The 57,671-nt window shown below is 36.6% G+C and carries 52 protein-coding genes (2 of these 52 running past the window's edge); 23 read left to right on the top strand and 29 right to left on the bottom strand.

What is annotated here, in order from left to right; all coding sequences use genetic code 11:
- The 4 genes from rsxC to DK858_RS10695 form a co-directional block, all read right to left on the bottom strand.
- A protein-coding gene (gene rsxC, locus DK858_RS10680; RefSeq protein WP_410110867.1) for an electron transport complex subunit RsxC crosses the window boundary here: on the bottom strand, positions 1 to 1,390 show its beginning. Its footprint begins 1,982 nt before the window's first position; the window shows 1,390 of its 3,372 coding nt (coding positions 1-1,390); its start codon is at positions 1,388 to 1,390; its stop codon lies off the left edge, out of view.
- Positions 1,383 to 2,009 (bottom strand): electron transport complex subunit RsxB, encoded by a 627-nt coding sequence (rsxB, locus tag DK858_RS10685; protein ID WP_109397377.1) that lies wholly within the window; start codon positions 2,007 to 2,009, stop codon positions 1,383 to 1,385. The genes rsxC and rsxB overlap by 8 nt, the downstream gene beginning before the upstream one ends.
- Complete coding sequence (gene rsxA, locus DK858_RS10690) at positions 2,009 to 2,590, bottom strand: electron transport complex subunit RsxA (protein WP_006536930.1); 582 nt, start codon at positions 2,588 to 2,590, stop codon at positions 2,009 to 2,011. Before rsxA ends, rsxB begins: the two co-directional genes overlap by 1 nt.
- 94 nt (positions 2,591 to 2,684) lie before the next feature.
- The gene (locus DK858_RS10695) at positions 2,685 to 3,152 is read right to left on the bottom strand and encodes a DUF2569 domain-containing protein (protein WP_099075330.1); all 468 of its coding nucleotides are present in this window, start codon (positions 3,150 to 3,152) and stop codon (positions 2,685 to 2,687) included.
- Between the two features lie 129 nt (positions 3,153 to 3,281).
- On the opposite strand from DK858_RS10695, the gene DK858_RS10700 reads away from it, so the two are divergent.
- Together DK858_RS10700 and DK858_RS10705 are read left to right on the top strand one after the other, a co-directional pair.
- Positions 3,282 to 4,325, top strand: a complete 1,044-nt coding sequence (locus DK858_RS10700; RefSeq protein WP_109397378.1) for an oxidoreductase — start codon at positions 3,282 to 3,284, stop codon at positions 4,323 to 4,325.
- 22 nt (positions 4,326 to 4,347) lie between these two features.
- Entirely contained in the window at positions 4,348 to 5,346 is a 999-nt protein-coding gene (locus DK858_RS10705; protein WP_109397379.1) for a bile acid:sodium symporter family protein, read from the top strand.
- 89 nt (positions 5,347 to 5,435) lie between these two features.
- On the opposite strand, the gene DK858_RS10710 is transcribed toward DK858_RS10705, so the two are convergent.
- Together DK858_RS10710 and add are read right to left on the bottom strand one after the other, a co-directional pair.
- Complete coding sequence (locus tag DK858_RS10710) at positions 5,436 to 5,870, bottom strand: putative signal transducing protein (protein ID WP_109397380.1); 435 nt, start codon at positions 5,868 to 5,870, stop codon at positions 5,436 to 5,438.
- 129 nt (positions 5,871 to 5,999) lie between these two features.
- On the bottom strand, positions 6,000 to 7,001 hold the full coding sequence (add, locus tag DK858_RS10715; RefSeq protein WP_109397381.1) for an adenosine deaminase: 1,002 nt from the start codon (positions 6,999 to 7,001) through the stop codon (positions 6,000 to 6,002).
- 674 nt (positions 7,002 to 7,675) lie between these two features.
- Here add and DK858_RS10720 point away from each other — a divergent pair.
- The gene (locus DK858_RS10720) at positions 7,676 to 8,638 is read left to right on the top strand and encodes a vWA domain-containing protein (RefSeq protein ID WP_109397382.1); all 963 of its coding nucleotides are present in this window, start codon (positions 7,676 to 7,678) and stop codon (positions 8,636 to 8,638) included.
- 93 nt (positions 8,639 to 8,731) lie between these two features.
- On the opposite strand, the gene DK858_RS10725 is transcribed toward DK858_RS10720, so the two are convergent.
- Complete coding sequence (locus tag DK858_RS10725) at positions 8,732 to 10,417, bottom strand: YdgA family protein (protein WP_109397383.1); 1,686 nt, start codon at positions 10,415 to 10,417, stop codon at positions 8,732 to 8,734.
- Positions 10,418 to 10,996: 579 nt separating this feature from the next.
- Between DK858_RS10725 and fumC the strand changes: the two genes are divergently transcribed.
- On the top strand, positions 10,997 to 12,394 hold the full coding sequence (fumC, locus tag DK858_RS10730) for a class II fumarate hydratase (RefSeq protein WP_109397384.1): 1,398 nt from the start codon (positions 10,997 to 10,999) through the stop codon (positions 12,392 to 12,394).
- A gap of 75 nt (positions 12,395 to 12,469) precedes the next feature.
- The gene (locus tag DK858_RS10735) at positions 12,470 to 12,829 is read left to right on the top strand and encodes a hypothetical protein (protein WP_109397385.1); all 360 of its coding nucleotides are present in this window, start codon (positions 12,470 to 12,472) and stop codon (positions 12,827 to 12,829) included.
- 8 nt (positions 12,830 to 12,837) lie between these two features.
- On the opposite strand, the gene tus is transcribed toward DK858_RS10735, so the two are convergent.
- From tus to DK858_RS10745, 3 genes are all read right to left on the bottom strand, one after another.
- The gene (gene tus / locus DK858_RS10740) at positions 12,838 to 13,767 is read right to left on the bottom strand and encodes a DNA replication terminus site-binding protein (protein ID WP_109397386.1); all 930 of its coding nucleotides are present in this window, start codon (positions 13,765 to 13,767) and stop codon (positions 12,838 to 12,840) included.
- 283 nt (positions 13,768 to 14,050) lie between these two features.
- Complete coding sequence (locus DK858_RS18420) at positions 14,051 to 14,185, bottom strand: hypothetical protein (RefSeq protein WP_267128368.1); 135 nt, start codon at positions 14,183 to 14,185, stop codon at positions 14,051 to 14,053.
- A 109-nt stretch (positions 14,186 to 14,294) separates the two neighbouring features.
- On the bottom strand, positions 14,295 to 15,569 hold the full coding sequence (locus DK858_RS10745) for an MFS transporter (protein WP_109397387.1): 1,275 nt from the start codon (positions 15,567 to 15,569) through the stop codon (positions 14,295 to 14,297).
- 125 nt (positions 15,570 to 15,694) lie between these two features.
- On the opposite strand from DK858_RS10745, the gene DK858_RS10750 reads away from it, so the two are divergent.
- From DK858_RS10750 to bioD, 3 genes are all read left to right on the top strand, one after another.
- A complete protein-coding gene (locus DK858_RS10750; RefSeq protein WP_109397388.1) occupies positions 15,695 to 16,609 on the top strand; it encodes a LysR family transcriptional regulator in 915 nt (304 codons plus the stop codon).
- A 128-nt stretch (positions 16,610 to 16,737) separates the two neighbouring features.
- Positions 16,738 to 17,949, top strand: coding sequence for a sugar metabolism global transcriptional regulator Mlc (gene mlc / locus DK858_RS10755; protein WP_109397389.1), 1,212 nt, complete (start codon positions 16,738 to 16,740; stop codon positions 17,947 to 17,949).
- A 196-nt stretch (positions 17,950 to 18,145) separates the two neighbouring features.
- A complete protein-coding gene (gene bioD, locus DK858_RS10760) occupies positions 18,146 to 18,817 on the top strand; it encodes a dethiobiotin synthase (protein WP_109397390.1) in 672 nt (223 codons plus the stop codon).
- A gap of 297 nt (positions 18,818 to 19,114) precedes the next feature.
- Here bioD and DK858_RS10765 read toward each other — a convergent pair whose 3' ends face one another.
- The 5 genes from DK858_RS10765 to dhaT all read right to left on the bottom strand — a co-directional run bounded on the left by DK858_RS10765 (position 19,115) and on the right by dhaT (position 22,390).
- Positions 19,115 to 19,351, bottom strand: coding sequence for a DUF1161 domain-containing protein (locus DK858_RS10765; protein ID WP_099075341.1), 237 nt, complete (start codon positions 19,349 to 19,351; stop codon positions 19,115 to 19,117).
- A gap of 54 nt (positions 19,352 to 19,405) precedes the next feature.
- Entirely contained in the window at positions 19,406 to 19,762 is a 357-nt protein-coding gene (locus DK858_RS10770; protein ID WP_109397391.1) for a DUF1283 family protein, read from the bottom strand.
- Positions 19,763 to 19,862: 100 nt separating this feature from the next.
- Positions 19,863 to 20,612, bottom strand: coding sequence for a bifunctional NADP-dependent 3-hydroxy acid dehydrogenase/3-hydroxypropionate dehydrogenase YdfG (gene ydfG / locus DK858_RS10775; RefSeq protein WP_109397392.1), 750 nt, complete (start codon positions 20,610 to 20,612; stop codon positions 19,863 to 19,865).
- Between the two features lie 253 nt (positions 20,613 to 20,865).
- Complete coding sequence (gene osmB, locus DK858_RS10780) at positions 20,866 to 21,087, bottom strand: osmotically-inducible lipoprotein OsmB (RefSeq protein WP_006536908.1); 222 nt, start codon at positions 21,085 to 21,087, stop codon at positions 20,866 to 20,868.
- 139 nt (positions 21,088 to 21,226) lie between these two features.
- Positions 21,227 to 22,390 (bottom strand): 1,3-propanediol dehydrogenase, encoded by a 1,164-nt coding sequence (gene dhaT / locus DK858_RS10785; RefSeq protein WP_109397393.1) that lies wholly within the window; start codon positions 22,388 to 22,390, stop codon positions 21,227 to 21,229.
- A gap of 257 nt (positions 22,391 to 22,647) precedes the next feature.
- Here dhaT and DK858_RS10790 point away from each other — a divergent pair, with 257 nt between their 5' ends.
- The 3 genes from DK858_RS10790 to arsC all read left to right on the top strand — a co-directional run bounded on the left by DK858_RS10790 (position 22,648) and on the right by arsC (position 24,898).
- On the top strand, positions 22,648 to 22,983 hold the full coding sequence (locus tag DK858_RS10790; RefSeq protein ID WP_109397394.1) for a metalloregulator ArsR/SmtB family transcription factor: 336 nt from the start codon (positions 22,648 to 22,650) through the stop codon (positions 22,981 to 22,983).
- A gap of 189 nt (positions 22,984 to 23,172) precedes the next feature.
- Entirely contained in the window at positions 23,173 to 24,462 is a 1,290-nt protein-coding gene (locus DK858_RS10800; protein WP_109397395.1) for an arsenic transporter, read from the top strand.
- Between the two features lie 10 nt (positions 24,463 to 24,472).
- A complete protein-coding gene (arsC, locus tag DK858_RS10805) occupies positions 24,473 to 24,898 on the top strand; it encodes a glutaredoxin-dependent arsenate reductase (RefSeq protein ID WP_109397396.1) in 426 nt (141 codons plus the stop codon).
- Positions 24,899 to 25,058: 160 nt separating this feature from the next.
- On the opposite strand, the gene DK858_RS10810 is transcribed toward arsC, so the two are convergent.
- On the bottom strand, positions 25,059 to 26,180 hold the full coding sequence (locus DK858_RS10810; RefSeq protein ID WP_109397397.1) for a ribosomal protein uL16 3-hydroxylase: 1,122 nt from the start codon (positions 26,178 to 26,180) through the stop codon (positions 25,059 to 25,061).
- Between the two features lie 837 nt (positions 26,181 to 27,017).
- Here DK858_RS10810 and DK858_RS10815 point away from each other — a divergent pair.
- The 3 genes from DK858_RS10815 (at position 27,018) to DK858_RS10825 (ending at position 31,011) form a co-directional block, all read left to right on the top strand.
- Positions 27,018 to 28,886 (top strand): amidohydrolase, encoded by a 1,869-nt coding sequence (locus DK858_RS10815; protein WP_109397398.1) that lies wholly within the window; start codon positions 27,018 to 27,020, stop codon positions 28,884 to 28,886.
- A gap of 63 nt (positions 28,887 to 28,949) precedes the next feature.
- Positions 28,950 to 30,548, top strand: a complete 1,599-nt coding sequence (locus DK858_RS10820; RefSeq protein ID WP_109397399.1) for an MFS transporter — start codon at positions 28,950 to 28,952, stop codon at positions 30,546 to 30,548.
- A gap of 172 nt (positions 30,549 to 30,720) precedes the next feature.
- Positions 30,721 to 31,011: a VF530 family protein gene (locus tag DK858_RS10825; protein WP_109397400.1), complete on the top strand. Its 291-nt coding sequence runs from the start codon at positions 30,721 to 30,723 to the stop codon at positions 31,009 to 31,011.
- 26 nt (positions 31,012 to 31,037) lie between these two features.
- Here the strand turns inward: DK858_RS10825 and DK858_RS10830 are convergent, their stop codons facing one another.
- Complete coding sequence (locus DK858_RS10830) at positions 31,038 to 32,204, bottom strand: XylR family transcriptional regulator (protein ID WP_109397401.1); 1,167 nt, start codon at positions 32,202 to 32,204, stop codon at positions 31,038 to 31,040.
- 188 nt (positions 32,205 to 32,392) lie between these two features.
- Here DK858_RS10830 and DK858_RS10835 point away from each other — a divergent pair, with 188 nt between their 5' ends.
- The 4 genes from DK858_RS10835 (at position 32,393) to xylB (ending at position 37,899) form a co-directional block, all read left to right on the top strand.
- Positions 32,393 to 33,562, top strand: a complete 1,170-nt coding sequence (locus DK858_RS10835; protein WP_109397402.1) for a MalY/PatB family protein — start codon at positions 32,393 to 32,395, stop codon at positions 33,560 to 33,562.
- Positions 33,563 to 33,568: 6 nt separating this feature from the next.
- The gene (nhaC, locus tag DK858_RS10840) at positions 33,569 to 35,044 is read left to right on the top strand and encodes a Na+/H+ antiporter NhaC (RefSeq protein ID WP_109397403.1); all 1,476 of its coding nucleotides are present in this window, start codon (positions 33,569 to 33,571) and stop codon (positions 35,042 to 35,044) included.
- Positions 35,045 to 35,054: 10 nt separating this feature from the next.
- Complete coding sequence (gene xylA, locus DK858_RS10845; protein WP_109397404.1) at positions 35,055 to 36,371, top strand: xylose isomerase; 1,317 nt, start codon at positions 35,055 to 35,057, stop codon at positions 36,369 to 36,371.
- Between the two features lie 73 nt (positions 36,372 to 36,444).
- The gene (gene xylB / locus DK858_RS10850; protein WP_109397405.1) at positions 36,445 to 37,899 is read left to right on the top strand and encodes a xylulokinase; all 1,455 of its coding nucleotides are present in this window, start codon (positions 36,445 to 36,447) and stop codon (positions 37,897 to 37,899) included.
- A gap of 76 nt (positions 37,900 to 37,975) precedes the next feature.
- Here the strand turns inward: xylB and DK858_RS10855 are convergent, their stop codons facing one another.
- The 8 genes from DK858_RS10855 to DK858_RS10890 all read right to left on the bottom strand — a co-directional run bounded on the left by DK858_RS10855 (position 37,976) and on the right by DK858_RS10890 (position 46,165).
- Positions 37,976 to 38,239 carry a YjbD family protein gene (locus DK858_RS10855; protein ID WP_023582219.1) on the bottom strand — a complete coding sequence of 88 codons (264 nt, stop codon included), beginning with the start codon at positions 38,237 to 38,239 and terminating at the stop codon, positions 37,976 to 37,978.
- 171 nt (positions 38,240 to 38,410) lie between these two features.
- Complete coding sequence (locus tag DK858_RS10860) at positions 38,411 to 39,436, bottom strand: threonine aldolase family protein (RefSeq protein WP_109397406.1); 1,026 nt, start codon at positions 39,434 to 39,436, stop codon at positions 38,411 to 38,413.
- Positions 39,437 to 39,573: 137 nt separating this feature from the next.
- On the bottom strand, positions 39,574 to 40,926 hold the full coding sequence (gene yegD, locus DK858_RS10865; RefSeq protein ID WP_109397407.1) for a molecular chaperone: 1,353 nt from the start codon (positions 40,924 to 40,926) through the stop codon (positions 39,574 to 39,576).
- 197 nt (positions 40,927 to 41,123) lie between these two features.
- Positions 41,124 to 41,573, bottom strand: coding sequence for a DUF6122 family protein (locus DK858_RS10870; RefSeq protein WP_109397408.1), 450 nt, complete (start codon positions 41,571 to 41,573; stop codon positions 41,124 to 41,126).
- Between the two features lie 50 nt (positions 41,574 to 41,623).
- Positions 41,624 to 43,093 carry a TolC family protein gene (locus DK858_RS10875; RefSeq protein ID WP_109397409.1) on the bottom strand — a complete coding sequence of 490 codons (1,470 nt, stop codon included), beginning with the start codon at positions 43,091 to 43,093 and terminating at the stop codon, positions 41,624 to 41,626.
- The gene (locus tag DK858_RS10880) at positions 43,093 to 44,946 is read right to left on the bottom strand and encodes an FUSC family protein (protein WP_109397410.1); all 1,854 of its coding nucleotides are present in this window, start codon (positions 44,944 to 44,946) and stop codon (positions 43,093 to 43,095) included. Before DK858_RS10880 ends, DK858_RS10875 begins: the two co-directional genes overlap by 1 nt.
- On the bottom strand, positions 44,936 to 45,976 hold the full coding sequence (mdtN, locus tag DK858_RS10885) for a multidrug transporter subunit MdtN (RefSeq protein ID WP_109397411.1): 1,041 nt from the start codon (positions 45,974 to 45,976) through the stop codon (positions 44,936 to 44,938). Before mdtN ends, DK858_RS10880 begins: the two co-directional genes overlap by 11 nt.
- Positions 45,977 to 45,979: 3 nt before the next feature.
- On the bottom strand, positions 45,980 to 46,165 hold the full coding sequence (locus DK858_RS10890) for a hypothetical protein (RefSeq protein ID WP_228407311.1): 186 nt from the start codon (positions 46,163 to 46,165) through the stop codon (positions 45,980 to 45,982).
- Between the two features lie 363 nt (positions 46,166 to 46,528).
- Between DK858_RS10890 and mnmH the strand changes: the two genes are divergently transcribed.
- On the top strand, positions 46,529 to 47,620 hold the full coding sequence (gene mnmH / locus DK858_RS10895; protein WP_109397413.1) for a tRNA 2-selenouridine(34) synthase MnmH: 1,092 nt from the start codon (positions 46,529 to 46,531) through the stop codon (positions 47,618 to 47,620).
- A 93-nt stretch (positions 47,621 to 47,713) separates the two neighbouring features.
- Here mnmH and DK858_RS10900 read toward each other — a convergent pair whose 3' ends face one another.
- Positions 47,714 to 49,111, bottom strand: coding sequence for an MFS transporter (locus DK858_RS10900; protein WP_109397414.1), 1,398 nt, complete (start codon positions 49,109 to 49,111; stop codon positions 47,714 to 47,716).
- A gap of 92 nt (positions 49,112 to 49,203) precedes the next feature.
- Between DK858_RS10900 and DK858_RS10905 the strand changes: the two genes are divergently transcribed.
- The 3 genes from DK858_RS10905 to yidZ all read left to right on the top strand — a co-directional run bounded on the left by DK858_RS10905 (position 49,204) and on the right by yidZ (position 52,267).
- Positions 49,204 to 49,995: a helix-turn-helix transcriptional regulator gene (locus DK858_RS10905; protein ID WP_109397415.1), complete on the top strand. Its 792-nt coding sequence runs from the start codon at positions 49,204 to 49,206 to the stop codon at positions 49,993 to 49,995.
- A 126-nt stretch (positions 49,996 to 50,121) separates the two neighbouring features.
- A complete protein-coding gene (locus DK858_RS10910) occupies positions 50,122 to 51,300 on the top strand; it encodes an MFS transporter (RefSeq protein WP_109397416.1) in 1,179 nt (392 codons plus the stop codon).
- Positions 51,293 to 52,267, top strand: a complete 975-nt coding sequence (gene yidZ, locus DK858_RS10915) for an HTH-type transcriptional regulator YidZ (RefSeq protein WP_194294839.1) — start codon at positions 51,293 to 51,295, stop codon at positions 52,265 to 52,267. The genes DK858_RS10910 and yidZ overlap by 8 nt, the downstream gene beginning before the upstream one ends.
- Positions 52,268 to 52,409: 142 nt before the next feature.
- Here the strand turns inward: yidZ and DK858_RS10920 are convergent, their stop codons facing one another.
- Both DK858_RS10920 and DK858_RS10925 read right to left on the bottom strand, forming a co-directional pair.
- A complete protein-coding gene (locus tag DK858_RS10920; RefSeq protein ID WP_162556403.1) occupies positions 52,410 to 54,056 on the bottom strand; it encodes a DUF4139 domain-containing protein in 1,647 nt (548 codons plus the stop codon).
- Between the two features lie 341 nt (positions 54,057 to 54,397).
- Positions 54,398 to 55,798 carry an amidohydrolase gene (locus tag DK858_RS10925; RefSeq protein WP_109397419.1) on the bottom strand — a complete coding sequence of 467 codons (1,401 nt, stop codon included), beginning with the start codon at positions 55,796 to 55,798 and terminating at the stop codon, positions 54,398 to 54,400.
- A gap of 171 nt (positions 55,799 to 55,969) precedes the next feature.
- Between DK858_RS10925 and DK858_RS10930 the strand changes: the two genes are divergently transcribed.
- Positions 55,970 to 57,208: a TerD family protein gene (locus DK858_RS10930; RefSeq protein ID WP_109397420.1), complete on the top strand. Its 1,239-nt coding sequence runs from the start codon at positions 55,970 to 55,972 to the stop codon at positions 57,206 to 57,208.
- Positions 57,209 to 57,323: 115 nt separating this feature from the next.
- On the opposite strand, the gene DK858_RS10935 is transcribed toward DK858_RS10930, so the two are convergent.
- Positions 57,324 to 57,671: the 3' portion of a YaiI/YqxD family protein gene (locus DK858_RS10935; RefSeq protein WP_109397421.1), read on the bottom strand. It continues 108 nt past the right edge of the window; the window shows 348 of its 456 coding nt (coding positions 109-456); its start codon lies beyond the right edge, outside the window; the stop codon is at positions 57,324 to 57,326.

Consider the following 57,671-nt stretch of genomic DNA (forward strand, 5'->3'; position numbering starts at 1 on the left):
CAAAACGTGCTTTGGCTTCTGCCGCGCGTTTTGCTTCTGCATCAATTTCTCGTATTTCTGCTTTTTCTTGGCGATAGTATTGAACTAGCGGAATATTACTTGGGCAAACAAATGCACAAGCACCACATTCAATACAATCAAATAAATTATGTTGTTGTGCTTTCTCATGCTCTTTACCTTTACTAAACCAGTAAAGTTGTTGAGGTAATAAACCACTAGGGCAAGCATCAACACAATGACCACAACGGATACAGGCTTCTTCAAGGTTATTTGTATCCATCTCTTCAGCTGAAGGAATAAGTAGGCAGTTCGTTATCTTAACAACAGGAGCATTTAAGTCTGGTAAGGTAAAGCCCATTAATGGTCCACCCATAATCACCATTTGTTCAGAGCCTGCAACAAAACCCGCTTGTTTTAGTAATGAGTAAATAGGTGTACCTAAACGCACCCAAAAATTACCTGGTGTTTTAGCGCCATTACCTGTGACGGTGACAACACGTTCAATTAATGGCTCATCATCAATAATGGCACGTTTGATGGCAACAACAGTACCGACGTTTTGCATTAAAACGCCAATATCAGATGAACGACCACCAGATGGTACTTCTTTGCCCGTTAAGATTTTGGTGAGTTGTTTAGCACCACCTGATGGGTATTTTGTTGGAATAACACGAATGAAAATACGTTTTTCATCAGGTACTGTACTTAAGGCGTGTTTTAATGACTCGATGGCTTCAGGCTTATTATCTTCAATACCAATTAGCACTTCATCTGGAGAGAGAAGGTGAATTAAGACCTGACACCCTGCAATCACTTCATCAGCATGCTCCTGCATTAAGCGATCGTCGGCAGTAATATATGGTTCACACTCTGCTGCATTGATGATAAGTGTTTTAATAAGATTGCCACCACCTTTTAATTTTGTGGCTGTTGGAAATCCAGCTCCACCTAATCCCGCAATGCCTGCTTCATGAATGCGAGTGAGTAAAACCTCTTTACTTTGTGATTGATAATCCACAAGAGGGAATTGTTCACGCCACTCATCTTTACCGTCAGATTGAATTCTTACTGCAATTTCAGGTAATCCAGAAGGGTGAGTACTTGGAAAAGGTTCTATTGCTGTAACTGTACCAGAGATAGAGGCATGTACAGGCAATGTCCTACCAACTCCTCGTGTTAACGGTTGACCTTTTAATACATGTTCGCCTACGCTGACACAAAGTTGACCCGGTACACCTAAATGCTGATGAATAGGAATAATGACTTCATTAGGTAATTGCGCTATACGCATTGGTGTACGACTTGACTGCAATTTCATTTCAGGAGGATGAATACCGCCTTTAAAATCCCAGATTTTATCTTTTTTAAATAACGAAAAGAGATTAAACATGAGCGTTATCCTCCGTCTTTAATGACGGTTCATCTTCTGGTGTTTCTTCCGGCTCTGCGGGAATGTTTTTTACCGGGATTGTATTTAAATCCCATTTCCAGTTTGAGGTTGTGACTTTGACAGGAATTAAAGTTATGCAATCAGTAGGACATGGAGGAACACATAAGTCACATCCGGTACATAAGTCTTCAATAACAGTGTGCATAGCGCGTGTTGCACCCACAATGGCATCAACAGGGCACGCTTGAATACACTTAGTGCATCCTATGCAATTATCTTCATCAATTAAGGCGACTTTTCTAATTGGATTTAATGCTTCTTCATCACCATCGAGTGGTTGAGGCTCAACACCCATTAATTCCGCTATTTTTAACATCACTTGTTCGCCACCTGGTGCACAACGGTTAATCATTTCACCATTGTTTGCAACAGCATCTGCATAAGGGCGACACCCAGGATGACCGCATTGCCCGCATTGGCTTTGCGGTAATATTGCGTCAATTTTTTCGACAATAGGATCTTCTTCCACTTTAAAACGACGTGCGGAATATCCCAAAATTAGCCCAAAGATAAGACCTAGCGCACCGAGTACGCCAATTGCTATCCATAAAGAATTCATTACAGTTTCACCAAACCACTAAAACCCATAAAGGCGAGAGACATTAAACCTGCGGTAATTAAACCAATTGAAGCACCTTTAAAGGGTGCGGGTACATTGGCGACGGCTAAACGTTCTCGAATAGCTGCAAATAATACCATTACCAAAGAGAAACCGACGGCGGCACCAAAACCATAAACGGCAGATTGCATAAATGTGTGAGCTTGATTGATATTTAATAATGCTACACCTAATACAGCACAGTTTGTGGTAATTAAAGGTAAGAAGATCCCTAATAAACGATAGAGTGTCGGGCTTGTTTTTCTTACAACCATTTCAGTGAATTGTACAACTACTGCAATAACTAAAATAAAACTCAGTGTGCGTAAATAAAGTAAGTCCAAAGGAACTAAAATAAAATTATCCATCAGCCAAGAACTAATCGAGGCGAGTGTCATAACAAAGGTGGTCGCAAATCCCATACCAATCGCAGTTTCTAATTTTTTTGATACACCCATAAATGGGCATAAACCAAGGAATTTGACGAGTACAAAGTTATTCACCAATACGGTGCCGACGAATAGAAGCAAGTAATCAGTCATTGTTATGCCAAAATTGTTAAACAGAGAAACAAAAAGCCTCCAGAAATAAAGAGGCTAAACAAGCGTATATAATATCAAGGGTAAAGACGTGAAGTTATCGAACTTGTGTGAAAGTTTCACGGACACGTTTAGAGTACTTGATATAGGGCACAAAGCAGACAGTCGAGAAAACAGACCATAGAAGGGATTGTAATGCGGTTTGGTCGTCAACAGGCGCAAAACCAAAGCTCTTAATGGCTAATAGTAAGTTGATAAGCAACCAAAAAATAAACAGGCGCGGAAAATTTTTAGCACGATAAAAAAATTGTCTTAGTAGATAAAGTGTAAAACTAAACATTACCCACGTTGTTAACGCGGAAAGATACCAACTTGATATCAAATGAAAAGGAAGCTGGTGGAGGATCGAAAAATCTGAAAAATATTTAATAACATAGAGAACAGACATTAACCCAGAACCGATAACTGACAAGATCATATAAGCCAATGGCGCAAGCAACCACCCGGTAATAGGCGCTTTTCCTGAAAGGTTATTCTGCGTGTTTGCTTTGAGATCAAATTTCATTAATTAATTATTCCTACTCGTATGTATAGAACTAAACGGGATATTATCACAAACTTTGTTATTATTTATTTAGCTACAAAAGTGAAAGTGATTTTTGTTAAAAAAAGCATATAAAAATAGGATAGGGTTATGGCAATTAAACTCAATGTTGGAATTATCGGGTATGGCTATGCAAGTAAAACTTTTCATGCGCCGCTGATAATAACAACCGATGGCTTAAATCTTAGTGCAATTTCAAGCTCTGATGAAAATAAAGTAAAACAAGATTTTCCTCATATGACGGTTTATGCCGACCCTCAAGCACTTATTAACGATCCCTCAATTGACTTAATCATTATTCCAACACCGAATAATACTCACTATTCACTGGCTTCACAGGCTCTGAAAAAAGGTAAACATGTCATTGTTGATAAACCGTTTACACTGACACTGGAAGAAGCTGAAAAATTGACTCAGCAAGCAAACGATGCGGGTAAACTTCTTTCCGTCTTTCATAATCGCCGTTGGGATTCCGGTTTCTTAACCGTTAAAAAGCTTTTAGCTGATAAAACACTGGGTGATATCCGTGCCTATGAAGCGCATTTTGATAGTTTTCGTCCAACGGTACGTCAACGTTGGAGAGAAGATGCAGGAATTGGTGGCGGGCTTTGGTACGATCTCGCCCCTCATGTTCTTGACCAAGCGATTTGTCTATTTGGTGAACCTAAAGCGATTACGGCTAATATTGCACAATTACGCCCTAATGCAAAAAATGCCGATTACTTTCATGCATTACTAGAATATGACAATCTTAGAGTTGTCCTTCATGCTTCGATGTTAGTTGCGTCTCCAACACCTATCTTTGCTATTCATGGAACAAAAGGAAGCTATGTTAAGTATGGTTTGGATACCCAAGAAGATGCCTTAAAAGCGGGTTATCTTCCTAACCAAACTTATAATTGGGGAATGGATAATAATGATGGTGAATTAACAATACTATCAGAGTCTGGTGAGTTAGAGACAACGACACTTACTACACTTTCTGGTGATTATCCCGCTTACTATCAACAAATTTATCGTGCAATTACATTGGGTGAAGAAAATCCCGTTACGCCAATACAAGCAACAGCCATTATGCGTTTGATTGAAGCTGGCGAAATTTCTAATCGTTTAAAACAAACTATTACGTTATAAGCCAAAGGGAGCACTAAATCTAATGTCTTGGTGGCAAAAATTAAAACTCGATCCTTTTCTCATGATTATGATTTGTGTGGTGACGCTTGCAACACTCCTACCCGCACAAGGCGATATTAAAGTCTTATTCCAATATCTTACGACCGGCGCGATAGCACTGCTGTTCTTTTTACATGGCGCGAAGCTTTCTAGAGAAGCGATATTGGCAGGGCTTGGGCATTGGCGTTTACATCTTACTGTATTTGCTAGTACCTTTATTCTTTTCCCTATTTTAGGGCTCGGATTACAAGTTATTGTACCTGAATGGATGTCACCGACTGTCTATATGGGTTTTTTATATCTTTGTGCATTACCAGCGACGGTGCAATCTGCGATTGCCTTTACTTCTGTTGCTGGAGGAAATGTCGCTGCGGCTATTTGTAGTGCATCTGCATCCAGCATTCTTGGTGTTTTTCTTTCACCGCTATTAGTCGGTTTTTTAATGCAAACGCAAGGCTCTGCGAGTGACTTTGATACAGCCGGTGCTATTCAGTCTATTTTACTACAATTGATGGTACCTTTTATTATTGGTCACTTATCTCGACCTTTAATTGGCCGTTGGGTTGATAATCATAAAAAATTAGTTAATAGAACAGATCGTTCTTCTATTTTGCTGGTGGTATATGTGGCATTTAGTGAGGCCGTTGTTGAGGGGATCTGGCATAAAATTGATGGTTGGTCGCTATTAACGATTACTGTAGTGAGTTGTATTCTGTTAGCGATTGTGATTTTTGTGAATATGTACAGTGCAAGATTGCTTGGTTTTAATAAAGAAGATGAGATCACCATTGTTTTTTGTGGTTCCAAAAAGAGCTTAGCAAATGGTGTACCCATGGCGAATGTGTTATTTCCTGCCGCCACCGTTGGGGTAATGTTATTACCACTAATGATATTCCATCAGATCCAATTAATGGTTTGTGCGGTATTAGCACAGCGTTATGCCAATCAAACTAAAAAAGCCGAAAAGAAAGAGCGTATTTAAGCTGGTGGATAATCAATAAGATCAATCAGATATTAATAGTGAACTAAATGAGAAAAAAGCATCGATTTTACTTTTTTACCGGTGCTTTTTTATTGGCTATGATGGTCATGATTTTCTTTTTTATCGGCTAATAAAGGTCGTTGAGATTTAAAAGGAAGTGGTAAGCCGAATATAAGATAAATTAAGAAAACAAATCCCATATTTAAATAGTCGGATTTATGATTTTTCACATCAACCTTTAATTCACACTCGATGGGTTCTAGCTGGTCGCTAATAGTATATTTACCTTGGTAAAGTTCATTCAGCATAGTCTGAGCTTGTTCAAATTCTTTATCGTTGACGAGTAATTTTACGCCCCCAATTGCTTGAGCATATACTTGGTTATTCCAAACAATATTTTCATCTAAAAGGATCACATCAATGCCTTCTGATTGAAGAAAACCCGCTTCTATCGAAGCATCAAGCGGTGATAGATATTGTGCTAATAATTTATATTGCCCCCTTGTTGGATGAATATTCCACATAGTTTTTCCTTAATAATTACCCTTTGAAAATTAATTCTAGTCTAAGAGTTATTAAGAATTCCATCCATTTTTAATAAATAAAAAAACCACCTGATAAACAGATGGTTTTAATCAATAAATGATTAGATATTAACGTGAACTCACTTTTTTAATTAATGCATCACGTTCGGCTTGGCTAATAAAGGCCATTTTTAAGCCATTAATTTGTGTTTGGCGGATTTGCTCTGGTGTTAACCCCGCAGCAGGTGCTGCAACAGTATATTCATGTTTTAGTTCAATACCTTCAACTGCAGGATCATCGGTATTAAGAGAGGCAATAATGCCATGCTCTAAAAATGTTTTTAAAGGATGCTCTGCTAACGAATTGATCGTACTGGTTTGAATATTTGATGTTAAGCAAGACTCAATACCAATTTGATGTTCGGCAAGATAGTCCATTAAACGTGGATCTTCAATTGCTTTCACTCCGTGACCAATACGACTTGCACCTAATTCTTTAATTGCATGCCAAATACTTTCTGCACCAGCTGCTTCACCAGCATGAACTGTAATATTCCAGCCAGTATCACGAGCACGGTTAAAATGGGGTTGGAATAAATGGCCTGGAAAACCTAATTCATCACCGGCTAAATCAAGTGCTGTAATTTTATCTTGATGTTTTAGTAAGCCATCTAATTCTTGTTGGCAGGCGTTTTCACCAAAGGTACGGCTTAAAATACCGATTAAACGAATATCTACATCGTGTGATTGCTGTGCGCTTTGTACACCATCAATAATGGCTTCCACGACACCCTCAACCGGCAACTGATGTTTCATTGCCATATAATAAGGTGAGAATCGCAATTCAGCGTAATCGATACCTGCATTAACTACATCCACCACGTTTTCATAAGCAACACGATGACATGCGTCTAAATCTGCTAAAACTGCTACACCCCAATCTAATTTTTGTAAAAAACTAACAAGACTTGGCTCGTTTTTTGTGATTTGTACATGAGGTCGCAATGCTTCTAATTCATAAGCAGGTAGTGCAATATTATGTTGTTTTGCTAACTCTAAAATAGTTTGTGGACGAATATTACCATCTAAATGACGATGTAAGTCGGTTAAAGGCAACTGTGTGTCAATCACGTGTATTTTCCTTTTTAATAGAAACAATGAAAATCTATCGTTTATAGTGATTTTCTTATAATTGGGTAAATATAAATAAGTTGCAGATTATTATGACTGATTTTTATTTTATGCACTAACAAATAAACTTAAATTAGCTATTTTTAAAACTAAAAATGCAGTTTTTTCTCGTTTTTTAGTTGAAAAATAGAAGATGGAAAAAAGAAGTGTTTATTTATTAGCTACTACATTCAATTTAATTGACGTGTATTATCAGACAGATTGATACATTAAATGTTAATTTGAAAAAAGATCAATCATTATAATTGAAATGTCCTATCAGTTATTTTGATAGTTTTAAATGAAAGCACGGATATAAAAAATATATTAAATATCAATTTATTATGATTTTGTTTAATAAATTAATGCTTATTTTTGTTTAAGGTGTTTTTTAGATAAAAAATGAAAATATTATTCTTATAAAAACAATAAAGTTAGTTTTTATTTTAAATTATTTATAGAAAATAAAAGGGAACTAAAAAATAGAATATCCCTTTTATTAAATAAGGAATAAATGATAGGTGATTATCGCCATAATAGGGGAGCTGTTAGCGAGATATATTTAACTAGATGTAATTATTTACAAAATAATTTTTTAATAGATACCTATTTATTTAAAATTAAGGAAAATAAATATGAATGAGAATTCTGATTTTAGTTTTGAAAATAATAAAATAAAAGATCAACTAATGCCCAAAATGCTTCCACCTTCATCCTCAAATAATCTTACTTATGGATCACAAGTCGTTACTGGTGATGGTGTGATTGCGTTAGATTTAGTTGTCGTGATTGATACCAGTGGTTCAATGTCTGATGAATCGTCGGATTTAAGTAAAGAAGTGGATGATGCAATACAAACTGCACTTGAACAATGTCCATCAAAACTGAGAGTGACCTTTTTAGGTATAGAAGGTACATGGGATGATACTAAATTTGATCAATCAGCCAGTGACTATTTAAAAGCGCTAGGAGTTCCTGAAAGTCGTTTACAGGCAAGAAAACCATTTAAAGAAGCAGATGGGCGTGATCATGCCGGCAATAAAGAGGATTTATGTCGTGCAGTAATTGATTTAAGTAAGTATTTTGATTGGCGTGACGGTGCCCGCCGCGCTATTTTTGTGTTGGGTGATGAAGGAATGGAAGGGGGCGGTGGTGTTCTTACAAATGATGCGGTTAGAAAAAATGATGAAGCTATCTCTGTAGCTCAGAACGAAAAAGTCAAAGTGTATACCTATCAAGGAACACCTGATAATAAAATAACGAATTTAGATCGTTTCCCAAGTATTGCTGATAGAGATAGTATCACAAGAGAATATCAACGTTTAGCAAGAGAGACAGGAGGGCGCTCATATATCTATACTACAGGTATTGCGCAATTTTCATTAGTATTACAAGAAATACTCTGTGATAGCTTGACGTTACCGGATATTCCTAAACCGGATGAAAAAACATCTAACTGTAATCAGGTCTGCACACAACTCACTTCTATTATTTCCACTGTAAATACTCTTGCGGGAATAATTAATAAAGCTATTGATTCTTGTTGCAAAGATGAATGGAGTCATCACCATATTCCAGCTAAAGATCGCGATTGTTAATTAAAACACGATGCTAAAAAAATACCCCATTATGTTATTTTACAAATGGGGTATTTATTGTTTTAACGACTGACCGTTCTAACAAAAAGTTAATTATTGAGCTTGTGCTGGTTGCTCAGGAATTAAGATGTCTTGTTCTTCGATAATGGCTGGATCTTCGGTCATTTCTTCTTGATAACCTTCTTCTGAATAATCAGAATCATCATAATCATAAGATGATGCGCCCATACCGAATAACATGGCTGCTAAACCCAACATTTGAGGTGCTTGGGTGACTTCCATAAATTCATCAAAAGTATAAGTTTTACCATTCATGGTGAATTTATCTGCAGCATAGTTCAGTTTCATGCTTAATGCTTTACCATCCTGTGCAAGTAACATCAATGGTAATGCATCTTTTTCGTCTTGAGAAATTTGATTGATATTTTGTTGTAACTCAGCTTTTAACTGTTCAATATCAGTCGCTGTTGTTGCTTCAATCTCTTTTTTCTCTTCATCTGTCAATGCGGTTTCTTGGTAACGAGCAGCATCAAGATATTGAGTGGTGTTACGGAATTCAGCTAACATTGGAAGAGATAAATCAATATTAAAATCGATGTTTTTAAACAGATAGTTAAATAACTCTGCTGGTGATTTCTCTTGGCTTTCTAATACTTTAACGTTAAAAGCATTTAAGTCTAAGTTAAAGGTTAACTTACTTGCACCACTTTTATTGGTTAAAGAAGCTTCATCAATACGGAAAACTAAGCCTTTTTCTAGAACATCACGAACGGCTTGTTCAACCATTTCTGAATTGTCGAAATGATTTTTATTCCATGGTAACAATGAGTTGTTATAAACTTTGGTTAATAACAACATCGCATCTGGATCAGCTTTATCAATGGAATAGCCAAATTTACCAGCACCAAATTCTAGTCCTGCAACATTCAGTGACTTAAAGTCATAAGTTTGAGAGATGTTAAAGAGCTTATCTTTGATATCACTTTTTGTCGTCAGAGAAAAATCTTTCAGTGAGAAATCAGATGCTTTGTCTTTACTGGTATGTGCGATTTCAGCAAAATTTAATATTTGTTCATTAAATAAGTACTGATCGTTATTAACTTTTGTTCCAACAAGAGAACCAGAGATATTTTTAATTGTGAAAGTTTCTTCACCATCTTTAGTCACAACAACTTGATCACCTTTAATTTTGGTTGCAAAGTTTGTTGCATCTTTGTCTGATGAATACTCAACAGTGATAGGTGTCGTTTTAACTGTGCCACCATTTTCAGCAAAATCGATAGAATTTAGTGTCGCGGTACCGGATACTGAACCATCGAAAGCTAAAGAGGTGTGACCATTAAGAATAGATTTTTCTTTAGTTAGTTTGAATAACTCTTTTGTTGAGTTGTTATCAACCAACGTATTATCCATCGCTGCTAATTTTGGCGCTAAATTAAATTTAGCCAGATCAGAAAGAGGGAATGGACCGTGGTCAATATCAGTAGAGAAAATAATTTCTTCTACTTTTTTTTCTTGGCTTGCATCACTAGCATCTTTTGAAATCACGACAGCAAAGTCTGCATTAGAGGTGAAAACCCCTTTTTTATAGTCACGAATTTCAAGTTTAACATCAGCATCAAACTGTGCATTTTTAGCAAGTTGAGCCAATTGTTCATTAGCTAGTTTCGTTTCTTCCTGTAAGCGACTTTCAATTTTGCTGCCCATGTACCATGACGCACCAGTCCAAACAACACCGAGTGCGACGATAACACCAACAGCGACAAGCGATTTCTTCATAATTCTAGTCCATCCTCTGTGTACATCTGGAGATGTACGTTATAAAGGCTGTTTTGTAACCCTTAAACAACCCGATAAATTGGTGATAAATTTTACTAAATTTAAATATAGATAATCCACATGTATGTATCGCCATCTATACTAACTGTAAATATAGATTTAGTGGAATAAAATCGCAATCAGAACTTACTTAGTTAATTGCTAACATAATGAGTTTAAAGCAAAATGAATATGATTTATAAGATAGTTTAAATCAGGATTAAAGTGCTTTTTTCTTGCTCATTTTTAGATTTGGACAACATTTAATTGTGATGTAATTCTATTTATGATTAATAACAATAGATCATAATAAATGTAGATATAAATATGAAGGCTTAAATAATAACCTTAGCAATAAAATAAGATTGCTAACCGTACTTTTTAAAAAAATCAACAGATTTCATTCTGTTATAATTTTCATAAGCTCGCTTTAGCTCTCATATTTATTATTCTGTTTATGGCATGATATTGGTATCCGAGTTATTTACTAGAAAGTGATTCGGAACTAATCAATTATTCTGTGTACTTAAGGAGATTGAAATGGCAGCCACTCGCATTGAAAAAGACTCAATGGGACAAATCGAAGTACCAGCTGACCAGTTATGGGGAGCTCAAACGCAGCGTTCTCTTGAACACTTCCGTATTTCAGTTGAAAAAATGCCTGTTGCGCTTATCCATGCGCTTGCTCTCACGAAGAAAGCAGCCGCAGGTGTTAACATGGATTTAGGTTTATTACCCAAAGAGCGCGCTGATGCAATTATCGCAGCTGCAGATGAAGTGCTTGCAGGTAAACACCCAACTGAATTCCCATTAGCAATCTGGCAGACCGGTTCTGGCACTCAATCAAACATGAATATGAATGAAGTGTTAGCTAACCGTGGTAGTGAGATACTTGGTGGTATCCGTGGCATGGAGCGCAAAATCCATCCGAACGATGATGTTAACAAAAGTCAGAGTTCAAATGATGTGTTCCCAACTGCCATGCATGTCGCTGCTGTTATTGCATTACGTCAGGATTTATTGCCAGAATTAAAATCACTGCTGAAAGTATTCAAAGAGAAAGCAGAAGCTTTCCATGATATCGTTAAAATTGGTCGTACACACCTGCAAGATGCGACACCACTAACATTAGGTCAAGAGATCTCTGGTTGGGCTGCTATGCTTGAGCATAGTATCAAACATATCGATGATTCAGTTCCTCATGTTTGTGAATTAGCGCTAGGTGGTACAGCGGTAGGTACGGGATTAAATACCCATCCAGAATATGCTGTGCGTGTTGCTAAACGTATCGCTGAATTATCAGGCCAGCCTTTTGTAACAGCGCCTAATAAATTTGAAGCATTAGCAACTTGTGATGCATTAGTTCATGCACATGGTGCGTTAAAAGGTTTAGCTGCATCATTAATGAAGATTGCTAATGACGTGCGTTGGTTAGCTTCTGGCCCTCGTTGTGGTATTGGCGAAATCGCAATCCCAGAAAATGAACCAGGTAGTTCAATCATGCCAGGTAAAGTTAACCCAACACAATGTGAAGCATTAACAATGTTATGTGCTCAAGTAATGGGTAATGATGTTGCAATCAATATTGGTGGCGCATCAGGTAACTTTGAACTGAACGTTTATCGTCCAATGATTATTGATAACTTCTTACAATCAGTTCGTTTACTGGCTGATGGTATGCGTAGCTTCAATGAGCACTGTGCAATTGGTATTGAGCCAAATCGTGAACGTATCAATAAACTACTGCACGAATCATTAATGTTAGTTACTGCATTAAATACTCATATTGGTTACGATAAAGCCGCTGAAATTGCGAAGAAAGCGCACAAAGAAGGCTTAACGCTAAAAGAATCTGCATTGAAACTGAACTACCTAACATCGGAAGAATTCGATAGCTGGGTACGTCCAGAAGATATGGTTGGTAGCATGAAAAAATAAGTGTTAAACACGCTTATTTAACCGATATTAAATCCCGCTATAATGGCGGGATTTTTAGATCTTATAGGAAAAATAATGATTGAAGAAATTAGGTTTACGGCGACAGAAGTTAATTGCTATGTCGAAGATGATGTTACCATTATCGGAATAGGGGATGATGCTGTTTCTCCTGATCATTTCATTATTCTTTCAAGATTTGATGAAGAAGATGAAGATATAGATAATTCAATTGGTTTAATGACCCATTTATCTGATATTGAAGCCATTAATTCGCTTGAAAAAATCACCCTTGAACGCAAAGAGATTATTTTTGCATTAAAAAACAATATGATAATAACAATTTATTTAGATATTGAAGACAATCACTTTGTTCAGCTTAATGATTATCTTCAGCGAATTATTCAAGGAAGCTCAATTAAACTTATTGAAAAATAAGATATTCTCTACTTTTCAAGATATAAATGCATTCTTGGAATAATTAATTGTAGCTTTTTAGCTTTAGGGCGATGACGAATTTGAATGTTATTGGCATCATAATCAGGAAGTTCGCCAATAACAGGTTTAAAGTCGCTCTCTTTATCAATATAGAAAGCTAATAAAGGCAAGGGGCATGCATATTGCACTTGTTTTTGAAGTTCTGAATACCAAACTCGCGCAATAGGTTGCACTTTGACTGGACGCTTTATTTTTAATTTTGCATTTTCAGGTAATTGAGAAAGAGTGATGATCTCTTTGTCCAGACGTTCAGCCCATTGTTCACTAGTATAAGGAGGAACTGCACGATTAGCCTCACGGCTTTTTTCTAATTGGGTTAATACCTCATTACGCGTTAAATTCTTAATAATATTCTTATTTGCCCAACCAAAACGCACCGTATCTGGATCAGAGAGTAGGGTGAGGGTACGATAAGCATTGAGTGTAATTAAGCCTTTTAATTGATTATGGACGAAATCGAAGCGTTCTTCTTTCGATACACCAGACTCTTTAGTCACTATATTAGAAAGCTGTTTTTTTAATAAATTAATTTGCTCAACTTGTTTTTTTACAGACTTAAATGTTTGGTTATCAGCACTAAAGCAAAGCACACCAGGTAAACGAATAGCGCGTTTACTACTAATATGTGGGGCATTATCATAAATAAACAGGTTAGCAATAAGTTTTAAGGTAAGATCCAGCGCGTCTTCGTTATAACTTGGTGACACTGTAACGTAATCAACTTCATCATGCTCTTCTTCTTTGCTCACATCGGGTAATTCAAATACAGCAGAAGGTAATAAAGTGAGCGTTCTAAGCGAAGCCGACAACGCCTCAATCTCTGTTTCTAACAGTTTAAAGCAATGATTAAATTGCTCGATTAAATCATATTTGTTCACTTTCACATCCTTATTTAGTTACAACATACAATAGACCTTTACTTAAAACGATACATTAACTTCAGTGAAAAGTACATTGGTCTAATAGGGAAAAATGAGGAAAATACGGCATGCTGTATATAAACACAGTATGCCGTAAAATGGTCATTATTACAATTTAAAGGGAAATTCTTAATCATAATGATGTTTAAAAGTTAAAATCTAATAAGGTTCTAACAAATCAACATCCAGCTACTAGAGTGGTTTTAGCAAATAAACACCTAGTTAACACAAAACACCATGTTTATTGATTTTGTACCCATATATCATCACCACAATCAGGGTGTGTTGGCGGGCATTCTGAAGAAGCGATAGTTGTTGTCGAGAGTAAAATAAAAGAAACGGAAAGTGCCATAAGTAGTTTTTTAAAATAATTCATTATATTTATCCTTTGTGGTTGGTTTGTCATCGCCATCTTAAAAAAGGGGGAAAGTGTAATCAATATTCTTAATTATCAATTAACTATTACTTTTTATTGATGCCAACAATTAATTTCTAAGTGTGCTGTTTAAACGCAATGCAATTAAAAGCGCAATAGTCATTAATAGGGCGATAAATAAACCTACGCCAAGCCAACCGAAACTCACCCAGAATAATCCACCTACGGTACCTGCAAGACTAGAGCCCGCATAGTAAGTAAAAAGATAAAGGGAGGAGGCTTGGGCTCTTCCGCGCTTTGCGCGACGACCAACCCAACTACTTGCGACGGCATGTGCCGCAAAGAAACCTGTCGTTAAGATAAGCATCCCAATAAAAATAATGGGCAGTGATTCAATCAAAGTAATCAATATGCCAATTAACATCATTGAAATGCCAGCAATAAAGACCTTGCCTAAACCGTATTTAGTGGTTAATAAGCCCGCTTTAGAGGCACTATAGGTACCACTTAAATAGACGATAGAAATCAGCCCCACAGTAGTTTGACTTAATGAATAGGGTGCATCTAATAAACGATAGCCAATATAGTTAAATAAAGTAACAAAACCGCCCATCAATAAACCACCTTCAATAAATAATAAAGGCAGCCCTTTATCCCTAAAATGCAATTTAGTGGTAATAAGAAGATTACGAGGTTTTAATGCGGTCGGTCTAAAGTGCTGTGAAGCAGGTAATATCTTCCAGAAAGTAATTGCAGCGAAAAGAGCAAATATACCTAGAATAACAACGGATAAACGCCAAGAATAATAATCACTTAATACCCCTGTAATAACGCGTCCGCTCATTCCTCCAATAGAGTTCCCGCTAATATACAAACCCATTGATAATGCGAGATAAGCGGGGTGAATTTCTTCACTTAAATATGTCATTGCTACTGCTGCAACACCACTTAATGAAAGCCCAACTAAAGCTCGCGTCATTAAAATGCCTGTCCAACTATTCATGGTTGCACTTAATAATGTAAAGAATGCGGCACAAAACAGCGCGATAACCATAACATTTTTACGACCATAGGCATCTGAAAGTGGGCCTGTGATTAATAATCCACACGCCATTAAAGCGGTTGAAAGTGAGAGTGCCAAACTGCTGGTTGCAGGGCTGATGGAGAACTCGTTAGATAATATTGGCAATATGGGTTGCACAAAATAGAGTAAAGCAAATGTCGCTAACCCGACCATAAAAAATGACACTGTCACTTTTATGTATAGCGCATCATCACGCTGAATATAGTGTTTAGGATTAGATTGGCGATGAGCAGTTGATCTATTGTCTGAAATATCAGCGCCTAAGCTCACACTTTTACTGTCTATTTCGTGAGTGTCCATATTGATTAAACTTCCATTACTTAAATTTGATTTATGTCAATGTTAAAAATATTTGATTTTTTTGTCTAATATATTAATTATTGGAAATAAGACTTTTAAAGTATCAATAACAATATGAGAGAAATATGAATATTGAACTTAGGCATTTACGTTACTTTATTGCTGTTGCAGAAGAACTTCATTTTGGTAAAGCAGCAGAAAGGTTAAATATTTCTCAACCTCCTTTAAGCCAACAAATACAAGCGCTTGAAAGTGAAATAGGCGCTAGACTCTTAGAGCGAACTAACCGTTCCGTTTCGTTAACACCCGCAGGACAAATGTTTTTAAAAGAGTCATATCAAATAATGGCGCAGGTCAACGCAGCCGCAACGCGCGCCGCTAGAATGGAAAAAGGTGAGTTAGGTGAGATTTCAATTGGTTTTACTTCAACAACGCCTTTTATGCATTTAGTCACCTTAAGTTTGCGGCAGTTTAGAGAAAATTACCCAGAAGTCGGTATTCATATGCATCAAATGAATACAAAACAACAGATATCGCCGTTACTGACTGGGCGTATTGATCTGGGGATCATGCGAAACACGACATTACCCGAAAATTTGCACCACCAGCTGTTATTTCGTGAGCCTTTTATTTTGGCGGTTTACGAAGGGCATCCTTTACTTGCATATAAAGAAACGGGGGTCAATATTCAGGATATCGGCCAATATCCTTTTGTTTTCTTTGAAAGAGATGTCGGTACGGCACTTTATGATGAGATTATTCAATTACTTAGTCTATCAGGAATTACGCCAACTATTGCACAAGAAGCGGGTGAAGCCATGACGATTTTAGGGTTAGTTGCAGCTGGGCTTGGGATTTCTATTGTGACAAAATCATTTACGCGAATGAAAGTTGATGGGGTGCATTATCTACATTTTGCAAATTCTCAGGCGTTCTCTGAGGTTTGGTTAGTTTCACATAATAAACGTGCTATTCCTGCAGCGGCGAATCGATTAACGCAATTGCTGTTGAAAAATATCCTAGATCACCAAAAATCTTGATTTATCTGTGTTTTTGATCACGATTTTTATGTAAGTATTGTACAATTATCACAAATTGACGACATAATCGGTAATGAATTATTTGGAGCCTCGAATTAATTATGGCTCTTTAATTAAGGAAGCATTCAATGGGGAATCAACCTAGCCACATCGATCACGTAAAACAATTCAATCTTGGCACAGTCTTTCGTTTGATTGATGAGCATGGTCCCATTTCTCGTATTTCATTGTCGAAAAAGGCAGAGCTTGCGCCAGCAAGTATTACTAAGATCACGCGAGAATTAGTTGAAGCGCATCTTATTCATGAAACGGAGTTTCCTGATGTTGGATTCCGTGGCAGACCAGCAGTCGGATTAAAATTAGAAAGCCAAGGCTGGCAATTTCTCTGTATCCGCGTTAATAAAGGTAACTTGCTTTTTAGTTTAAGAGAATTAGACAGCAAACTGGTTACTGAAGATACGTTCGATTTTCCCAAAGAATATAGCGATGATTTTCTTAATCACTTTTTAGTTGCCATTGATAAATTCTTTGAACGTTATCAATCACATGTTGAAAGACTAACGGCTATTAGCATTACAATGAATGCCATTGTTGATCCCATTAGCGGTGTTATTTATAGCTCGCCTTATTATGATATTAAAGACATACCACTTGCCGATAAAATCCATGAAAAAACGGGTGTCTCTGTATTTTTACAGCATAGTGTAACTGCATGGACAATGGCCGAATATTTATATGGTGCGGCAAAAAACAATTCAGACGTTCTGCAAATTGTTATCGATGATATTGTTGGAGCTGGCGTGATAAGCAATGGAAAAACATTGCATTCTAACAGTCATAGCGCTGTTGAAATCGGGCACACTAAAGTTATCGACTCTCAAAATAGCTGTTATTGCGGGGCAACAGGGTGTTTAGAAACAGAAATTGCCATTCCTCAATTAATCAAAAAAGCCCAACTATTAGCTCAAGAAGATCCCACTTCGTTGCTAAACAAATATCCTATTACTGTTGAGACATTGTGTGATGCAATATTAATTGGCGATAAATCCGCGCTCGAAATTGTTAATTTAGTGGCTCAGCGATTAGGTTTTATTTTGGCTGTGATGATTAATATCTTTAATCCACAAAAAATATTAATTGGTTCACCGCTTTGTCGCGCTAAATCCATTCTTTTTCCTTTGATCTTGAACCAAGTTCAACAGCATGTCATGCCACGTTATGCTCAGTCTTTGATTATTGAAGAAACAGAGTTAAGAAACAAGGGGACTTTGCCTGCGGCTTCGCTCGTAAAAGAAGCACTCTACAATGGCTCTTTGTTAATTGAGTTGATGCAAGGATAAATCAGGTAAAATAAACCGTAACAAAAGTGTTTTATAAGCGTAAATACATCAATTGATCATTAACGAATTCTCTATTTTCTACCAATTAACTAAAAAATTGAGCTATCTCAAGCCACCCGAAACAGTGTTACCCTAAACTCTAATCTCTGTCATTTTTTATGAACCTGATTTATCTGTCATAACGGAAGTAAATTATATGTTAACACGCTTTTTTGTTACGGGGACAGATACCAACGTGGGTAAAACTGTTGTAACCCGAGCACTTCTTCAGTCATTAAATCGTGGCGGGTCAACGGCAGTGGGTTATAAGCCTATTGCAACAGAATTGCATGAAACGGCTGAGGGTGAACGTAATCGTGATGCTATGATTATTCATAATTCATCGCCAGTTGAAGTTCGCTACGACGAAATTAATCCTATTTTGCTTGATAATTGTTATATTAGTGAAAATGAAATTGATTTTAATAAAATTTCAAATGAGCTAGACAATTTAAGTAAAAAAGCAGAGTGTGTTGTTATCGAGGGTAATGGTGGTTGGCGTTATTTACTCGATGATAATACCTTTTATTCTGATTGGGTGGTGAAAGAACAAATCCCAGTTGTTTTGGTTGTTGGTATTCAACCAGGCTGTGTCAATCACTCAATATTAACTGCGCAATCTATTATCAATGATGGTGTAAAATTAGTAGGTTGGGTTGCGAACAGAATAAATCCAGGATTACCTTATTACGCGAAAATTGTGGAAAGGCTGTCTCAGCATATTCCTGCACCGTTGATTGGTGAAATCCCGTATTTGTTACGTCCTGAAGAACGTGATCTCTCTTGTTACCTCGATTTAAGTCAGTTAGAAATCGCTGTACCTGCTTAAGAGAGAATATAAATAAGTAATCAAGTGGATTGCTATCTGTTTTTAAACGATACCAAACTTGTTACTTTTAAGCGCCTGATGAGTAAATTCATTGGGTGTTTTTGTTTTTTCTGATTTAGTCACAAGCATAACTAATGATAAAAATGACACATAAAGTTAAGACTAAATAAGATAAAACAAATTAGATAATAGATAACATGTTGATAAATTAGAAAAGTAGTCATTGATAAATAGTGACAAAGAGAAAGGGCGCTAATATTGCGCCCTTTTTAATCACAAGATCTTATCAGCTATAGATTAATGACGAGTATAGATAATTTTCTTGCTATCATTTTCGCAAGTTCCGACAACTTTACCTTCTGTCTGTGCAACTTGGTCGTTCTCAACGACAGTTAAAGTAAAGTTAGCGGCTGGCACACCATTATTAACGATTTTTTGTTGAATAGACTCAACGACTTCATCACAACCTGCATTCGCGGCTAAAGGTGCAAACGCAACCAGTGTGGCCATTACAGCAAATACATATTTTTTCATATTATTCTCTCCTTGTTTTAGCGGGCAAAAACATCACTGTTTTACACTATTTACTTACGGGTTAACAGGGCGACCAGTATTACTATCTAAACAACGACGCGTTTCTGGTTCCCAATATGCGTAGACATTCGCGCTTTTCAGACAAGCATCTCGCTCATCAATGGCTTTATCTACTTTATTAAATTCGATTTTTTCCCGCTGATTGATTTGGTTACGAAGCTCTCGCTTTTGATCCCAATCTTCTTTCATTTGTCGAGCTTGTTCTTTATCTAAAACATTGTCATAGCCATCGCCATTAATGGTTACATTAGTCGAAGCGGCAACAGAAGAAAAAGAAGACACTGATAAACCAAGAAATAAGGAGAACACCATGGTTCTGATGACCTGTTTCTTAGTTAATGTGTTTATCATGGTTGCTATCCTCTAAAGTTATGTAGCTATTGCTCTCAATGACTATTATATCTTAATAATTATAGCTGATACCTTAATAAAAAATGCGTTTTCAGTGTGTTTAATTTTGACGATGGACACTTAACCCTGCAAATGACTGACTCACAGGCATCATTTCTAGTGTATTGATATTCACATGAGCAGGTAATGTTGCTGTCCAATACACTGCTTCTGCCACATCTTCAGGTGTTAACGCATTTGCATTTGCATAAGTTTGTTCAACCTTATCACTATCACCTTTAAAACGAATTAATGAAAATTCTGTACCACCAACAAGCCCTGGCTCAATATCAGTCACGCGGACTTTTTTGCCTTGGAGATCTGCTCGCAATCCTAAGCTAAATTGCTTAACAAAGGCTTTAGTCGCGCCATAAACATTACCACCCATATAAGGCCAAGACGCTGCTGTTGAACTGATATTAATAATATGGCCTTTGTTTCTTTCAACCATAAAAGGAAGAATAGCACGAGTGACATGAACTAAACCTTTATTATTTGTCTCGATCATTGTATCCCAGTCATCAAGGCTTGCTTTATCCGCGGTATTTAAACCTAAGGCTAAGCCAGCATTATTGACTAACACATCAATTTCACTCCATTTTTCGGGTAATTGTTTGAAAATTTCACTGACTGCTTTTTTATCTGTAACATCGAGTTGTAATGGATAAAATTGTTCACCTAGCTCTTTATGTAAGCTATTAAGTTTATCCAAACGACGAGCAGTACCAATAACTTTATGTCCATGGCTGATAAAATGACGAGCAATGGCTTCACCAAAGCCAGCAGAAGCACCTGTGATAAAAATAATCATTTAATTTCCCCTCAATAGTCATAGTAATTGAAAGTAAAAGACTATCACTAGAAAGAGTCAAGTTTAAAACACGGCTTTGAGATAAATCAGGCTAAAAATCATATCCTTTTCTTATATGAAAGATTTTTATCTTTAATAATAAATAAGATTTTTGTTTTTAACTGCAAGATAAGAAGGGAAAGATAGAACAATTAACAACCCAGAAGCTGGGTTTATTGAGAAAACCCAGCTTAGTTGAATAAGGCAATGTCAGTTATTTTTTACCGACTTGATGGCCAATAACACCACCTAAGACACCACCGCCAATGGTACCTAATGCGCTACCATCTGTTAAAATAGCGCCACCGATAGCACCTGCACCGGCGCCAATTGCTGTATTACGGTCGCGTTTTGTCATGCTAGAACAACCCGCAAGTGAAAAAAGCAGAACAGAAGCGACACACAGTGTTCCAATCTTTTTTAACGTGATATTCATTTTTATAAACTCCGATATAAAGGACAATATAAAAATAAACTTATCGTATTTATACTAGGATCGGAATATTCGGGAACAATGGAGAGAAAATTCTTAAATTAACCCACATTATAGTGGGTTAATGTTTATTAGCGCATTATTAGAATGCTTGACGGAAAATTTCAATGATCTCTTTTTCATTACCTTTACGAGGATTAGAGAATGCATTACCGTCTTTAAGAGCCATTTCCGCCATATATGGGAAATCAGATTCTTTCACACCTAATTCACCTAAATGTTGCGGAATACCAATATCCACAGAAAGGCGTGCGATAGCTGTAATAGCACGTTCTGCTGCGTCCATCACGGATAATCCTGCGACGTTTTCCCCCATAAACTCAGCAATATCTGCAAATTTCTCTGGGTTAGCAATCAGATTATAACGTAGTACATGTGGTAACAGCACTGCATTAGCGACACCATGAGGCATATCATATAAACCACCTAATTGGTGAGCCATTGCATGCACGTAACCAAGGTTTGCGTTATTAAATGCCATTCCAGCTAAAAGTGAAGCATAAGCCATATTTTCACGGGCTTTCAGATTTGTTCCCAAGGCTACAGCTTGACGCAAGTTACGAGAAATTAAACGAATTGCTTGAATAGCTGAAGCATCTGTAACAGGGTTAGCATCTTTAGAAATATAAGCTTCAACTGCGTGAGTTAACGCATCCATACCTGTTGCGGCAGTGAGTCCGGCGGGTTTGCCAATCATTAACAATGGATCGTTAATAGAAACAGAAGGGAGGTTACGCCAACTCACAATAACAAATTTAACTTTAGTTTTTGTATTGGTCAGAACACAGTGGCGAGTGACTTCACTTGCTGTACCGGCAGTCGTATTCACAGCAATAATCGGTGGAAGTGGATTTGTTAGTGTTTCAATGCCAGCATAATTATAAAGGTCACCTTCATGAGTGGCTGCAATACCGATACCTTTACCACAGTCGTGTGGACTACCACCTCCCACTGTAATTATCATGTCGCATTGTTCTTTGCGGAACATTGCAAGACCTTCAAGCACATTCGTGTCTTTGGGGTTAGGTTCAGTGCCATCAAATACGGCAACATCAATACCCGCTTCTTTTAGATAACCGATAGTTTTATCTACGGCACCATCTTTTATCGCTCGCAGGCCTTTATCTGTTACCAACAGGGCTTTTTTACCGCCTAATAATTTACAACGTTCACCAACAACAGAGATAGCACCAGGACCAAAAAAGTTAACATTCGGTACCAAGTAATCAAATATACGATAGCTCATGATAAACCTTCCAATATCAGATTATTATTAAAATAAATTAAAGTATTAGTGCATTCTCACCTCGTTGATTATTAAGTCAAGGAAGTAGCTCATCAATGAGATGAATCGATTCATTTAACTTTGGTTCATTTGATATAAGTCAACGGGATATGCTTATTTGATGATGTGAGATTAAGAAAATAACTATTTTAACATATATGGTTTGACAGATTTGTATTCCGAGAGTAGGTTAGAATTTCTTAAAGAAAGGAGCAAATATGGAACCGTTGCAATTATTTAAGGTATTAAGTGATCAAACAAGGCTAGATATTGTGTTGTTACTTAAAGCATCTGGTGAATTGTGTGTTTGTGACATCTATACAGCACTAAATTTATCCCAGCCGAAAACTTCTCGCCACCTAGCTATGTTGCGAGAAAGTGGACTATTACTTGATTCTAAACACGGGAAATGGGTTCATTATCGTTTGTCTCCTACCTTATTACCGTGGGTGAAAAATATTATTGAAGTCACCTATGAAACAGAGAAAAGCAAAATAGCAGATTTACTTCAATCTATTGAAAAGAATGGGTCAGTGAGTTGTTGTTCTGAATAAAAAATTTTAAATTAATATATATGAAAAAGCAGATATGAAGTGTCGATATGAAAAAGCTAGAAGTCTTTGATCCCGCATTATGTTGTAGCACGGGAGAGGTGTGGCACTCGGTGTTGATGCATTGAGCAAACTGGCTGATTAATTTTTTCTAGTAGAAAGCTTTTAATGAGTTTTCTGAAAGAGGTTTGTATGTTTATTGCAGTATTAATATTTGTTTTGACAATCACTTTTGTTATTTGGCAACCAAAAGGATTGGGGATCGGTTGGAGTGCAACAATTGGTGCATTAATCGCATTATTACTAGGCGTCATTAATCTCCAAGATATTCCCGTGGTTTGGAATATTGTATGGAATGCAACCGCTACATTTGTTGCTGTTATTATCATTAGCCTTATTCTTGATGAAAGTGGCTTCTTTGAATGGGCCGCACTCCATGTTGCAAAATGGGGCGGTGGTAAAGGCCGTCTTTTATTTAGCTATATTATCCTGTTAGGCGCATCCGTTGCGGCACTTTTTGCCAATGATGGTGCCGCACTTATTCTAACGCCCATTGTGATTGCAATGTTGTTAGCGCTTGGGTTTAGTAAAGGAACAACATTAGCTTTTGTTATGGCAGCAGGATTTATTGCAGATACAGCAAGCTTGCCTTTAATTGTTTCAAATTTAGTTAATATCGTCTCTGCTGATTTCTTTAATATCGGATTTACGGAATATGCGTCAGTGATGGTTCCCGTTGATATCGCTGCAATTATTGCAACATTAATTATGTTACATTGGTTTTTTCGCAAAGATATTCCTCAGCAATATGACACCTCTAAGTTAGCGATGCCTGCGACGGTGATCAAAGATGTGAAAACATTTAAAGCCGGTTGGTTGGTATTACTTCTTTTATTACTTGGTTTTTTCATACTGGAACCTTTGGGTATTCCAATTAGTGCTATTGCCGCTGTTGGTGCTGTAATTTTGTGGTTTATTGCGGCACGAGGAAAGACGATTAATACTCGAAAAGTTTTACGTGGAGCACCTTGGCAAATCGTGATTTTCTCCCTTGGCATGTACCTTGTTGTTTATGGATTACGTAATGCTGGTTTGACTCAATATCTATCTGAAGTTTTTGACTTCTTATCAAGCAAAGGTGTGTGGACTGCAACACTCGGAACGGGATATATCACCGCATTTTTATCATCAATTATGAATAATATGCCAACCGTTCTTATCGGAGCCTTATCGATTGAAGGTAGTAATGCCTCTGGTTTAATTAAAGAAGCGATGGTTTATGCGAATGTTATTGGTGCAGATTTAGGCCCTAAAATTACGCCAATAGGAAGTTTAGCGACATTATTGTGGTTGCATGTTTTGTCGCAAAAAAATATGACCATTACATGGGGATATTATTTTAAAACAGGTATTGTTATGACTATTCCCGTACTTACGGTAACACTGATTGCATTAGCACTTAGACTTACATTAATGAATTAGTGGTGAAAAAATGAATCGCATTGTAATTTATCACAATCCAAATTGTGGCACATCACGAAACACGCTTGAAATGATACGAAACAGTGGTGTAGAGCCTGAAATTATCCATTATCTTGAGACGCCACCCTCTAAGCATGTTTTAGAGAAACTGATTGCTGATATGGGAATTTCGGTTAAAGCACTATTACGAAAGAATGTTGAACCTTATGATAAATTAGATCTTGATCATGTTAATGTTACTGATAAACAACTTATTGATTATATGTTGAAATATCCAATATTAATCAATAGACCTATTGTTGTGACCCCCTTAGGAACTCGGTTATGCCGTCCTTCAGAAGTCGTCTTAGATATTCTTCCAAAAGCACAGAAAGGTGCCTTTTCAAAAGAAGATGGACAAAATGTTGTCGATGAAAAAGGGAATAGGCTGATATAAAAGAGTTTATTAACTATTTTTAGGGTAATAGAAGCCTCACTAAGGTGAGGTTTTTTGTTGTAATTATCGGCATCATCTGACTTAAGTAAGAAGGGCGGAAACGAAAAAATAAAGCACCCCAAGCAGGTGTAGGTGCTTTATTGTATCCAACCAATATCACTTACTCTTCGAAGTACCAATATCCTTGGTTGATAAATTCGGTTAATTCCGCAACAAAGGCTGGGTTCTTCAATGCTTCACCGAGTTCATCTACGCCAACTTCTGTAAACTGGCACAATGCATCTGCTCCCTTCGTTTCTTTGGTCGCCCAATATTCTGTATTCACAAAGAAATTATCTTCGATGCGTAGGACACGCAGTCCGCTTAGTCGGATTAGTTTTTCGCCAGCATTCAATGAGCTTAATACTTCTTCTGGCTGATATGGCGGTTCTGCAGGTGCAACATCTAGCTCATGGCGCGAAGTGGTTGCAAAACGGCCTAACCACTGTTCAAAATCACCTGGCTTATTGATCATTTCAATCATCATAGCGCGCAGGCGTTCAACTTCATAAGTCTCCATTTTTCCTGCATTATCGCGTATCGTTAGGTTTGGATCGCCATAATTTATTCCACCTAGATCTTGTTCTAGTGCGTAGTCTGCAAAGCTACTCAGCAAATCACGACCATTTGGTCCACGAAAACCGACGGAATAATTCATGGTATCTTCAAAGGTGAAGCCATCGTGAGGAAATCCAGGTGGAATATACAAAATATCGCCTGGTGCCATTTCCACATCAATAATTGGCTCAAACGGATCAACATGTAGTAATGCGGGATGCGGACAGAATTGACGCATTGGTAGGGCGTCACCTACGCGCCAACGACGGCGTCCCATTCCTTGAATGATAAAAACATCATAGTTATCAATATGAGGTCCGACACCACCTCCCGGTACGGAATAGGAGATCATCAGATCGTCAAGACGCCATTCTGGTAGCACTCGAAACGGTTTCACCAGTTCAGCTGCTGGCATATGCCAATGGTTAACTGCTTGTACCAGTAGTGACCATCCTTCTTCGCCCAATTCGCTGAAGTCTTCAAATGGCCCATGACTTGCCTGCCATTTGTTGCCAGTGAGGCTGACAAGGCGGCTGTCGATTTCCGGTTCCATTGCCAGACCTGCTAGTTCATCTGGAGTGATAGGATCGACAAAATTAGGAAATGCATTTTTCAGTACAACAGGTTTTTTTTGCCAGTATTTTTCTAAAAATTCAGGCCAGTTAAGATTCAATTTGTTAACCATGTGATCACGTCTGTATCAATGAATAAGTGGGTAATTATAGAAGTAATACACGGTGATATTTTTGTTTGGCGTCAAATGGTAGTTAATAACTGTCAGGGGAATGTTTATTGCTTCGTGCAAGATGTAGAGGTTGTTAAAATTCCCTCCATCAGGTGTCGCGCATTGGGAAAGAGCTTCGATGATTCGCGAGACACATTCATCACTGGATAAACTGGATGAGTCTATATTTGAGACTTAGAAAACATTGGTGAATGCGCTTTAGTTTAAAAAGAAGCAACATAATCAACCAGACAAAAATAGAGATTTTAGTGCCTACCTGTATTTAGATACCAAGGTTCGCATAATGTATATTATGTTAAATTAGATATATGACTAATAACTTTATTCCAAGTATATGTATCATCATCTCTAAGCCCTACTAATATGATTATTTTCTATATTAAAATATTGAACCAATGCTTTATATTCTTTTTCACTGATAGTTACTTCTCTATCCTTGAGTTTGTATTTTTCTTAAGTTTTTGGGTGTTGTGATCCTCGCTTGTGAAACATGTGTTCGGGTGAAAAACTTATAATTCAATTAAATATCAATTAATTACTTCATCTTTATCTTATTCATTTTTTTTGTTCCCTTAAAGCAAATGTTTTAAATGGCAATGAAATAAACTTAAGCTACAATTTAATAAACCTGCTGGAATAAATATAAAAAAACTGACCTTCTTATCTTTAATTTATTATTAAAAATAAATAGTTAGCTGTATTACTAATACAGCTCGGTACGATCACACCTTTTATTTAATAAAGGGTTAATTCCTTTTAAATAGGAAATCAAAAATCATGAATAAAACTTTCGCGACCGAAATATTTATCAATGGCGAGATCCATACTCTTGATAAAGAAAATCCTCTCGCTCAAGCGATAGCTGTCTATCAAGGTAAATTTCTTTTTATTGGCTCAAATGATGAAGTGATGCAGTTTCAAAATGCAGAAACAAAAATCATCGATCTAAAAAACCACGTTATTATTCCTGGGCTTAATGACTCACATCTTCATCTGATCCGCGGTGGATTAAACTACAACCTAGAATTACGGTGGGAAGGCGTCCCTTCTCTTTCTATTGCTCTTGATATGTTAAAGGCTCAAGCCCAAGTGACACCGTCACCGCAATGGGTACGTGTTGTTGGTGGTTGGAGCGAGTTTCAATTCGCAGAGCGCCGTATGCCAACGCTAGACGAAATTAATGCGGTTTCTCCTGATACGCCTGTTTTTGTATTACACCTCTATGATAGCGCATTGCTAAACAAAGCTGCATTGCGTGCGATTGGTTATACCAAAGAGACCCCGAATCCTCCAGGTGGTGAAATTCAGCGTGATGAACATGGCAACCCGACCGGATTATTGATAGCAAAACCTAACGCGATGTTGCTCTATTCTGCATTAGCAAAAGGCCCTAAATTACCGCTTGAATATCAAGTCAATTCAACCCGCCAATTTATGAGAGAATTAAATCGTCTTGGTGTCACGAGCGCTATTGATGCGGGGGGTGGTTTTCAAAATTATCCTGAAGATTATCAAGTTGTTGATGAGCTTGCCAAAAATAACCAATTAACGATTCGTATTGCTTATAATTTATTTACCCAAAGACCAAAGCAAGAGTTTCAAGATTTCCAACAATGGACATCAATGGTATCACCCGGTGATGGCAGTGATTTTTATCGTCATAACGGTGCGGGTGAAATGTTGGTTTTTTCTGCGGCAGATTTTGAAGACTTCTTACAGCCAAGACCGGATCTTCCTGAAAACATGGAAGCTGAATTAGAAAAAGTAATCCGTCATTTAGTCGAACATCGCTGGCCATTTCGTTTACATGCCACTTATAACGAATCCATTAGCCGTATGCTAGATGTCTTTGAAAAAGTTAATAAAGAGATCCCTTTTGATGGATTACATTGGTTTTTCGATCATGCTGAAACCATCAGTGAGAAAAATATTGAACGCGTTAAAGCACTTGGCGGTGGATTAGCAATTCAACATCGCATGGCATTTCAAGGCGAATATTTTGCACAACGTTATGGTACAAAAGCACTGAAACAGACACCCCCTGTCGCCAAAATGTTAAATGCACAAGTTCCTGTTGGATTAGGTACAGATGCAACTCGTGTTGCTAGTTACAATCCGTGGACAGCGCTTTATTGGTTAGTGTCAGGGCGTACTGTAGGTGGCATGCAAATGTATGACGGCGATAATCGTTTAGACAGAGATACCGCGCTTATGTTATGGACGATGGGGAGTTCATGGTTCTCCAATGAACAAGGTAAAAAAGGCCAAATTAAAGCAGGCCAACTTGCCGATTTTATTGCCCTTTCTGCTGATTATTTTCGAGTGCCGGAAAACGAGATCAAAGCAATTGAATCACTTTTAACCGTCGTAGATGGCAAAATTGTATATGCAAATGGTGATTTTTCATCATTAACACCGCCTTCTATTCCTGTATTACCTGATTGGTCACCGGTGATCAAAGTACCAGGTCATTATTCTTACTTACAACAAGAGACAAAAACAGCGGTGTTAAATCAGCTACATCAATGCTGTGGTGCCTGCCATGTTCATGGGCATCAACATGATATCGCTCGCCAATCATCCATTCCTATTTCAGATGATAATGCATTTTGGGGCGCTTTAGGCTGTTCTTGCTTTGCATTCTAATTTTTATCATAACGATGGTTGGTGAATATTTGCCAGCCATTTCAAACAAAGAGAGATAAGACGATGGCAACGCAACGCGCCTCTGCATGGTCGCCCTTACGTAATCGTATTTTTTTCGTATTATGGATGGCAACGCTATTTTCTAATATTGGTACTTGGATGAATGATGTGGGTGCCGGTTGGTTGATGACAAACCTAAGCCCTGATCCCGTAATGATTGCCGCTATTCAAGCCATGACTACATTACCTGTTTTCTTATTGGCACTTCCAGCAGGAGCCATTGCTGATATTTTTGATAAACGAAAATTGCTTATTTTCGTCAATATCTTAATGCTCTGTGCAGCTTCATTATTGGCTGTTTTGGTGTATTTCGATGTTATCAGCATTGGCTGGTTATTATTAATTACCTTTATTTTGGGCTCTGGTGCGGCATTTTTAGGCCCTGCATGGCAAGCGATTGTGCCAAGTATTGTTGAGCCACAAGAATTAAAATCGGGTATTGCCTTAAACAGTATGGGAATTAATATTAGCCGTGCAATAGGCCCTGCACTTGCAGGTATTTTGATTTCTCAAGTTGGCCTTTATTTACCATTTTTACTAAATGCATTGAGTTTTATCGCCATTATTCTTGCTGTCTGGTGGTGGGAAGGTGAGAAAAAAGAAGAGGAAAAACTCCCTGCTGAATCTGTTGTGGCTGCGATGATCTCCGGTTTACGCTATGCACGTTATAGTCCTGCATTAATCAAAACGATTATAAGAGCCGCCAGCTTTTTTATTTTTGCGAGTGCTTATTGGGCAATGTTACCGCTAGTCGCTCGGGTATCACTACATGGCGATGCAACATTATACGGTTTACTTACCACCAGCATTGGTATTGGTGCAGTGGTTGGTGCATTTAGCTTATCAACATTGCGTGAAAAATGGAGTACCAGCACACTAATTGCTGTTGGCACTGTGGGGACTGCATTGGTGTTATTTATTTTCGCTAGTGCGACTTCAAAATATTTAGCTATTTTTGCCAGTATGCTTGCTGGATTTAGCTGGATAATCACCCTTTCCACATTAATGGTCTCAGCACAAACAGCATTGCCTAATTGGGTTCGTGCGAGAGGTCTTGCGCTCTATTTAACCGTATTTTCTGGCTCAATGGCGTTAGGTTCCCTTATCTGGGGACAAATTGCGTCACATACGTCAGTGACGGTAGCTTTGTTGTGTGCAACTGTTGGGATTATTTTAGTTTGGTTATGTGTTTTGCGTGTCAAATTGGAACATGACAACATCAACTTACAGCACTCAGAACACTTTATTTTGGATGATGGACTGATTGATATTACAACAGATAAAGGCCCTGTGTTAATTACCGTGAATTATCAAATTGAAGTCAATCACCGTGAGCAATTCCTAAGTTTAATGAATCGATTAAAAACGGTTCGTTTAAGAGATGGCGGTTATTCATGGGGGCTATTTGTTTCATCTGATGCGATTACAGAAAATAACGTTCAAACCTATATGGAAACTTTTATGGTGGCTTCTTGGGCTGAACATCTTCGTCAACATGATCGCGCAACAATGGATGATAAACAGTTGCAACAACAATTAGATAAAATCATCAGTGCTAAAAAAGTGACTCACTCTTTTTCTGCTTTTTCACGTAAGAAGTAATTAGCAGTAACCAAGCCATTAACGCTTATTAAATAGATTAGTTTAATGGCTTGGCTTTAGAATACATGCCATATTTATTTTATTCGGTTCCTTTTATTGATACTGCTATGGCTTTCTTGTACTCTGCACCGCTTCTTACCTTTGAAATAACTAAAACGTATTTGAGAAAATCATGACAGGACATCGTTCTAAAGATCCGTTACATGGCGTTACTCTTGAAATGCAAGTAAATGCGCTAGTAGCAAAATATGGTTGGGCTAAATTAGGACAACTCATCAAAATTAACTGCTTTAGAAGTGATCCTAGCGTGAAATCAAGTTTAAAGTTTTTGCGCAGAACACCGTGGGCACGTGCTGAAGTAGAAGCGCTTTATCTTGATTCTCTTGAAGCAGATATTGATGATGTGATTGAAGTTATCGATCACCCAGATTGTGATCCGTGGGCAAATAGTAGAAAGCGATAAGTGTTTTATTTTATTGTTATATTTTCTTATTCATCTCTAAACTCTTTTGGCGTCATCCCCAATTCTTTTTTAAAGATAGAGTAAAAATATTGCAAAGACGGATAGCCACACATCACAGATATTTCTTGGATTGCGAGTGTTGTGGTGGCTAATAAGTTTTGAGCGCGTTTGAGTTTTTCTTCATAAATAACGGTATGAATTGTTTTGCCAATCTCCTTTTTAAAACGTTGTTCTAAATTGGAACGCGACATATTAACGGCATCTAAAACTTGCTCTGTTTTTATCCCTTTACAGGCATTGTAATAAATATAATGCATGGCTTGAACAACGGTGGGATCATTAAAAGAATGAAAATCGGTTGAACGACGTTCGACGATTTTAACGGGAGGAACTAATATTCTTTGCTGTTTCTCTGTTACATGCCCTTCTAGCGTTTGATGTAGTAACTTCGCGGCTAAATATCCCATTCGTCGTGAGCCTTGCACAACAGAAGATAATGCAATACGCGATAAATAACGTGTCATATCTTCGTCATCAATACCAATAATACTGATTTCTTCAGGCACATTAATATTTAAATTATCGCAAACTTGCAGTAAATGTCGTGCTCTTGCATCGGTGACAGCAATAATCCCAGTTTGTGGTGGTAAAGTTTGTATCCAATCTGATAAACGGTTTTGCGCGTGTTGCCAATTTTCTTGGGTAATATCCATACCGTTATAAACAATGCCTGGATATTTTTCGCGGGTGACTAATTGACGAAAGGCATGCTCACGTTCATTAGACCAATGAGGATGATTTTTTGCTGGTAGGCCATAAAAAGCAAAGTGTTTCAGCCCTTTTTGTTTTAAATGTAAAAAGGCTTGTTGAACTAATGCGTAATTATCCGTGGCGATATAAGGTACGGGGGGATAATTTTCCTCTTGATGATAAGAGCCCCCTACGCCAATGACTGCTAACGACGATTGGCTTAAATGTTTCGCAATAATCGGATCATCAAAATCAGCGATAATACCATCACAAACCCAATGATTAATATTATCAAGTCGAGTACGAAAATCTTCTTCAATAAATACATCCCAATGGCACTGTGATGCTTGAAGATATTCTCCAACACCCTCAACCACTTGTCGGTCATAGACTTTATTAGCGTTGAATAACAGCACAATACGAAAGTATTTATCTTTTTTCATTTTACTCTACCTAGTCCCCCAGCTACGCATTAAACCACAGCTTTAATTTTGCTAGAACTTGCTTTCATCGCTATGTGATTACTATCACACAAGCCAAATTTCGTAATAGCAAAGTAAAAAATAGGAATAACCAATGCTACTAACAACGAGTATTTTGTTTTTAAACACGCTTGCCGAGGAGATTTTTCATGTATCAGAATAACTTTAATAAATTAATTTCTAGGCAAAATACCTATAGTGCAAAATGGTGTAATAGTAACGCTAATGTTATTCCGTTATCTGTTGCAGATATGGATATTCCTGCGCCAGATTTTATTGTCAATGCATTGACACAATTTAATCTTAAAGGAATTTATGGCTATACCGACCTTAGTGAAGATTGGAATGACGTTGCTGCAAACTGGTTTAAAACGCAATATCAGTGGATTGTAGAGCCTAGTTCTATTGTTTTTTGCCCCCGTATTATTCAAGCGGTTTCGCTTTATATTCAAAACTTCACATCCATTGGTGATAAAGTCACAACCTTATCACCTGCTTATCATCCTATTAGTAATGCTGTTTGTGTCAATCAACGTGAACTATTAGAAAGCCCGTTGATTTATCATGACGGCTATTATGAAATTGATTTTGATGACTTAGAAAGTAAGTTTAAACAGTCTGTCTGCTTTATTTTACTATCGCCACATAACCCAACTGGAACGGTATGGCAAAAAAGTGATTTAATAAAAATAGCGGAACTTGCACAAAAATATCAGGTTTTTATTATTTCTGATGATGTGCATGCAGATTTTGTTTTCGATGGTGCAAGTTACCACCCTATTTCATCAGTAAATACTTATGTAGAACAACACTCCTTTATGTGTACTTCTCCCGCTAAAACATTCAATTTAGCGGGTCTTGAAGTTGCCAATATCGTTATTGCCAATCCTGAATATCGTGAAAAATTCAAGCAATGCTTAATTGCTGCGGGTATTCATAATCCTGGCTATTTTTCAGTTCCCGCTTTTTTACAAGCTTATACCTTACAAGGCCAACAGTGGATTGGTGAATTAAAAACGTACCTTGCTGATAATCGTCGTTGGGTAAAAGAACAATGTGAACGTTATTTTCCTGATTGGGTTATCACTCAAAGTCATGGCACCTACATGCTATGGATCAACTACCAAAAAATGCAGTTATCTGAAGAACAACTAAAACATTGGTTTGTTTCATTAGCTGAAGTGGAAATGAGTTGGGGGCGTGGTTTTGGTGCGGTTGGGGATGGTTTTTTCCGCATTAATATCGCGACACCTCGTTCAATATTAGAAACCGTTTTCACTCGGCTTATTCGTACCTTACCTCACGCCAGTTTGGAATAAATTACAATGAAAACGCAAACGATAAACAGTCCGAGAACACCTACATTACTCGAATCTCTCTTTCCGATATTCACCATGGTGGTGCTATTAGGAGGAGGTTACGCCGCTTTTGATTTACCACCAGAGCCGTTAATGGTGCTGTCTACAGTTGTAGCTGCGCTATTAGTAAAACGATTAGGATATCGCTATGACGAGATCTTAACGGCTATCTCACAAAAAATTGCTAAGACTATGCCCGCATTGCTGATTTTAATCAGTGTGGGCTTGTTAATAGGCACATGGATGATTGGCGGTACCATTCCTCTGATGATCTATTACGGATTAAAAATGATCAGCCCAGAAATGCTTTATGTTACTGCATTATTGGTTACATCATTAGTATCAGTCTGTACGGGAACTTCATGGGGGTCAGCAGGAACCATTGGTGTTGCTTTTATGGGGGTTGCCGTTGGTATGGATGCAAACCTTGCAGCAACAGCTGGTGCTGTCGTCGCGGGTGCCTATTTTGGTGACAAACTTTCACCATTATCTGGTGATACCAACCTTGCCGCCATGGCTGCGAGGATCGACCTCTATCAACATATTTGGCACTTACTTTACACCACACTGCCTTCACTGATTTTAACGGCAATTGTGATGATTGTTTATGGCATGAATGGTGATTTAGCAGGTCAAGGTGTACCAGAAAAAGTGACCTTAATTACAAATGGTCTGGAGAATGTTTATAACTTCAATTTAATTCTTCTCATTCCTGTATTAGTCATTTTATATGGTTCAGTAACGAAAAAGCCCACTATCCCAGTAATGTTAGCCTCTGCCGCAATTGCGATGTTTAACGCCTATCTTATTCAAGGCTTTGGATTACATGACATCGTAAAAAGTGCAGTTGATGGTTTTAATGTTTCAATGATCCAAGGGAAAGAGGTTCCTGAATTATTAGGTAACTTATTAAATCGTGGTGGCATGAACTCGATGATGAGCACCCTGCTTATCTGTTTCTGTGCCCTCTCTTTTGCCGGTACCTTATCATTAAGTGGCGCATTAGAAGTGATTGTCCATGCATTGTTAAAAATGGTTCACTCAACAGGTTCAATGATCTTAGCCACGATTGTTTGCGGGTTAACCATGATTGGCGTGACTTGTAATGGACAAATCTCAATTCTTATTCCTATCGAAATGTTACGCGGTGCCTACATCGAACGAGGCTTACACCCTAAAAACCTCGCTCGTACCGTAGAAGACTCCGCCACTATTTTTGAACCCATTTTACCGTGGACAGCCGCAGGGGCTTATATGGCAGGTACCTTAGGTGTTGCAACCTTAAGTTACTTACCTTGGGCTGTATTGTGCTGGAGTGGCATCTTCTTTGCCATGCTGTGGGGTTTCACGGGCTTTGGCATTGCCAAATTAACACCAGAAGAGCAGGAAGAGATGACTGCTGAGCTTGGATCACATTCAGAATTACAACTTGATACTAAATAAGGACGGTTCCATGTCTTACTTTGATAAAATTGAACAAATTCAATATGAAGGCACAACAAGCGATAACCCATTAGCGTTTCGTTACTATAACCCTAATGAGATTATTTTAGGTAAACGAATGGAAGATCACCTAAGATTTGCGGCTTGTTATTGGCATAACTTCTGCTGGAATGGTTCTGATATGTTCGGTATCGGTACTTTTGATAGACCGTGGCAAACACCGGGTGAAGCTTTAGAGCAAGCAAAACGCAAAGCCGATGTTGCCTTTGAGTTCTTTCATAAGCTCAATGTTCCTTTCTACTGTTTTCATGATGTAGATGTGATTTCTGAAGGTAATAACATCAATGAATATATCTCTAATATGGCAGCTATTACTGATGTATTAGCGAAAAAACAAGAAGAAACTAACGTTAAGTTATTATGGGGAACGGCAAACTGCTTCACTCATCCTCGTTATGGTGCTGGCGCGGCAACTAACCCTGATCCTGACGTTTTTGCATGGGCTGCGACACAAGTTTGTGAAGCGATGAAAGCGACAAAAGCGCTAGGTGGTGAAAACTATGTCTTATGGGGTGGACGCGAAGGCTATGAGACACTGTTAAATACAGATTTACGCCAAGAAAGAGAGCAAATTGGCCGCTTTATGCAGATGGTTGTTGAACACAAACATAAAATTGGTTTCCAAGGTACATTACTGATTGAACCAAAACCACAAGAGCCAACAAAACATCAATATGATTATGATACTGCGACTGTTTATGGCTTCTTAAAACAGTTTGGTCTTGAAAAAGAAGTTAAAGTCAACATTGAAGCCAATCATGCAACATTGGCAGGACATAGTTTCCATCATGAAATTGCGACGGCTATTGCATTAGGGATTTTAGGCTCTGTTGATGCTAACCGTGGTGATCCACAATTAGGTTGGGATACAGACCAATTTCCAAATAGCGTAGAAGAAAATGCACTTGTGATGTATGAAATTCTTAAATCAGGTGGATTTACAACGGGTGGTTTAAACTTTGATGCGAAAGTTCGTCGTCAAAGTAATGATAAATATGACCTTTTCTATGGACACATTTCAGGAATGGATACAATGGCAATGGCATTACGCATTGCAGCAAGAATGATCCAAGATGGCGGCCTTGATAAATTTACGGCACAACGTTATTCAGGTTGGAGTGCGGAGTTTGGTCAAAATATCTTACAAGGCAAATTAACTCTTGAAGAAGTGGCGAAATATGCACAAAGCAATACCTTAGCACCACAGTTACAAAGTGGCCGCCAAGAAATGTTAGAAAGTTTAGTGAATCGCTATATTTTTGGTTAATGGCATAAAACGTAATAACACAGCGGAGTTTCCGCTGTGTTTATTAATTAGATACAGATCATGAGGTAACTTTATGTATTTAGGGCTAGATTTAGGTACTTCAAGCGTTAAAGCGATCATCATGAATGAGCAAGGTGACGTTGTTGCCAGTCATTCTGTTTCTTTAGCAATATCACGCCCTCACCCTCAATGGTCAGAACAAGATCCTCTGCAATGGTGGCAAGCAACGGAAGAAGCCATTCTTCAGCTTGGGCGCAGTTATCCAATGGATAAAATCGAAGCGATTGGATTAAGCGGACAAATGCATGGCGCCGTTTTACTTGATGCACAACAATCGGTGCTACGTCCCGCCATCCTATGGAACGATGGTCGTAGTTTTAAACAGTGCCAAATGCTTGAGACGCAATATCCTCAGTTTAAAAAAATCACTGGTAACTTAGTTATGCCCGGCTTTACTGCACCAAAACTACAATGGGTTGCTGAACATGAACCTGAAATCTTTCAACGTATTGCACATGTTTTATTACCTAAAGATTTTTTACGTTGGAAGATGAGCGGTAATTTTGCTAGTGATATGTCAGATTCAGCCGGTACGCTTTGGTTAGATATGCAAAAGCGAGGTTGGAGTGATGAACTTTTAAATGCGACAGGATTAACGCGTCGTCAAATGCCTACATTGTTTGAAGGTAATCAAATAACGGGCTATCTATTGGCTGATATTGCTAAAAAATGGCAGATGAAACAAGTACCTATTATTGCAGGTGCTGGCGATAATGCGGCGGGAGCAATTGGTGTTGGTGTTTATCAACCAGGCCAAGCAATGCTCTCTTTAGGGACTTCAGGTGTTTATTTTGTTGTTAGCGAAAAATTTCTCCAAAATAGTGACAATGCAGTACACAGTTTTTGTCATGCATTACCTAATACTTGGCATTTAATGTCTGTCATGCTAAGTGCAGCATCATGTCTTGATTGGGTGTGTCAATTAACAGGAATTGAGAGTGTAGGTGCAATGTTTGACGAAGTTGAACAGGCTACTTTTGCTAAGAGTCCCCTGTTGTTTTTACCTTATCTTTCTGGTGAACGGACACCTTATAACAATCCTAATGCGAAAGGTGTTTTTTGGGGATTAACCCATGAGCATCAACGGGCTGACTTGTGCCAAGCTGTTCTTGAAGGTGTGAGTTTTGCATTACGACAAGGGATAGAAGTTGCTGAAAATGCAGGCCAATTAGCCGATAATATTACATTAATTGGTGGTGGTGCCAGAAGTGAATATTGGCGACAACTTCTTGCAGATATTACTGGAAAAAATCTCGATTATCGTCAAGGTGGTGATGTTGGTCCTGCACTTGGCGCGGCAAGACTTGCACAATTAGCAGTAAACCCAGCTTATTCATCGCAGGTTATTCTTTCTCAACCTAAGCTAGAAAAACGTCATACACCCAATTTAGAAAAACATAAAACATACAACAAAAAATATCACGCCTTTAAAAAGTTATATTCATTAATTGATTCAATGGAAATATAACTACATTGCGTCAATATCAGGGTAAATTAATAGCGCTAATTTTTTATTTATAAAGTTAGCGCTATTTTATAAATAATTAACGATATCCCCGAGTATGGTTTTTAGCTGACCAACTATAGGTTTCATCACTTGGGGCTAGTTTTTGCTTCTTCTTGAGGGCTTGTGCTTTTTTGGTAGCTTTTTCAACTTCGAGGGAGATTTCGGTAATAATGGAGTCTTTGACTTTGTTCATTTCAGCATTGGTTAATTCACGCCCTAATTTCTTTCTCTCTTGACCTATTCTGGTTTTTACTCGCATTTGTTGGGCGTCTGTCATCTCTTGGAGTGTCAATTTCTTCATTCTTTTACCCTACTTATATTGAGAGCGGAGATATTAATATAACATTATTAATGGGTCTCTCCAGCATTATATTTAGATTTAAGGTAATTAAATTCTGATTATATCAAAAATGCATTACGCACTTAATAAGTGTGTAATGCATTAAATAAAAGATAAGTTAAAACAGAAAATTTAAACTAATTGCAGAAATGCTGTTTTAAATCCATCAATGTCTTGCTGTGTTGTTGCCCAAGAAGTACAAAGGCGTAAACAACTTAAGTTAGGATCTTCAAGTAAAACACGATGGAAAACAAATTGTTGTGTTAGTTTTTCTGCAAGTGTATTTGGCAAAATAACAAAAACCTGGTTAGATTCTGGGGGAGCTAAAAATTCAAAACCTTGTTCAGTAAAGAACGCAGTTAATTGTGATGCCATGTCATTTAGGTGTTTGCCTAATTTAAAATAGAGTTCATCTTTAAATAAAGCTTCAAATTGCGCACCTAATAACCAGCCTTTCGCTTGTAATCCACCCTTTTGTTTTAAGCTAAAACGAAAATCAGATTTTAATGCCGGATGACAAATCACTAGCGTTTCAGCTGACATTGCACCAATTTTAGTGCCTCCAATATAGAAAGCATCGGTTAAATTGGCGATATCTTCGATAGTCAGATCGCTTTGTGCAGACATTAATCCTGCTGCTAAACGTGCACCATCAAGATATAACCATAAATTATGTTCATTACAGAAATCACGCAGTGCCTGTAATTCAGCTTTACGATAAACCGTACCAATCTCTGTGGCATTTGTTATATAAACAAGCTTTGGTTGAACCCAATGTTCATCATTATGCTCAGCAAGAATAGGTTTTAATAACGCGGGTGTTAATTTTCCATCGGTGGAAAATGTTGTAATAACTTTATGCCCTGTTGCTTCAATAGCGCCGGTTTCATGTGTGGCAATATGCCCAGTACTGACAGAAATAACCGCTTGGTGTGGACGTAAAAAATGAGAGATAGCAGTTAAATTAGTAATGGTACCACCATTAAAAAAGTGAATATCCGCATCAGGTTGTTGAATACGCTGTTTTATTGTTTGAGCTGCTTGATGACAAAGCTTATCCATGCCATATCCATCATAGCGTTGCCCCACCGTATCAGTGATTGCCTTCATGACCGCAGGGTGTGCAATTTCATTATAATCATTTTGGAAGCGGTACATGTGTTCTCCTGTCGAATGTTGTGTTTTTATTGAGTTTTTATCGTGTTTGATAAAGAAAAACGCCTTACATCTAATCAATACAAAGATTAAATGTAAAGCGCTTTAATATATTGAAAATATCAGTTATTTAAAACCGATTATTTAAAACAGACTTCGCCCCAACGTGCCAATCCTGCGGTAACCGATCCAAAATCATTACCTTTAACAATCGGAATATTTGGCAATTGTTGTTCAATGGCTTGGCATAAAATAGGTGAACGCGCAGAGCCCCCAGTCATAAAAACAGCGTCGGGTTTGATCCCCCCTTGTTTCACTGCATCATTAACTAACTCAATCATTTTACTTTTTGGTGATTCGATAGATTCAACCATTTGTTCGCGTTCAATCGTTAATTCTAAGGTTTCACTTAATAATGCGATATTAGCAATATACTCAGGAGAATCTGATAAAGCGATTTTAGCTTCTTCAGCTCGTCGAACAATGCTGTAACCCAATGTTTCATTATAGACTTCAATAAGGCGCGTTATTTTTTCGGGCTCTTTTGCGTCCCGTCTTAGCTGATTTAACACAGCAAGGTTTTGACGAGAATAAAAATCTTTTTGGGCTTCTACATTATTAATCGCAATAGGATCCCAGAACTGTTTCAGAGGCAATTTAATACCAGAAGACGTTAATCCTGTCATACCAAATAGTGGCATAAGTTGTTTAAAAGCGAGGTAAATATCAAGATCATTACCACCAACACGTTGTCCACTATGGGCAAGTAATGTGTTTGAACGGTCAGTTTTGCCTTGGTAACTTGGCCCCATTTGAATTAATGAGCAGTCAGTTGTCCCCCCACCAATATCAACGACTAATACTGTTTGGTCTTTAGTCAACGTCGATTCATATTCAAGTCCGGCTGCAACAGGTTCAAATTCAAACATAATATTCTTAAAGCCAGCTCTTTTAGCTGCACGGATAAGAATGTTTTCAGCTTGTCTATTTGAAGCTTCGCCACCTAACCCATTAAAGTTAATAGGTTTGCCAATAACGGTATCTGTGATCGCTTCTTGTGTGCTTTTTTCTGCTTGGTGCTTAATATTTGCCATCATGGCGCAAACTAAATCTTCAAAGAAGCTAATTTGTATATCATGTAAGCCTGAAGCACCTAAAAAGGATTTGGGTGATTTAACGTAATAGACATCACGAGGATCACGTAGGTATAAACTTAGCGCAGATTGTCCGAAAAGAATATCTTCAGGAACTAATTCAATATCTTCTTCTCGATTAAACGCAATCGACTTTCTTAGTAATTGTTCGCCAATTTCACTGGAAGGTTTAATATTTAAATGGCGAAATAAGTGCTCAGAAACAGATTCACGGGTTGGCGCACAAAGGGTTGATGGAATATAGACATCATTACCTTCTAAAGGCAAAAGAGTGGGTTTTCCCTCTTTCATAATTGCAACAGAACAATTTGATGTTCCGTAGTCAAAGCCAATAAACAATTTAGCCTCCCCAGTAGACTTTCATTAAAAAAAGACTGAGCACTCTACATCAAGCTTTTTGCAATTACCATCAGATTATGGGGCTTAAAAGAGAGAAAATAAGCGAATTAATCTAGTGCATGAGTAACCAAATGAATACTAAAACCGTAACGCAAACACAGTGGTTAGTTGCTAATTTTTTCAGTGATAATAACCGTTTATTGTAATAATTTTCGTTCAATACTGCGCTGGTAGCCACTATTTATAGGGAGATCCTCATTTAAATCAGATAAAAATTCATTTTTATCACAACTCATCGTTAGTGTTAAATTTGGTTTTAATCCGCCTAAATAGCAGTCAACCGAGTCGGTAAATAAATGAAACAAACACCCTACCGCAACGGCTTTTAATTTCCATGATGGTAAAAACCATATACCTAAATAAATCAAAGCAGCCCAAACGGTATGTAATGGGTGAAAACCGACACTACAACGATTGGGATCAAAAATAGGTGTTGCTAGCAAATGGTCAATATCAATCACCATTGTTCCTATCATAAGAAGTGAGGCTAACTTCCAATTTTTACGCCAGAAAAGATAGCCTAATAAAATAGGTGCTAAAAAGTGTAAGCCGTAATGCAAAATTGTTCTGATGATTTCAAATATCACACAATCTCCGATTCTCTAAAAATATTTGTCACTTAATTTGAATAAATAGTTTAGCGTGATACCGAATTAGATAATGCTTTATCTATTTCACCTAATGCAAATGCTAAATCAACCGCCGCAATTTGTGATCCGGTATAAGCATCAATCTGAGACATTTGTGCATTTAATAATGCAATCTCTGCGGTATTTATGTCGGTTACGGTTCCTAACCCATTATGATAAAATTCCACACTTGCGGTATAGGTTAATTGTGTTGTCTCTACTAAGTTTTTAGATGCTTTATTTGCCTCAAGTGCTGATTTCAGAGCATTTTCACTAATTGAGATCTCTTTTATCGCCATATCTTGGCTTTTGCGTAAGTTTTCTTGTGCTAGCCTAATTTCTGACTGTGTATTTACCATCCGCGATTGGCGCATTCCGCCTTCATATAATGGAATACTGACGCCAATCAGTATATTGGAAGATGAAGTTCTTTGGCTAATTTCAGGAAGTCCCTGAACATCAAAGCTACCTGTTCCTCCAGCAAGTGCGCCAGCAAGATATACTTTAGGAAAATAGTCAGATTCGACGGAATTAGCCGCCTTGATTGCGGCTTGTTGTAATTCATATTGCGCTAAAACATCTGGACGCTGTGCAAGCGCTTTTTTAATTACATCATGGGTTAATGGGGATATATCATCAGGAAGAGAATTATCATCGGCATAATCAACAGCTATTTTTTCAAAAGGCGATGTTCCAATAGCAGACAGTAAAATTTGATATTGATCTTTTTCATGACCTTTGGCTAACACATTTTGTAATTCAACTTGTGCTACCTGCTGTTTAGCTAATGCTACATCTAATACTGTTGCTAATCCCTTGATTCGTTTTTGTTCAACAGCATATAAAATGTCTTTACTTCTCTGAAGGGCATTTTGGGTGATATTCACCTTTTTTCTTGCTGCACCATAACTAAAATATGCAACAGAGACATCATGAATAATTTTCTGATGCATTAGATTAAAATTAAGGCTTGTTGCTAAGGAAGTATGTTTGGCTGCATCAACTAATGCCCCTCTTTTACCAAAATCAAAAATAAGCCATCTGAATGTGAGTGCGGGAATAAAAGCACTATTAGACGTTTTTATCTCATCAAGGATAGGATTTTTAGGTAAATCGATTTTTCCGTGTTGATACCCTGCCAGTACCGTTGCTGTGATAATTGGCAAATATGTACTCTCTACCATACCAATATCAGTCGCTGACTTTTTTGCTAATTCCCATGCAATACGTGTATCTGGGTTATTTTGTTGTCCTAAATCGATAAGGTCGGCCAACGAATAACTAGATTTAATCGTTTTTTCTTGAGTTGGCGATAAATATTGCTCAGTGGATGAAGCAATATATTTTGTATTATCATAATTAATAGGTTGTTGAGAATAGTGTTTAAATGAACTGCTTGTGTCGATACAACCAACAAGTAATAGACTTAACAGAGATGACAGAATATTTTTCTTATTATTAATGATTAAATTTACCATTATGATTTTTCTCTTATTAAATGTTTAAACACAAGCTCTCTTTCATTTGTTGGTAATGTTTCCATTTCATTATTAAGAATGGATTTTTTAAATACATCTTTTGGCTCTTTATTGATATCTAAATAAGAGCGATTATCTTCAAAAATAAATTTATGAGCGTAATTATGGTAGCTAATGTAAGAAATTTTATTTAATGACTCTCTGAAAAAAAACATTATATTTTTATTTCTTTCTCTATCTTCTTTTTCGAAGATGAGTAAGTCTATATTGTCTTTTGATTGTGTAATCGCTTCATTCACGGATGAAACTAAATCCAACATATCATTTTTATTTGTTGAATATCTTAACTCAGTGTAATTATCTAGAATAGAGCTAATTTGTTTATATATTGTATTAATAATGCTCGTTGGCCACACTTTTGTAAAAATGATGTACATCACAATATTACCCAACAAAATTCCTAGAATACGATCAGATACGACATCCATATCAAAGCTAGGCTTAAATCCATGTAATGTTGTTAATAAAAATGCTAACCCGACTTGTACACCAGCATAAGAGATACGCTCATTACCTACAGCAACCCAAGCTGCGGGCAGTAGGCAGAAAAAGATCAAGACCATTAATTCAAAAATATCAGATAAATTAGGAATAATATAGAGCAGTGAAATTATACCAATTAGTGCCCCAATTAGACATCCCGTGATCCGCAATGTTAATTTATGGACAGTTTCGCCGACAGATGTTAATGCCACAACATAACAAGTGATCATTGCAGTATGAATACCTTGCCATTTAAAATAATCATAAAAAATATAACATAGAATTGCGGCTATCGTGGTTTTAATAGCAAAGTACTTATGGTTAGGATTTGTAAACGCATCACTGACAAAAAACGGTGTTTTTTTCTTTACAGGTTTAAATTCTCTCTTATTAAATAAAATGTTATCAAAAGTATTTAATAAGTGTAGTTTACTTATTGTATTTTGAGTTTGTTGTTTATCTTTTATTTTTTCTATTTGATGATGTTTGAAGCAGTCTAAAAGATATAAACACTTTTTAGAAAGAAGAAAACGTATAGAAGTTGGCGTTTTTTTATCAAAAGTTAATGACATAATCAATATTTGATAAGAGTTGTCAATCATATTCTCCAACCAGTGAATATCTTCTCTTCCTCGTAAATAAAATATTTTAATAAACATCAAATAGCGTTTACATTCTGTTTGTGTACTCAATAACTCACTGATATCGAGTTGACTCTCCTTTCTTCCTAAAAAGAAGTCACTTGCAGTAGAAAAGCGTGTAGCAATTCTGTTTAACAACAATTTTCTAGGGCTAATGCCAACAAAATAATTAAATAAAATGACCAATAACATTGGAGAAACTGCCATTAGTAACGCATAAAGTAGAGCTCTAGTTGCTACATCTCCAACGGGAATATCATCAATTAAAGTCATTAAAAAGGCGATAACTAAAGCAACTAAATTACCAATATCACCAAGGCTACTTGCAGAGGCTAAATACATAAAAACGGCTGAAAACAAAGCCATAAAAAAGAATCGTAAAATAATGTTTTGTATGGTGAGATTAAAAAGTAAAAAAATAACACACACCACAATGGAACATAAAATAATAACGCCAATAGATAATAATATATTTTGTACTGCATCAGCTTTGATTAAATAAATAATCAAATAGCAACTTATGGCAGATTCGGGAATTTCATATATCATCGCAATAGCAGCCATTAAGGCGCAAAGCAATGCTATGCGCCAAGTCGTCGCTAAACGAAAGTCAAAGGGTAACAAGTCTTTTTTGACTTGTTTCACTATTAGTGAGGGTTTAACAATCATCGTCGTTAGCTATTATATTAACGGTTGCTGTAGCGCCAACTCGCATAAGATATTCTGGTGGATTAGTGATAGTCACTTTAACAGGAAATCGTTGTTGAACTCTAACCCAATTCAGTGATTTAGGCACATAAGGTAAGTCCCTTGGAATATTAATAAGATCAGTTGACATGATCCCCCTGCTAACGCCTTCTACTTTACCTTTAATAGGATGTTTATTGTCAATCATTGAATAGATAACCACGCAGTCACCTATTTTTATATTATTTAAATCTGTTTCTTTAAAATAAGCTGAAGCATACCAACTGTCTGAGTTAATTAAGGTAAAGACAGATTGCCCAGAAAGAACAAATTCACCAGGTGACAATACTAATCCAGCAACATAACCATTACTTGGTGCTTTTACTTCGGTGTTACTTAATTCCCATTCAGCCATTGCCAGTGAGGTTTTTAACGATTTCACTAATGCTATTTCTGAATCAGTATTATTAATTAAGGCTTCTGAGGCGACATTTTGTTTTTGTGCCTGTTTTAATGTAACTTCTGCATCATGTTTTAATGTTCTTGCATCATCAACTTGTTGTGCCGTCACAAATCCCTTTGCCAATAACGGCTCTAATCTATTGAGAGATTGAGTTGCTAATAACAAATTGACTTGAGCTCGTTTTATTTGCGCTTCTGCAACTTCTGAATTTGATGTTTCTGCAATAATAATGCGCTGTTTATTACTTAATGTTGCTTCAGCAATCATAAGTTGTTCTTTTGCTTGCTGAACTCTTAATGCATACATGGTGGGATCGATTGTAAACAATAAGTCCCCTTTATTGACTTTACTATTCTCTTTAACATAAATAGCGCTAATTCGTCCGGGTACCGTTGATGATATATTAATTTTGTTAGCATCAATTATTGCATCTTCGCTGAGTGGATTTAACGCTGATAACTGAATATTTTTCCACAATAAGATGAATGTAATCGTAAAAACAATCACAGTGATTAAAAGTGCCAGTTTTTTTTTGATTTTTTTATCCATAATTTAATAAGAAAAATAAAATAGAGAGATAGTTAAAGAAATTGATAACAATACCGCAAAATAAAAAATTAAAGGGAACGGCAATTTATCATCAATACCCCAATAGATAAGTAATACGCGTATGATCAAGGCTCCTAATAGGCCGATAAAGGTACATAACATCCAATATGGAAAATAGGAACCTAACATAGTAATAAAAGGAGAATGACCTTGAGAACAACCAGACAATAGCAATGCAATTATACTCAAGCTAGTAACACGATAATATTTTCTTATTATGTCCAAGGTAATGTACCTGTCATTTTTAGATAAATTTTATTATTCGTTTAAACACTATAGTGTTTTTACTTACAGTTGTTTAATGAATTAATCAAAAACATCATATCGAATAGATGTTAGATGTTTTTCATTCATCAATCTATAGCATTATCTTAAATTTTTCTTATTGAAAGCGGAGTATCGTTTTCAATATGACTGTAATCATGGGCGTTATATGATTTTAAGAGTATAGTAGCTAATCTTTCAGCCTGACTAGATATTACAATTTTTATTATGGAATCAGCGTTTTCTGCTCAAAATATTCGACATATTCTTGCTAATAACACACCTATTATTGATGTGCGTGCGCCTATTGAATTTAATCAAGGCGCTATCCCTAATGCGATCAATTTACCTTTAATGAATGATCAAGAGCGTGCTGCCGTTGGGACTTGTTATAAACAACAAGGATCACAAAAAGCGGTTGATTTAGGGCATCATTTGGTTAGTGGTGAAATTCGTGATAATCGTATCGCAGCTTGGCGTGAAGCTTGTGAGCAATTTCCCAATGGTTATATTTGCTGTGCTCGAGGCGGAATGCGTTCTCATATAGTTCAGCAATGGCTTAAAGAAATAGGTATAGATTACCCCTTAATTGAAGGTGGATATAAGATAATAAGACAGACTATCATTGAAATGACCAATGAATTAGTTCAACGGCCTATTATCTTAATTGGTGGATGTACAGGTAATGGAAAAACGACTTTAGTGCGTTCTCTTCCTGAAGGTATTGACCTTGAGGGTATTGCGCACCATCGAGGTTCGTCTTTTGGTCGCACTGTAGAAGATCAATTTCCTCAAGCTACCTTTGAAAATCATCTTGGTGTTGAAATGTTACAGAAAGCACCGAAATATACACGATGGGTGCTTGAGGATGAAGGTCGCGCTATTGGTGCTAATGGATTACCTGAATGTTTACGAGTAAAAATGCTTGAGGCTTCAATCGTTGTTGTTGATGATCCCTTCGAGCGACGTATAGAACGTTTGAAGGCAGAATATTTTGATCGCATGACACATGATTATCTGGAAGCATATGGCGAAGAAAAAGGTTGGCAAGCATACAGTGATTATTTGCATCATGGTTTATTTGCTATTCGCCGTCGATTGGGTTCTCAAAGAGCAATGGAATTAACTAAGTTGCTAGATAATGCCTTAGATATACAGAAAAAAGAGTCCAACACAGAGGCGCATTTTTCTTGGTTAACCCCTCTACTTAAAGAGTATTACGATCCTATGTATCGTTATCAATTAAGCAAAAAGGAAGATAAAATTATTTACCAAGGAAGTTATGAAGAAGTCATGCAGTGGTTTAAAAATAATAAGTAGATAGTAACGTTAAAGTCACTATTCACTTAACATAAAAAATGCCTTATTAAAAATGTTTAATAAGGCATTTTTTATATCTAACAATTAATCTATTTATTTTTGAAAAACTATTTTTCTTAATAGTAGCGTAGCACATATAGCCATAGAGAAATTAAAAATCATACTAAAACTGAATGCTATCTTATATTGCTCAATTATATTTGTTGAAAGTGTATGGCTAAAACTAAATTGTAAAATAATTGAAACACAAGTTGCCCCTATTGCAGCACCAACTTGTTGTAATGTCGCGGTTAATCCTGAAGCAATACCAACAAATTCGGGTTTAACTTTTGCCAATACTAAATTCAGCATAGGTGTCATTATCATGCCTTGTGTGAATCCCACTAAGAATAAGAATGGGATAACAAGAGAGCTATTTTCTGGTGATATTAGATAATAAATAGTGCCAATTAAAAAGAGATAGCTTAAAGCGTAACAAGCCGCTCCCCAATAAATAATCTGTTCACCAAACTTTCTTACCCATTTAGGTGTTAATAATGATGAAAGAACAAATCCTATACTTGATGGAACAAAAATCAATCCAGAATCTAAAACAGAACGTTTAAATCCACTTTGTAATAATATCGACATCATCATAGGAAAAGCTGATGATGTTGCATATACACAAACGACAATCCCGATCCCAATTACATACGGATGATTGGTAAATAATATAGGATCAAAAAGAGGCTGCTTTCCTTGCTGTTTTAATCTATTTTCATAGTAAATAAAGAGAGTTAACAGCATTAATCCCAAAAGAAAAAGTAGTGTACTAGGTAATTTCCATCCCCAGATAGGTAGCATTAATAAAGGAAGTAATGTAAACGTTATGCTAAAAGCCGATAAAACCACACCACCAATATCCAATCTTATATAATCTAGGGTCTCACTTTGAGTTAAATAATGAGAAAGTGTTAATGCAACAATACCAATAATAAGATTAATTAAAAAAATAGTACGCCATTCAAGCCCAAAAAGATTTAGTGATATTAAAAAACCACCTAATGCTTGCCCTGCTATTGCAGCTAATCCTAGTGTCATTCCTAATAAACCAAATACTTTTTTGGCCTGTGTATCATCAAAGTTTAGACGAATACTTGAGTAAACTTGGGGGAATAATAGCGCAGCTGTTAATCCTTGCAGACAACGAGCAATAACAAGACAAATAGCATTAGGAGAAATTGCACATAATACAGATGTTAAAGTGAAACCAAACATACCAATACGGTATAGGGTCCGACGGCCATAAATATCGCCGAGTCGGCCTCCTGTAATTAATAATAAACCAAAGGCTAATTCATATCCCACGATAATTAGTGTTAGTTCTGTTAGCGTTGCATTAAGTGTTTGTTCAATATTCACAATAGCGATATTGACGACAAACAAATCAAAAATTGTGACAAATCCCGCTAATAGTAGAACAAATAAGGCGATGCGTTGTTGAGTATTCATTTTTGTCTCAATGATTAAAAAAATGAGACTATAATGAGTTGTTTATCCTGATACAATTTAACCATTTATACTATTACTAAAAGCAATAGGCTATGACTGAAAGAAAACGAACTCGCCCTGAATTAGCTGATTTTTTACGAACGAAAAGACAAAGTATTTCACCTGAAACTGTGGGACTACCTAACACTAGACGTCGGCGCACACCTGGATTACGCCGAGAGGAAGTTGCTGCACTTTCTGGCGTTGGGCTGACTTGGTATACATGGCTTGAACAAGGCAGAGATATTGGTGTGTCTAGCCAATTTTTGGATAGTTTAGCCACAGCTTTACGTTTAAATAGTGCAGAAAGGCAACATCTTTATTTGTTATCGCACATGAGGGAACCAACAGAAACAGGAATAACAGAGCATGAAGTTCCAGAAACTATTTTGCGAATTTTGTCTGATTTTCCACAAGAGTATCTCTGTTATGTTTTAAATCTGCATTGGGATGTCTTAGCTTATAATCAAAAGGCAGATGCATATTTTCATTTTTCAGACTTCAGTGTTGAAAATCGTAATTATCTTTACTTGTTATTTATGGATCCTCGTTACAAAACGCGTATTGATGATTGGGAAAATATTGCTGAAAGATTGCTAGCTAGCTTTCGTCGTGACCATGCAAGAACAAAGAACGACCCAAATATTCGTAAATTAATTGCTACACTAAATTGCTCATCCCCTGAATTTAAAAGAATGTGGGAAAAACATGAGATATATCCTCCTTGTGATGGTGTAAGGATCCTAAATTTTGAAAATAGAAAAGAGCATTATGATTACACATCATTAGCGTTTGATTTGGAAAAATATAATCGGATTTTAGTGTATATTCCTAAGAAAGCATGATTATTCTTGATGATGGAATAAACATGTTATTTCCAAAATGGAAATTAGAGATTGCTTTTTTGTCATTAGGTTTCCGTTTCTTTGACGACTAGAATGCCTCTTCATCAGAATAATTGAGGTGGCTAGGTGACAAAATATATCCTTTTTAGCTTTTGTTTAGTGTTAATTTACCCTCTTGGTGTGGACTTACATTTAACAGGTTTAACGGCAATTGCGAATGATTTAAACGCTTCAGAAGCGACATTACATCAAGCTTTTTCAATTTATTTAATGGGCATGGTTTCATCCATGTTAGTTGCAGGATGGTGCAGTGATAAATTAGGACGTAAACCTGTTATATTGCTTGGAACCGTTATTTTCTTACTGGCATCATTTAATGCAGGAATATCAATAGCAGCAAATAACTTTTTGATCGCACGTTTTTTCCAAGGTATTGGTGCTGGGTTTTGTTACGTTGTTACTTTTGCGATATTGCGAGATACATTAGCTGAAAAACAACGTGCGAAAGTTCTTTCTATGATAAATGGTATTACTTGTATTGTTCCAGTATTAGCACCTGTTTTAGGTTTTCTGATCTTATTAAAATTTAAATGGCCAGTAATGTTTTATGCCATGGCAATCTATGCGCTATTAATTTTTATTTATTGTTTTTTTGGAATAAAAGAGACTAAATCAAAAACGTGGGCTAAAAGTAAAAATAACACTGATACAATCACCGGCGAATCGTTTTTAAATAGTTTCTTTTTAAGTCGCTTACTTATTTCATGCTTGGGAATGAGCGTGATCCTGACTTATGTTAATATCTCTCCAATCGTGATTATGCAGCAGATGCACTACACTACTGGGCAGTATTCAACAGCAATTACATTGCTTTCAATGGTCAGTATGATCACTTCGTTTATGATGCCTAAAATATTAACCAAACTTCGTTATGAAACTATTTTGTATACTGGGTTATCGAGTTTTTTAACTGCAGCTATTTTTATTTTTATTGGTAAAAACAGTGATTTTCGCTGGTTCTTTGTCTCATTTTCATTATGTGGCGCGGGGTTTGCGTTATTATTTGGTATTATAATGAGCCAAGCACTTTCTCCATTTAGTCAGCGCGCTGGACTTGCCAGTTCAATTTTAGGGATTTCGCAATTGAGTTTTGCCTCTCTCTATATCTGGATAATGGGATGGTTGGGAATATCTGCAATTAATATGCTGATGGTTATATTATCTGCTAGTTGCCTTATTGGTTTTATCTTTTTGCATCTCTTTCGTTCTTCTGGACAACAACAAAAGGTGAACTGTGATGCATAAGCCATTACATCGAATAGACTTGAATTTATTAGTTATTCTTCAAATTCTTTTACAGGAGCGCAGTGTTACATTAACTGCAAAATGGTTGTCTATTTCGCCTTCAGCAGTAAGTAAAGCATTGGCTAAATTACGGGTTTGGTTTGATGATCCCCTTTTCGTTCGTAGTCCTCAAGGATTAATTCCAACACCTTTGACATTAAGTATTGAAGAATCTCTTTCTGATTTTATTAATATTGGTAATCATATCGCGGGCAAGCAAAATAGCGAAACGCCTAAAGGCGTTCATTTCAGTTTAATATTAGAATCTCCTTTACATCAGGTGCTACTAAATCAATTTCCTTTAGAAATCTTGAATTATTATCCTCAATCAATGGTACAAATACGAAATTGGGAATATAACTCGCTATCAAGCATTATTGATGGTGACGCTGATATTGCTTTTTTAGGTCGTGAATATTATTCAGGTTCTAAAGAAGCATTACATCTATTACCTGAAGTCATCGATTGTGAAGAGCTTTTTCGTGATACACCATTAGTTTATGTACGAAAAGATCATCCTTTATTGCAAGAGCCTTGGAATTTAGAGACATTTTTGCACTATTCACACATTTCAACAGAATATGATAAGCGGCCTCATTGGGCACTAGATGATATATTGGCAGAACATGGACGTTTACGTAATATCGCCATAACTTACACGTCATTTGAGCAAACTTTATTTACGATTTCTCAACCTAATCATGAGCTTATTACTTGCTTACCTGGATATTGTGTACATTATATATCTCGAGTTTTGCCTAATTTAGTAACATTACCAATACCGTTGCCACAGAGTGCCTCTGAACAACTTGATATATCATTTATTTTACTATGGCATAAGCGCCATGCGTATAATCCTAAAGTGCTATGGTTAAAAGAAACCATCAAGAATAGTGTTAATCATTTTATGCATAAAAATACTGCATAAAAGTTTTACTGTTATTTATTGGCTTTCTTCTGTGTTTACTAAATAAATATAATGAAAAATATAAAATTAGCACTTATTAAAAATAGAAAAAGATGCAATTGCACCCTTTTCTATTTTACTTTTTTAATTTAGACAAGAGAAATTACAATCCCATAATTTGCCTATTTTTTGGATAAGAAAGCGTATAATTTAGAGGTAATGATTTTTCCTCTTTTGCTCCTAATGTGATATTCCATTCTATTTCGCCAGTATCTTTATTAAGTACACCATCTTTATAAACAGCATCTGTTACATTAATATTGTTTTCCTGACTAAGTGGTAATTGGTCATAAATAGTTACTTTTACAGGTGAATTATAAGTATTTCTTACTTTAATGGTATAACTCTCTTTTTGTTCAATCGTTGTACCAATAAAGATAGGCTCTTTTCTTATTTTTTCATTATTAATACGGCTAATTTGAATGTTTTTATCTATTCCAAATGGAATGCTAAGTAACTCCGTTAATTCGTTAGTATTAATATAACTATTGCCAACAAAGCTATTCATATAGTAGATATTCGTACGACCATTGAGTAAATTTAAGTTTTCCCAATCTTTTACTTCAGCTTGTAAATAGACTTCTTCAACTAATTTTGGCGTCGTTAAGTAGCGATAATCTGCAACAACTTCTTTTTGATTAATCACTAATGTATTAGGCTCTGTACTATTTTTTAAGGTGTAAGGTAATGCGATTGCATGGCTTAAATTAATACCATTATTATTAGTTGTTACATATCGCGTTACACCTTTATTTAATTGTTTTTCATGGCTTTCTTCTCTCATCATTGTAGGGGACGGTGCTGAAGCCATCTCCATGCTCATACTTTTACTTCTAAATTTCGCATTATCATTGTAAAGAGCGAGATACCAAGGGGATAAAGTTGGTGCAGTAATATTTAAGGATGGATTTGTCGATGTTAAAACTAGCTTTACCTTATCCCAATTTAGGCCTGTATTTTGAATAACATCGGCTTTATAGGTGAGTAATATCGGCTTATCCATTCCTTGACTTCGAATGTCATAAGCAGGAGACCACCCTGCATCTGGTGTTATATAAGAAATATGCATTTTACTGGTTAGGTTTTTTGATGTGCCTAAAGATAGAACAATTTGTGTTTTCTCTTTGGTAATAACTGGCATATTAATTTCTAATTGTCGGTTTAATTCTTCAAGTTGTTCTGTCAGTTCAGCAATTTCTTCACGTGCTATTTTTTGTTGATTTAAAATAGATGTCATTTTTTGGCTAATAAAATCAAATTTTTGTGATGATTGTTCTAATGACTGAGTTTCGCCATAACCAAAAAAGGATTGATCTTTTAGTAAGACAATCTGTTCATCACCGACCTTAATATTGATGTTGAGCTCTTCAATTTTCTTGTTAATATCTTTCTGCTTTTCCATCAACACTGTAATTGCAGAAGGATAACTAGGAGCAATAGGAATTTTTTTAACGTTAATTGTGTTGATAATCACATCGTCATTATCAATGCTAATTGATAAGCTCTTAGGGTCAATATTGTTTGCAATATTAGATAAAACAACTTCACTCTGCCCCGCGGGTAAATTGAGTGTTACGTTATTATTGAGTTCAGCACCCCGTAAGAAAATAGTTGCTTGATTAAGTTTCACATCATAATTAAGTGTTTTAGCAGGATCTATTGAACTGATTTCATTAGCAAAAACATTGGTTGCACTAACAATCGATAATGCAAAAAGCGATAGTGCTCGTTTATTGGGTTTAATCATCATTTTCATTCTATCCATAGTTGATGAGCAGAAAACTGCAAAATAGAGATGTATTGTTGTTCAAATATATTTAGATAGTATTGCATCTGTAATTGATTAGATAACAGAATAAACTTAAAGATATAATGGTGTGAAGAAAAAAAGACAGGCAAAACAGTACATTAGTTTTTTTATTAAATGAGTATTTAAATAATAAGGATTATCTTAATGATAGAAAGATATTGGGTTTTTGCTATCTTTATATACTCATATTTAGATAAAAAGAAGAGAAGTATATTAGTAATAAACAATAAAAAGGCAGTTTAAAATCAAACTGCCAAGTATAAAGATATTGTTATCGATTGTTATTTAACAACTTCACCGCTGTCAATAACAGTTTTACGTACTTTATTAGAGAAATCTTGCGCTTCTTTAATAATGGCTTTTTCGTCTACGGTTAATAATTGGCGATCTTCCATTAAGATTTTTCCATCAACAATGGTATGGCGAACATTACTTCCATTAGCACCATAAACTAATGCTGCATAAGGACTATACATTGGCACCATATTAGGTGATTTAGTATCAACAACGATGATATCTGCAAGTTTACCTGATTCTAAAGATCCCAGCTTATCTTCCATATGTAATGCTTTTGCCGACCCCATAGTTGCTAGCTCTACAACGGTTAATGGCGGCATAGCAGCACGATCTTTATTTTCTAATTTATGGATTTTACCCACAAGATTTAGCTCATTCATGGTTGTTAACGTGTTACTTGACATTGGACCGTCAGTTCCTAAACCTACACGAACACCTTTTTCTAGCATCGCAACAACAGGTGCTACTCCTTTCGCTGATTTAGTATTTGCACTGATATTATGGGCAACACCAACATCATATTTCTTCAGCAAATCAATATCTTTATCATCAACCATAATAGCGTGAGCGGCGATAACTTTATTATTTAATGCTCCAATATCTGCCATATATTGAACAGGACTTTTACCGCCAGTACGTTTAGCGATTTCTTCTTGTTCACGATCGGTTTCAGCTAAATGGATCATAACAGGAACATCCAGTTCTATTGATAACTTAGCAATTTTCTGAAGGTTTTCTGTGGTATTTGTATAAGGAGCATGTGGAGCAAATGCTGGGATAATACGGGGATGATCTTTATATTCTTTAATAAAGTTTACTGCATACTGGATACCCTCTTCGGGTGTTTGGGCATCAGCAACAGGAAAATTAATTACAGACTCTCCTAATACCGCACGATTCCCCATTTTATCAACAGTTTTAGCTACTTCATCTTCAAAATAATACATATCAACGTAAGTTGTTACACCACCTTTTACCATTTCGATATTTGCAAGATCAGCACCTACTCTGACCATTTCGCGAGAAACCATTTTGCTTTCAAGTGGGAAAATATAACGATGAAGTCTATCTGGCACATCATCAGCTAATGAACGAAATACAGTCATTGAACCATGAGTGTGAGTGTTAATTAAACCTGGCATGACAATATCACCATCAACATCTAATACTTTATTGGCTTGATATTCTTTAGACAGCTCAGGGCCACCAACGGCAATAATTTTATTTTCTTTTACGACAACAGTACCCTGTTCAATGATTTTATTTTGCTGATCCATAGTCAGAACTGTGCCGTCAACTATCATCAAATCAGCTTGTTTTGCCGCGTAGCTAGAAAATGAGATCGCCATTACAGCCAAAGCAAGCATAGATTTAGAAAATGACATCATTACCTCTCGTCTTGATGGGAAAATTTCCCTAAGATTATAAATAAATTCATTGGCTTTTGATATCAATTGAAAGTGAATGAGATCACCGAATAAATAATTAATTAAAGTTATTATTACATTGCAGCCTAAATTTCTTGCAGTTAGTCTTATCAATCAAGGAGCGGTTTTATGAGTAAAGCGTTGCAACCGGGTGAAAATAGATCACTCAGCGAAAATAAAGGACAAGTTACAGTCTCTCATGCAGTAGGCGATAATCTTGATATTAATCTGACTGCATTTTTAGTAACAGGATCAGGAAAAGTCGTTAATGACGACGATATGGTTTTCTTTAATGCACCTCATCATGCCTCTGGTGCAGCTTCATTTATTTCACCGATAACCCAAGGTTCAACAGTTATTCATAGTATTGATTTTGATTTTTCTCGTTTACCTGCAAATATTACCAAAATAGCCATCACATTAACGCAAGATGGTAGTGCTGGCGGTTTTGCTGTTGTTCAGCAATTAAAAGCACAAGTATTAATAAATAATGAAGTTATTGAATTAGTACCAAACCAATTTTCACAAGAGACTGGCATTATCGTTTTAGAGCTCTATGTTCGAAATGGTCAAAATAAAGTTCGTTCTGTTTGGCAAGGTTTTGCCTCTGGACTTGCCGGTTTATGTAACCTTTATGGTGTTGAAGTTGAAGAGTCGGCACCTGTTGTTACGCCTCCACCAGCTCCCGTGAATATACAAAAAAGCATCGTGAAGCTGACTAAACCAGATAGTAGCCATCGTGTTTCATTACAAAAAGGTCATGATGCACCTAAACGTATTTTAGTGAGTGCAACATGGATAGATAATGGAGATGGAAAAGATAATGATGATTTAGATCTTCGTGTAGGCATTTTACGTCCGAATGGTCAAATGTCTATTATTCAAGCGCCAGATAAAAGTGGTGCTTTTAATTCAGATCCTTTTGTTTTCCATACCGGTGATGTAGTGAGTGTGAGTCAAGAACAACCCGGTTGCGAAACCGTTGAAATTAACCCCGCTATTTCCCAATTAATGGGCGGTAAAGTTGCGTTGGTTTGTAGTGTTTATTCTGCTATTAGCAATGGTTGTGTGTCTGTCGCTTCATTAAAACCAACAATGCGTATGGAATATGGTAATCAAGTGGTTGAATGTTCTTGTGAGTATAAGAAAGGCTTTTTCAATAATATGATTTATACCTATGTGATTGGTATTATTGAAATTGATCAAGATAGCATTACATTAAAACCATCAGGTGTAACATCAAGGGCTGGTAGCGAAGCAACGCCTTGGTTAACGCGTAATGGCGATGAGCTTAAATTAACGATGGATGGTCCTCATGTTTTTAAAGGGAAGAAACCGAGTATTTTAGGTACAAAACGTTATGTCTGATCGCATTATAAAATAAGATAAAGTTTATCTTAAGGAAAAACGGGCAATAATGACTATGCCCGTTCTGTCCGTTCTGTCCGTTCATCGTTTATTTAAAGCATTTAGTTCTGACTAATTAAGCGTGTTTCTTTTGTTGCAAAAGCCATTTATCTAATTCATTCGCAAAAAGTTGGCGATCACGTTGACTTAAACTTGCAGGCCCGCCAGTTTGGATACCACTTGCTCTCATCGTATCCATAAAATCACGTATATTTAAACGTTCTCGAATAGTTGCTTCAGTATAACGTTCACCTCTTGGATTCAGAGCTACTGCGCCCTTTTCTATGACTTCGGCCGCTAATGGAATATCAGCGGTAATAACCAAATCATCTTTATTAGCACGGCGGACAATTTCGTTATCAGCTACATCAAACCCCGCAGAAACTTGTAATGTACGTAAGAAAGGCGATGCAGGTATGGTTAA

It is taken from the genome of Proteus faecis (assembly GCF_003144395.1).
Classification (GTDB): domain Bacteria; phylum Pseudomonadota; class Gammaproteobacteria; order Enterobacterales; family Enterobacteriaceae; genus Proteus; species Proteus faecis.

Coding starts and splice junctions, on each gene's coding strand:
- DK858_RS10750 (WP_109397388.1), top strand. CDS start 15,695: ATGAATATTGAACTTAGGCATTTACGTTACTTTATTGCTGTTGCAGAA.
- DK858_RS10790 (WP_109397394.1), top strand. CDS start 22,648: ATGGAACCGTTGCAATTATTTAAGGTATTAAGTGATCAAACAAGGCTA.
- DK858_RS10860 (WP_109397406.1), bottom strand. CDS start 39,436: ATGTACCGCTTCCAAAATGATTATAATGAAATTGCACACCCTGCGGTC.
- DK858_RS10855 (WP_023582219.1), bottom strand. CDS start 38,239: ATGAAGAAATTGACACTCCAAGAGATGACAGACGCCCAACAAATGCGA.
- DK858_RS10880 (WP_109397410.1), bottom strand. CDS start 44,946: ATGATTGTTAAACCCTCACTAATAGTGAAACAAGTCAAAAAAGACTTG.
- DK858_RS10925 (WP_109397419.1), bottom strand. CDS start 55,798: ATGTCATTTTCTAAATCTATGCTTGCTTTGGCTGTAATGGCGATCTCA.
- DK858_RS10800 (WP_109397395.1), top strand. CDS start 23,173: ATGTTTATTGCAGTATTAATATTTGTTTTGACAATCACTTTTGTTATT.
- dhaT (WP_109397393.1), bottom strand. CDS start 22,390: ATGAGCTATCGTATATTTGATTACTTGGTACCGAATGTTAACTTTTTT.
- osmB (WP_006536908.1), bottom strand. CDS start 21,087: ATGAATATCACGTTAAAAAAGATTGGAACACTGTGTGTCGCTTCTGTT.
- DK858_RS10875 (WP_109397409.1), bottom strand. CDS start 43,093: ATGGTAAATTTAATCATTAATAATAAGAAAAATATTCTGTCATCTCTG.
- DK858_RS10825 (WP_109397400.1), top strand. CDS start 30,721: ATGACAGGACATCGTTCTAAAGATCCGTTACATGGCGTTACTCTTGAA.
- mlc (WP_109397389.1), top strand. CDS start 16,738: ATGGGGAATCAACCTAGCCACATCGATCACGTAAAACAATTCAATCTT.
- rsxB (WP_109397377.1), bottom strand. CDS start 2,009: ATGAATTCTTTATGGATAGCAATTGGCGTACTCGGTGCGCTAGGTCTT.
- DK858_RS10710 (WP_109397380.1), bottom strand. CDS start 5,870: ATGTGGAATATTCATCCAACAAGGGGGCAATATAAATTATTAGCACAA.
- DK858_RS10810 (WP_109397397.1), bottom strand. CDS start 26,180: ATGGTTAACAAATTGAATCTTAACTGGCCTGAATTTTTAGAAAAATAC.
- DK858_RS10820 (WP_109397399.1), top strand. CDS start 28,950: ATGGCAACGCAACGCGCCTCTGCATGGTCGCCCTTACGTAATCGTATT.
- yidZ (WP_194294839.1), top strand. CDS start 51,293: ATGCATAAGCCATTACATCGAATAGACTTGAATTTATTAGTTATTCTT.
- DK858_RS10725 (WP_109397383.1), bottom strand. CDS start 10,417: ATGAAGAAATCGCTTGTCGCTGTTGGTGTTATCGTCGCACTCGGTGTT.
- bioD (WP_109397390.1), top strand. CDS start 18,146: ATGTTAACACGCTTTTTTGTTACGGGGACAGATACCAACGTGGGTAAA.
- xylA (WP_109397404.1), top strand. CDS start 35,055: ATGTCTTACTTTGATAAAATTGAACAAATTCAATATGAAGGCACAACA.
- rsxA (WP_006536930.1), bottom strand. CDS start 2,590: ATGACTGATTACTTGCTTCTATTCGTCGGCACCGTATTGGTGAATAAC.
- DK858_RS10900 (WP_109397414.1), bottom strand. CDS start 49,111: ATGAATACTCAACAACGCATCGCCTTATTTGTTCTACTATTAGCGGGA.
- nhaC (WP_109397403.1), top strand. CDS start 33,569: ATGAAAACGCAAACGATAAACAGTCCGAGAACACCTACATTACTCGAA.
- fumC (WP_109397384.1), top strand. CDS start 10,997: ATGGCAGCCACTCGCATTGAAAAAGACTCAATGGGACAAATCGAAGTA.
- mnmH (WP_109397413.1), top strand. CDS start 46,529: ATGGAATCAGCGTTTTCTGCTCAAAATATTCGACATATTCTTGCTAAT.
- DK858_RS10835 (WP_109397402.1), top strand. CDS start 32,393: ATGTATCAGAATAACTTTAATAAATTAATTTCTAGGCAAAATACCTAT.
- DK858_RS10695 (WP_099075330.1), bottom strand. CDS start 3,152: ATGAAATTTGATCTCAAAGCAAACACGCAGAATAACCTTTCAGGAAAA.
- mdtN (WP_109397411.1), bottom strand. CDS start 45,976: ATGGATAAAAAAATCAAAAAAAAACTGGCACTTTTAATCACTGTGATT.
- arsC (WP_109397396.1), top strand. CDS start 24,473: ATGAATCGCATTGTAATTTATCACAATCCAAATTGTGGCACATCACGA.
- DK858_RS10720 (WP_109397382.1), top strand. CDS start 7,676: ATGAATGAGAATTCTGATTTTAGTTTTGAAAATAATAAAATAAAAGAT.
- DK858_RS10765 (WP_099075341.1), bottom strand. CDS start 19,351: ATGAAAAAATATGTATTTGCTGTAATGGCCACACTGGTTGCGTTTGCA.
- DK858_RS10830 (WP_109397401.1), bottom strand. CDS start 32,204: ATGAAAAAAGATAAATACTTTCGTATTGTGCTGTTATTCAACGCTAAT.
- DK858_RS10905 (WP_109397415.1), top strand. CDS start 49,204: ATGACTGAAAGAAAACGAACTCGCCCTGAATTAGCTGATTTTTTACGA.
- DK858_RS10890 (WP_228407311.1), bottom strand. CDS start 46,165: ATGTTAGGTTCCTATTTTCCATATTGGATGTTATGTACCTTTATCGGC.
- DK858_RS10930 (WP_109397420.1), top strand. CDS start 55,970: ATGAGTAAAGCGTTGCAACCGGGTGAAAATAGATCACTCAGCGAAAAT.
- DK858_RS10745 (WP_109397387.1), bottom strand. CDS start 15,569: ATGGACACTCACGAAATAGACAGTAAAAGTGTGAGCTTAGGCGCTGAT.
- DK858_RS10705 (WP_109397379.1), top strand. CDS start 4,348: ATGTCTTGGTGGCAAAAATTAAAACTCGATCCTTTTCTCATGATTATG.
- DK858_RS10700 (WP_109397378.1), top strand. CDS start 3,282: ATGGCAATTAAACTCAATGTTGGAATTATCGGGTATGGCTATGCAAGT.
- ydfG (WP_109397392.1), bottom strand. CDS start 20,612: ATGATTATTTTTATCACAGGTGCTTCTGCTGGCTTTGGTGAAGCCATT.
- DK858_RS10815 (WP_109397398.1), top strand. CDS start 27,018: ATGAATAAAACTTTCGCGACCGAAATATTTATCAATGGCGAGATCCAT.
- DK858_RS10920 (WP_162556403.1), bottom strand. CDS start 54,056: ATGATGATTAAACCCAATAAACGAGCACTATCGCTTTTTGCATTATCG.
- DK858_RS18420 (WP_267128368.1), bottom strand. CDS start 14,185: ATGAATTATTTTAAAAAACTACTTATGGCACTTTCCGTTTCTTTTATT.
- DK858_RS10770 (WP_109397391.1), bottom strand. CDS start 19,762: ATGATAAACACATTAACTAAGAAACAGGTCATCAGAACCATGGTGTTC.
- DK858_RS10735 (WP_109397385.1), top strand. CDS start 12,470: ATGATTGAAGAAATTAGGTTTACGGCGACAGAAGTTAATTGCTATGTC.
- xylB (WP_109397405.1), top strand. CDS start 36,445: ATGTATTTAGGGCTAGATTTAGGTACTTCAAGCGTTAAAGCGATCATC.